The 56,650-nt window shown below is 69.7% G+C and carries 49 protein-coding genes, 1 tRNA gene and 1 pseudogene (1 of these 51 cut by a window edge); 18 read left to right on the top strand and 33 right to left on the bottom strand.

Translation table 11 applies throughout. The features are described 5' to 3' along the window. Window positions 1-1,085: the 5' portion of an aldose epimerase family protein gene (locus tag MKK82_RS20995; RefSeq protein WP_243986746.1), read on the bottom strand. Its footprint begins 67 nt before the window's first position; 1,085 of the gene's 1,152 nt are visible here — the first part of the coding sequence; the start codon lies at window positions 1,083-1,085; the stop codon falls past the left edge of the window. Between the two features lie 158 nt (window positions 1,086-1,243). Between MKK82_RS20995 and MKK82_RS20990 the strand changes: the two genes are divergently transcribed. The 3 genes from MKK82_RS20990 to MKK82_RS20980 all read left to right on the top strand — a co-directional run bounded on the left by MKK82_RS20990 (window position 1,244) and on the right by MKK82_RS20980 (window position 4,964). Beyond that, window positions 1,244-2,569, top strand: a complete 1,326-nt coding sequence (locus MKK82_RS20990) for a sugar MFS transporter (protein ID WP_243986745.1) — start codon at window positions 1,244-1,246, stop codon at window positions 2,567-2,569. 26 nt (window positions 2,570-2,595) lie between these two features. Next, complete coding sequence (locus tag MKK82_RS20985; protein WP_243986744.1) at window positions 2,596-3,459, top strand: SMP-30/gluconolactonase/LRE family protein; 864 nt, start codon at window positions 2,596-2,598, stop codon at window positions 3,457-3,459. Between the two features lie 443 nt (window positions 3,460-3,902). After that, complete coding sequence (locus MKK82_RS20980; protein ID WP_243986743.1) at window positions 3,903-4,964, top strand: LacI family DNA-binding transcriptional regulator; 1,062 nt, start codon at window positions 3,903-3,905, stop codon at window positions 4,962-4,964. A gap of 162 nt (window positions 4,965-5,126) precedes the next feature. Here MKK82_RS20980 and MKK82_RS20975 read toward each other — a convergent pair whose 3' ends face one another. From MKK82_RS20975 to MKK82_RS20965, 3 genes are read right to left on the bottom strand one after another with little or no spacing between them, the layout of a single operon-like run. Next, window positions 5,127-6,872, bottom strand: coding sequence for an ABC transporter ATP-binding protein (locus MKK82_RS20975; RefSeq protein ID WP_238292375.1), 1,746 nt, complete (start codon window positions 6,870-6,872; stop codon window positions 5,127-5,129). Window positions 6,873-6,885: 13 nt separating this feature from the next. Continuing rightward, window positions 6,886-7,692 (bottom strand): siderophore-iron reductase FhuF, encoded by an 807-nt coding sequence (gene fhuF / locus MKK82_RS20970; protein WP_243986742.1) that lies wholly within the window; start codon window positions 7,690-7,692, stop codon window positions 6,886-6,888. Then, the gene (locus MKK82_RS20965; RefSeq protein WP_243986740.1) at window positions 7,689-8,933 is read right to left on the bottom strand and encodes an MFS transporter; all 1,245 of its coding nucleotides are present in this window, start codon (window positions 8,931-8,933) and stop codon (window positions 7,689-7,691) included. Before MKK82_RS20965 ends, fhuF begins: the two co-directional genes overlap by 4 nt. Before the next feature lie 427 nt (window positions 8,934-9,360). Between MKK82_RS20965 and MKK82_RS20960 the strand changes: the two genes are divergently transcribed. After that, window positions 9,361-9,579, top strand: coding sequence for a hypothetical protein (locus tag MKK82_RS20960; RefSeq protein WP_238292381.1), 219 nt, complete (start codon window positions 9,361-9,363; stop codon window positions 9,577-9,579). A 358-nt stretch (window positions 9,580-9,937) separates the two neighbouring features. On the opposite strand, the gene MKK82_RS20955 is transcribed toward MKK82_RS20960, so the two are convergent. Continuing rightward, a complete protein-coding gene (locus tag MKK82_RS20955) occupies window positions 9,938-10,351 on the bottom strand; it encodes a phage holin family protein (protein WP_243986738.1) in 414 nt (137 codons plus the stop codon). 81 nt (window positions 10,352-10,432) lie between these two features. Continuing rightward, window positions 10,433-10,861, bottom strand: a complete 429-nt coding sequence (locus tag MKK82_RS20950; RefSeq protein ID WP_243986736.1) for an RNA polymerase sigma factor region1.1 domain-containing protein — start codon at window positions 10,859-10,861, stop codon at window positions 10,433-10,435. A gap of 209 nt (window positions 10,862-11,070) precedes the next feature. Here MKK82_RS20950 and MKK82_RS20945 point away from each other — a divergent pair. Then, window positions 11,071-11,147, top strand: a tRNA-Arg gene (locus MKK82_RS20945). A 937-nt stretch (window positions 11,148-12,084) separates the two neighbouring features. Here MKK82_RS20945 and MKK82_RS20940 read toward each other — a convergent pair. The 9 genes from MKK82_RS20940 to MKK82_RS20900 form a co-directional block, all read right to left on the bottom strand. Then, window positions 12,085-12,549, bottom strand: a complete 465-nt coding sequence (locus MKK82_RS20940; protein WP_243986734.1) for a YidB family protein — start codon at window positions 12,547-12,549, stop codon at window positions 12,085-12,087. A 125-nt stretch (window positions 12,550-12,674) separates the two neighbouring features. Then, window positions 12,675-13,418 carry a glutaredoxin gene (locus MKK82_RS20935; protein ID WP_243986732.1) on the bottom strand — a complete coding sequence of 248 codons (744 nt, stop codon included), beginning with the start codon at window positions 13,416-13,418 and terminating at the stop codon, window positions 12,675-12,677. A gap of 79 nt (window positions 13,419-13,497) precedes the next feature. Then, complete coding sequence (locus MKK82_RS20930) at window positions 13,498-13,917, bottom strand: DUF305 domain-containing protein (protein ID WP_243986731.1); 420 nt, start codon at window positions 13,915-13,917, stop codon at window positions 13,498-13,500. Window positions 13,918-13,940: 23 nt separating this feature from the next. Beyond that, a complete protein-coding gene (locus tag MKK82_RS20925) occupies window positions 13,941-14,306 on the bottom strand; it encodes a hypothetical protein (protein WP_243986729.1) in 366 nt (121 codons plus the stop codon). Window positions 14,307-14,325: 19 nt separating this feature from the next. Then, window positions 14,326-17,475 carry an efflux RND transporter permease subunit gene (locus tag MKK82_RS20920; protein ID WP_243986727.1) on the bottom strand — a complete coding sequence of 1,050 codons (3,150 nt, stop codon included), beginning with the start codon at window positions 17,473-17,475 and terminating at the stop codon, window positions 14,326-14,328. Window positions 17,476-17,486: 11 nt separating this feature from the next. Next, on the bottom strand, window positions 17,487-19,247 hold the full coding sequence (locus tag MKK82_RS20915) for an efflux RND transporter periplasmic adaptor subunit (protein ID WP_243986725.1): 1,761 nt from the start codon (window positions 19,245-19,247) through the stop codon (window positions 17,487-17,489). Between the two features lie 86 nt (window positions 19,248-19,333). Beyond that, window positions 19,334-19,777 (bottom strand): hypothetical protein, encoded by a 444-nt coding sequence (locus tag MKK82_RS20910; protein ID WP_243986723.1) that lies wholly within the window; start codon window positions 19,775-19,777, stop codon window positions 19,334-19,336. 91 nt (window positions 19,778-19,868) lie between these two features. Then, entirely contained in the window at window positions 19,869-20,081 is a 213-nt protein-coding gene (locus tag MKK82_RS20905; protein WP_243986721.1) for a heavy-metal-associated domain-containing protein, read from the bottom strand. A 170-nt stretch (window positions 20,082-20,251) separates the two neighbouring features. Next, the gene (locus MKK82_RS20900) at window positions 20,252-21,667 is read right to left on the bottom strand and encodes a multicopper oxidase family protein (RefSeq protein WP_243986719.1); all 1,416 of its coding nucleotides are present in this window, start codon (window positions 21,665-21,667) and stop codon (window positions 20,252-20,254) included. Between the two features lie 245 nt (window positions 21,668-21,912). Between MKK82_RS20900 and chrA the strand changes: the two genes are divergently transcribed. Further along, window positions 21,913-23,157, top strand: coding sequence for a chromate efflux transporter (chrA, locus tag MKK82_RS20895; protein ID WP_243986718.1), 1,245 nt, complete (start codon window positions 21,913-21,915; stop codon window positions 23,155-23,157). Between the two features lie 315 nt (window positions 23,158-23,472). Here the strand turns inward: chrA and MKK82_RS20890 are convergent, their stop codons facing one another. From MKK82_RS20890 to MKK82_RS20880, 3 genes are all read right to left on the bottom strand, one after another. Next, the gene (locus MKK82_RS20890) at window positions 23,473-23,610 is read right to left on the bottom strand and encodes a hypothetical protein (RefSeq protein ID WP_243986716.1); all 138 of its coding nucleotides are present in this window, start codon (window positions 23,608-23,610) and stop codon (window positions 23,473-23,475) included. Between the two features lie 127 nt (window positions 23,611-23,737). Beyond that, window positions 23,738-24,856, bottom strand: coding sequence for a nickel/cobalt efflux transporter (locus MKK82_RS20885; protein WP_243986714.1), 1,119 nt, complete (start codon window positions 24,854-24,856; stop codon window positions 23,738-23,740). A gap of 9 nt (window positions 24,857-24,865) precedes the next feature. Continuing rightward, window positions 24,866-25,144, bottom strand: coding sequence for a metal/formaldehyde-sensitive transcriptional repressor (locus tag MKK82_RS20880; protein WP_238291062.1), 279 nt, complete (start codon window positions 25,142-25,144; stop codon window positions 24,866-24,868). A gap of 89 nt (window positions 25,145-25,233) precedes the next feature. Between MKK82_RS20880 and MKK82_RS20875 the strand changes: the two genes are divergently transcribed. Together MKK82_RS20875 and MKK82_RS20870 are read left to right on the top strand one after the other, a co-directional pair. Beyond that, complete coding sequence (locus tag MKK82_RS20875) at window positions 25,234-25,455, top strand: DUF1289 domain-containing protein (protein ID WP_243986713.1); 222 nt, start codon at window positions 25,234-25,236, stop codon at window positions 25,453-25,455. Window positions 25,456-25,606: 151 nt separating this feature from the next. After that, window positions 25,607-25,810 carry a CsbD family protein gene (locus MKK82_RS20870; RefSeq protein WP_243986711.1) on the top strand — a complete coding sequence of 68 codons (204 nt, stop codon included), beginning with the start codon at window positions 25,607-25,609 and terminating at the stop codon, window positions 25,808-25,810. A 438-nt stretch (window positions 25,811-26,248) separates the two neighbouring features. Here MKK82_RS20870 and MKK82_RS20865 read toward each other — a convergent pair whose 3' ends face one another. Next, window positions 26,249-27,178 carry a LysR family transcriptional regulator gene (locus MKK82_RS20865; protein WP_243986709.1) on the bottom strand — a complete coding sequence of 310 codons (930 nt, stop codon included), beginning with the start codon at window positions 27,176-27,178 and terminating at the stop codon, window positions 26,249-26,251. Between the two features lie 95 nt (window positions 27,179-27,273). On the opposite strand from MKK82_RS20865, the gene MKK82_RS20860 reads away from it, so the two are divergent. Next, complete coding sequence (locus MKK82_RS20860; protein WP_238291057.1) at window positions 27,274-28,368, top strand: aldo/keto reductase; 1,095 nt, start codon at window positions 27,274-27,276, stop codon at window positions 28,366-28,368. Window positions 28,369-28,716: 348 nt separating this feature from the next. Here the strand turns inward: MKK82_RS20860 and MKK82_RS20855 are convergent, their stop codons facing one another. Both MKK82_RS20855 and modA read right to left on the bottom strand, forming a co-directional pair. Beyond that, window positions 28,717-29,523: an outer membrane protein gene (locus tag MKK82_RS20855; RefSeq protein ID WP_243986785.1), complete on the bottom strand. Its 807-nt coding sequence runs from the start codon at window positions 29,521-29,523 to the stop codon at window positions 28,717-28,719. Between the two features lie 551 nt (window positions 29,524-30,074). Beyond that, window positions 30,075-30,854 (bottom strand): molybdate ABC transporter substrate-binding protein, encoded by a 780-nt coding sequence (gene modA / locus MKK82_RS20850; protein ID WP_238291056.1) that lies wholly within the window; start codon window positions 30,852-30,854, stop codon window positions 30,075-30,077. 144 nt (window positions 30,855-30,998) lie between these two features. Here modA and MKK82_RS20845 point away from each other — a divergent pair, with 144 nt between their 5' ends. Next, entirely contained in the window at window positions 30,999-31,367 is a 369-nt protein-coding gene (locus MKK82_RS20845; RefSeq protein ID WP_238291055.1) for a winged helix-turn-helix domain-containing protein, read from the top strand. Window positions 31,368-31,790: 423 nt separating this feature from the next. Here MKK82_RS20845 and MKK82_RS20840 read toward each other — a convergent pair whose 3' ends face one another. Beyond that, window positions 31,791-32,777, bottom strand: coding sequence for an ABC transporter substrate-binding protein (locus MKK82_RS20840; protein ID WP_243986707.1), 987 nt, complete (start codon window positions 32,775-32,777; stop codon window positions 31,791-31,793). Window positions 32,778-33,152: 375 nt separating this feature from the next. Further along, window positions 33,153-33,899: an arsenical resistance protein ArsH gene (gene arsH, locus MKK82_RS20835; RefSeq protein WP_243986783.1), complete on the bottom strand. Its 747-nt coding sequence runs from the start codon at window positions 33,897-33,899 to the stop codon at window positions 33,153-33,155. Window positions 33,900-33,949: 50 nt separating this feature from the next. On the opposite strand from arsH, the gene MKK82_RS20830 reads away from it, so the two are divergent. The 3 genes from MKK82_RS20830 (at window position 33,950) to MKK82_RS20820 (ending at window position 36,129) form a co-directional block, all read left to right on the top strand. Beyond that, window positions 33,950-34,309: an ArsR/SmtB family transcription factor gene (locus tag MKK82_RS20830; RefSeq protein WP_243986706.1), complete on the top strand. Its 360-nt coding sequence runs from the start codon at window positions 33,950-33,952 to the stop codon at window positions 34,307-34,309. Then, entirely contained in the window at window positions 34,302-34,739 is a 438-nt protein-coding gene (gene arsC / locus MKK82_RS20825; RefSeq protein WP_243986701.1) for an arsenate reductase (glutaredoxin), read from the top strand. Before MKK82_RS20830 ends, arsC begins: the two co-directional genes overlap by 8 nt. 94 nt (window positions 34,740-34,833) lie before the next feature. After that, complete coding sequence (locus MKK82_RS20820) at window positions 34,834-36,129, top strand: arsenic transporter (protein WP_243986691.1); 1,296 nt, start codon at window positions 34,834-34,836, stop codon at window positions 36,127-36,129. A 326-nt stretch (window positions 36,130-36,455) separates the two neighbouring features. On the opposite strand, the gene MKK82_RS20815 is transcribed toward MKK82_RS20820, so the two are convergent. Beyond that, complete coding sequence (locus MKK82_RS20815) at window positions 36,456-37,442, bottom strand: hypothetical protein (RefSeq protein WP_243986689.1); 987 nt, start codon at window positions 37,440-37,442, stop codon at window positions 36,456-36,458. A gap of 692 nt (window positions 37,443-38,134) precedes the next feature. Here MKK82_RS20815 and MKK82_RS20810 point away from each other — a divergent pair. From MKK82_RS20810 to MKK82_RS20795, 4 genes are all read left to right on the top strand, one after another. Then, complete coding sequence (locus MKK82_RS20810; RefSeq protein WP_243986687.1) at window positions 38,135-39,940, top strand: methyl-accepting chemotaxis protein; 1,806 nt, start codon at window positions 38,135-38,137, stop codon at window positions 39,938-39,940. Between the two features lie 82 nt (window positions 39,941-40,022). Then, complete coding sequence (locus MKK82_RS20805) at window positions 40,023-41,453, top strand: GGDEF domain-containing protein (RefSeq protein WP_243986686.1); 1,431 nt, start codon at window positions 40,023-40,025, stop codon at window positions 41,451-41,453. 1,111 nt (window positions 41,454-42,564) lie between these two features. Beyond that, complete coding sequence (locus tag MKK82_RS20800; RefSeq protein WP_243986685.1) at window positions 42,565-43,359, top strand: glycosyltransferase family A protein; 795 nt, start codon at window positions 42,565-42,567, stop codon at window positions 43,357-43,359. A 121-nt stretch (window positions 43,360-43,480) separates the two neighbouring features. Next, window positions 43,481-44,953, top strand: a complete 1,473-nt coding sequence (locus MKK82_RS20795) for a glycosyltransferase (RefSeq protein WP_243986684.1) — start codon at window positions 43,481-43,483, stop codon at window positions 44,951-44,953. A 386-nt stretch (window positions 44,954-45,339) separates the two neighbouring features. On the opposite strand, the gene MKK82_RS20790 is transcribed toward MKK82_RS20795, so the two are convergent. From MKK82_RS20790 to MKK82_RS20780, 3 genes are all read right to left on the bottom strand, one after another. After that, window positions 45,340-46,122, bottom strand: coding sequence for an FkbM family methyltransferase (locus tag MKK82_RS20790; RefSeq protein WP_243986683.1), 783 nt, complete (start codon window positions 46,120-46,122; stop codon window positions 45,340-45,342). Between the two features lie 239 nt (window positions 46,123-46,361). Further along, window positions 46,362-47,774 (bottom strand): phosphomannomutase, encoded by a 1,413-nt coding sequence (locus tag MKK82_RS20785; protein WP_243986682.1) that lies wholly within the window; start codon window positions 47,772-47,774, stop codon window positions 46,362-46,364. A 113-nt stretch (window positions 47,775-47,887) separates the two neighbouring features. Next, the gene (locus tag MKK82_RS20780; protein WP_243986681.1) at window positions 47,888-48,541 is read right to left on the bottom strand and encodes an ABC transporter ATP-binding protein; all 654 of its coding nucleotides are present in this window, start codon (window positions 48,539-48,541) and stop codon (window positions 47,888-47,890) included. A 232-nt stretch (window positions 48,542-48,773) separates the two neighbouring features. Between MKK82_RS20780 and MKK82_RS20775 the strand changes: the two genes are divergently transcribed. After that, a complete protein-coding gene (locus MKK82_RS20775) occupies window positions 48,774-50,015 on the top strand; it encodes a capsule biosynthesis protein (protein WP_243986680.1) in 1,242 nt (413 codons plus the stop codon). A gap of 324 nt (window positions 50,016-50,339) precedes the next feature. Here the strand turns inward: MKK82_RS20775 and MKK82_RS20770 are convergent, their stop codons facing one another. The 6 genes and pseudogenes from MKK82_RS20770 to MKK82_RS20745 form a co-directional block, all read right to left on the bottom strand. Continuing rightward, window positions 50,340-51,446 carry a methyltransferase domain-containing protein gene (locus tag MKK82_RS20770; RefSeq protein ID WP_243986678.1) on the bottom strand — a complete coding sequence of 369 codons (1,107 nt, stop codon included), beginning with the start codon at window positions 51,444-51,446 and terminating at the stop codon, window positions 50,340-50,342. Between the two features lie 1,851 nt (window positions 51,447-53,297). Beyond that, entirely contained in the window at window positions 53,298-53,615 is a 318-nt protein-coding gene (locus MKK82_RS20765; protein WP_243986676.1) for a hypothetical protein, read from the bottom strand. 12 nt (window positions 53,616-53,627) lie between these two features. Then, the gene (locus MKK82_RS20760; RefSeq protein WP_243986674.1) at window positions 53,628-54,380 is read right to left on the bottom strand and encodes an FkbM family methyltransferase; all 753 of its coding nucleotides are present in this window, start codon (window positions 54,378-54,380) and stop codon (window positions 53,628-53,630) included. Between the two features lie 58 nt (window positions 54,381-54,438). Further along, a complete protein-coding gene (locus MKK82_RS20755) occupies window positions 54,439-54,774 on the bottom strand; it encodes a hypothetical protein (RefSeq protein ID WP_243986672.1) in 336 nt (111 codons plus the stop codon). A 192-nt stretch (window positions 54,775-54,966) separates the two neighbouring features. Further along, window positions 54,967-55,761 (bottom strand): ABC transporter permease, encoded by a 795-nt coding sequence (locus MKK82_RS20750; RefSeq protein WP_243986671.1) that lies wholly within the window; start codon window positions 55,759-55,761, stop codon window positions 54,967-54,969. A gap of 90 nt (window positions 55,762-55,851) precedes the next feature. Continuing rightward, window positions 55,852-56,650, bottom strand: a pseudogene (locus tag MKK82_RS20745) (glycosyl transferase); the annotation flags it as partial.

Genomic DNA, 56,650 nt, shown 5'->3' with positions numbered 1-56,650 from the left:
CCGGGGTCGAGCCGGGCCGAGCCGAAGGCCGGCTGGTTCGGCGTGTCGGGGACGAGTTCCGGCTCCAGCGCCAGGGCGTCCGACTGCCGGTAGGCGAGTCCGGACTTGCCCACGGCGGTCGCGTCGAGGAAGTTGCCCGCGTAGAACTGCACGCCCGGCTGGTTGCTGCCGATCTCCAGGATCCGCCCCGAATGCGGATCCTCCACGCGGGCCACGGGATGGGGGTCGGCGGTGGGCGCGTCCGTCACCATCCAGTTGTGGTCGTAGCCGTGCCCGCGCGCGATCTGGACGTCGCGGCCCGCGCGGATGCGGGCGCCGATCACCGCGGGCTTGCGGAAATCGAAGGGCGTGCCCGCCACCGGGAGGTGCGCGCCGGTGGGGATCAAGGTGGCGTCGACCGGCGTGTAGCGCTCCGCCGGGATGGTCAGGACGTGGTCGAGGATCGAGCGGCCCGCGCCTTCGCCCGCGAGGTTGAAGAAGCTGTGGTTGGTCAGGTTGACGATGGTCGGCCTGTCGGTGGTGGCCTCGTAGGTGACGGTGAGCGTGTTCGCCTCGTCCAGCCTGTAGGTGGCGGTCGCCGTCAGCGTGCCGGGATAGCCCTCCTCGCCGTCCGGGCTGACGTAGCGCAGGGTGACCGAAGGGGCCGTGCCGCCCGTCACGGCGGTGATCGTCCAGAGCCGCTTGTCGAAGCCGGCGGCGCCGCCGTGCAGGGCGTTGGGGCCGTCGTTGGTGGCCAGCGCGTAGGTCTGCCCGTCGAGGGTGAAGCGGCCGGCGCGGACGCGGTTGGCGTAGCGCCCCACGCTCGCGCCGAAATAGTTGGGCTTGGCGAGGTAGCCGGCGAGGTCGTTGTAGCCGAGCACGACGTCCGCCGGCGTGCCGGCGCGATCCGGCACGTCGAGGGTCCGCAGCAGCGCGCCCCACGAGAGGATCCGGGCCGTGACGCCCTTGCCGTTGGTCAGCGTCACCTCCTCGACCGTACGGCCGTCCGGGAGGGTGCCGAACACGGTCCTGACCGGCTCGGCCGCCTGGACCAGGGCCGGAATCGCCACGCCGGCGCACAGTGCCACGAGTCCCATTCCCCGCATCGCATCCTCCCCTGTCGGACCCCTCCGCCGTGCCGATCCTGCGCCGGCGCCCGACGGGAGCGCGGTTGACGTCCGCGAATCCGCTATATACTCAGACAAATGATGCGGACGATGCGGTGCCCCGTCAAGACGGCCCAGCAAGGGAGAGGACGCGCTCGATGGCGGGACCGATCGCGGGCGCCGGGACAGCCGCGGCCCGGGCGGGCGAGGCCGCCGCGGGCGCCCGGGGCAGCGCCCGCCGGGCCCTGTCGCTGCTGGCCAGCCTCTTCTTCATGTGGGGCTTCATCACGGTCATCAACAACACGCTGCTGCCGCACCTGCGCAGCGTGTTCGACCTCGACTACACGCAGACCACGCTGATCGAATCCGTCTGGTTCATCGCCTACTTCGTGGCCTCGATCCCGGCGGCGGCGCTGATCGCCCGCATCGGCTACCAGCGTGCCCTGGTGAGCGGCCTCGCCATCATGGCGGCCGGCACCCTCGGCATGGTCTGGGCGTCGCATGCGGTCTCGTACGGGATCACGCTCACCGCGCTGTTCGTGATCGCCAGCGGCATCACCCTGCTGCAGGTCGCCGCCAACCCCTACGTGGCTGTCGTCGGGCCGGCCGAGAGCGCCCCGGCGCGGCTCAACCTCGTGCAGGCGTTCAACTCGCTGGGCACCGCCCTGGCGCCCCTGTTCGGCGGCTACCTGATCCTCGGCCGGTCCGCCTCGGGCAACGCCGCCGCCGGCACCGTGCTGACCCCCGCCGAACGCCTCGCGGACGCGCAGTCGGTGCAGCTCCCCTACCTGATCGTGGCGGCGATCCTGGTCGTCCTCGCCGTGGCTATCGCCCGGTTCCCGCTGCCGGCGATGGGGGGCGAGGCGGGCGCCGCCCGGGACGCCGGGGCCGGGCGCACCGGCCGGGCGCTCTGGCGCCACCGCAACCTCGTGCTCGGCGTGCCGGCGATCTTCATCTACCTGATCGCCGAGATCGGAGTGTCGAACCTGTTCATCAGCTTCGTGGCGCTGCCCGAGATCGGCGATCTCACCCACGCCCAGGCCGCGCGGTACCTGTTCCTGCTCTGGGGCGGGATGATGGTCGGCCGTTTCGTCGGCAGCTACCTGATGCAGGGCCGGTCGGCCGAGACCGTGCTGGCCGGGGCGGCGCTGGGCGCCTGCGCGGTGATGCTGGTGGCAGCCTTCGCCAGCGGGCCTCTGGCGATGTGGGCGCTGATCTCCGTGGGGCTGTTCCACGCGATCATGTTCCCGACGATCTTCACCCTGGGGATCCGCGGCCTCGGGCCGCTCACCGAGGCGGGGGCGGGGCTGCTGATCATGGCGATCGCCGGCGGCGCCCTGGTGGTGGTGCAGGGCTGGGCGGCGGACCGGTTCGGGCTGCAGCACTCCTTCCTTATCACCGCGGCCTGCGAACTCTACGTCCTGTTCTACGCCCTCTGGGGCTGCCGGCCGAGCCTGCCGGACCGGCGGGCCGCGGGCGCCTGATCGCCGGCCGAACGGAGAGTCCCGACATGGATCCGCAGACCCGCATCGTCGCCCGCGCGGCACGCGACCGTCTCGGCGAGGGGCCGATCTGGGTTCCGGAACGGGCGTGGCTGTTCTGGGTGGACATCGAGGCTCCGGCCCTGAACTGGCTCGACCTCTCCGACGGCGCGACCGGCAGGCGGACCTTCCCGGAGCCCCTCGGCTGGATCATCCCCCGGGCCGGACGGCGGGACTTCGTCGTCGGGCTGAAGAGCGGGTTCGCCACCTACGATCTGGAGGCCGACCGCCTCGTGCCGATCGGCGACCCGGAGCCGGACTACCCCGACAACCGTCTGAACGACGCCAAGGTGGACTTCGCCGGCCGGATCTGGGCCGGGAGCATGCATCAGGCCGAGACGACGGTTGCCGGCGCCCTGCACCGGCTCGACCCCGACCTCACGTGGCAGCGGATGGACGGCGAATACGGGGTCGCCAACGGGCCGACCTTCAGCCTCGACGGCCGGGTCATCTATCACAGCGACAGCGCCGCCCGGACGGTCTACGCCTTCGACCTCGCCGCGGACGGGACGCTCTCGGGCAAGCGGGCCTTCCTGCGCTTCCCGGACGATTGGGGCTGGCCCGACGGGATGACCACCGATGCCGAGGGCTGCCTCTGGATCGCCCATTGGGGCGGCGGCCGGATCAGCCGCCTGGATCCGGAGGGCCGCCTGATGCGGGTGGTTCCCCTCCCCGCCCCCAACATCACGAGCTGCGCCTTCGCGGGCGAAGAACTCGACCGCCTGTTCGTCACCTCGGCTGCCCGGGGCGCCGAGGACGTGCCGGAGGCCGGGGCGCTGTTCGAGCTCGATGTCGGCGTGGTCGGATTGCCGCCGCGCGCTTTCGGGGGCTGAGCGCGAATCCGCCCGGTTCGGTCCGGCGCGGTCCTCGCGCGTTGCGGTCCTGGGCCGGTCGCAGGAACGTGTGCGGGCCTCCCCCGGATGGGGGATGCGCCACCGCGGCGCGGCCTCTACGGTCGCGGCATCTCCGAGACGAGACTCCACTCATGCCCGCCCGGCCCGTGCCGCGGCGGGCTTTTTCCTCTGCCCGGCGGGCCACGGCAGGACCTGCGCCGTCCGCGCGCCGGTGGGCGTGCCCTGCGGTGTGGTGATACCGATTCTCGGGCGATAAGTGTCGGTATTGGCCATATCGACAGGACTATTGGCACTCGGCCCGCAGCTTTATATCCGATCCGGACGGCTTTAAACTGGTCGATCGGACGAGTCCGCGTCCGGGCTGCGCGCGGCGCCGCGCGTCCCAGGCGCGCCGGCCCTGCCGGAGGGGGCTCGAGGTGACGATGGGCCAGATGACGATCAAGGACGTCGCGCGGCGGGCCGGCGTGAGCTTCCAGACGGTCTCCCTGGTCCTGAACCATCCCGAGAAGGTCGCCCGGACCACCCGCGAGACCATCGAGGCCGCCATGCGCGACTTGGAATTCGTGCCGAGCCTCGCGGCCCGCTCGCTGCGCAAGAAACTGAGCCGCAGCATCGCCTGCGTGTTCGCCGTGGGGGCCCGACCCGGCGACGCCGACGGTCTGGTCCAGGGGGCCGACGAGGGCCTCCTCCTGCAGGCCTTCGCCACCGTGACCGACCAGCACGGCTACACGCTGATCCACCGGCGCTGGTGCCGCGACGATCCGGACGGCCTGAGCCGGATCACCGGCCTCGTCAGCGAGGCCCGGGTCGACGGCATCGTGGTCTTCGCCGACCAGCGCGAAGACCCGCTGATCGGGCTGCTGCAGGCCAAGCGCTTCCCCTTCGTGGTTTTCGGCCTCGACATGCCCGGCGCGCATTGCGCGGTGCGGGCAGAGCGCGACGCAATCTACGAGGCGGTGCGCTACCTCGCCCGGACGGGCAGCCGGTCGATCTGCTTCTTCAAGGGCGAGCGCGACGGGCGGAGGACGCCGACCGTCGCCGAGCGGTTCCGGGGCTACCGGGAGGCCCTGGCCGAGGCGGGACTGCCCCTGCGCGACGACCTCGTCGTCCCGTGCGACTGGACCTCCGAGAGCGGCCACCGCGCGACGCTGCGCCTTCTCGACCGCCCGGATCGGCCGGACGCGATCGTGGCCGCGGACGACCGGGTGGCGTTCGGGGTGCTGAAGGCGCTGCACGACCGTGGCGTCCGCGTCCCCGGGGCGATCCGGGTCGTCGGCTTCGACAACTGCGTCCAGAGCGCCTTCACGATCCCGAGCCTCACCTCGATCGAGGGTCCGACCCTGGAGATGGTCCGGTTCGCCTTCGCGACGCTGGTGGAGGTCGTCGAGGGCACGCGCGGGCCGGACGACCTCGCGCAGCGGCAGTTCCCCACCCGCCTCGTCGTCCACGACTCCACAGGCAGCACGGGACGGGCGCAGCTCTAGCGGGCCCTCTGAACAGGCTGCCTCGGCAGGTCGTAGAGGCGTTCCGGCGTCCGCCTCCGCGAGGGCAGCGAAGCAATCCAGGACCGCGCGATTTCGGGGCGCGCGGGCGCTGCCGGGTTGCGCTCCTGCGCCCGCAAGGTTGGGCAGGAGCCTGACGGAGCCTCACTCCGCGGCGAGGACCGGATTGTCCTCTCCGCGCCCGAACTGGGCGGCGTGCAGGCGGCTGTAGGGGCCGCCGGCGGCGAGCAGCGCCGCGTGCCGGCCCGCCTCGACCACCCCGCCCTCCCCCAGCACCACGATCCGGTCGGCGTCCCGGATGGTGGCGAGGCGGTGGGCGATCACCAGGGTCGTGCGCCCGCGGGCGAGTTCGGCGAGCGCCCGCTGGATCTCCCGCTCGGTCTCCGTGTCGAGCGCCGAGGTCGCCTCGTCGAGGATCAGGATCGGCGGGTTCTTGAGGAACACCCGCGCGATGGCGATGCGCTGCTTCTGCCCGCCCGACAGGCGCACGCCGCGCTCGCCCACCACGGTGTCGAGCCCCTCGGGCAGGCTGTCGAGGAGCGCGCCGAGCCGGGCGCGCCGGGCGGCCGCGTCGATCTCGGCTTCGCTGGCGTCGAGGCGGCCGTAGGCGATGTTCTCCCGGATCGTGCCGGCGAACAGGAACACGTCCTGCTGCACGATGCCGATCTGGCGGCGCAGGCTCGCCAGGGCGATGGCGCGGATGTCGATCCCGTCGACCGTGATCCGGCCGGCCTCGACCTCGTAGAAGCGCGGCAGCAGGGCGCAGAGGGTGGTCTTGCCGACCCCCGAGGGGCCCACGAACGCCACCGTCTCGCCGGCCGCTACCGCGAGGTCGAGATCGGCGAGGACCGGGCGGCCGGGGCCGTAGCCGAAGCCCACCCCCTCGAAGCGGATGTCGCCGCGTAAGGCCTCCACCGTGCGGGCGTCCGGCCGGTCGGTGATGTCGGGCTCGGTGGCCAGCAACTCCTGGTAGCGGCGGAAGCCCGCCACGCCCTTCGGGTAGGTCTCGACCACGGCGCCGATCTTCTCCAGCGGCCGATAGAACACCCCGACCAGCAGCAGGAAGCCCACGAAGCCGCCCGGCGTCAGCTGGCCCCGGACCACGAAGGCGGCGCCGCCCAGCAGAACCGCGATCTGCACGAGGCGCAGGCCGAGATAGTTGATCGACAGGCCCGCCGCCATGAGCCGGTAGGCCTCGAGCTTGGTGTCCCGGTAGCGGGCGTTGTCGAGGGCGAACAGGGCGCGCTCGTGGGGCTCGTTGGCGAAGGCCTGCACGACCCGCATCCCGCCGACATTCTCCTCGATCCGGGCGTTGAAGGCCCCGACCCGGCCGTACTGCGTCTGCCAGTTGCGCGTCATGCGGCCGCCGTAGCGGATCGACACGAAGGCGATCAGCGGCAGGATCGCCGCCGTGATCAGCGCCAGCGGCGCGTGCACCATGAGCATCAGCGCGAAGGCGCCCAGCAGCGTCATCACGGCGATGAACAGGTCCTCGGGGCCGTGATGGGCGACCTCGCCGATCTCCTCCAGATCCTTGGTCACGCGGGCGACGAGGTGGCCGGTCTTCTGGCCGTCGTAGAAGCGGAAGGAGAGCTTCTGCAGGTGGTCGAAGGCCCGGGCCCGCAGGGTGGTCTCGATGTTGATGCCGAGCACGTGGCCCCAGTAGGTGACCACCACCATCAGCCCGGCATTGGCGACGTAGACCAGCGCCAGGGCCGCCGCGGCGAGCACGATCAGGCCCCAATCCTGCCGGGGCAGGAGGCTGTCGATGAAGCCCTTGACGGCGATGGGGAAGCCGAGCTCCAGCAGGCCCGACAGCACCGCGCAGCCGAAATCGACCAGGAACAGGGTCCGGTACGGCCTATAATAGGCGAGGAAGGCCTTCAGCATCGCGCGGCTCGGATCAGCGTTGGGCGGCGCACGCGACCGGGCAGAGCGCACCGCAGGACGGCACACCCGGCAGGCGGTGGCGCAGGCAGCAGACGCGCCGCCGCCGGCAGCCCGACGCCGCCGGGGAGAGCGCCTGCGCCAGGGGGCTCCTAGCGCAGCCCGGGCCGGTGCGCCATCCGAGGCAGGCCGCGACGTCGTCACAGGCCGAGGCACGGCCGGCGGGACAGGTGGCGGGACAGGCGAGAGCCGCGCCGGCCCCGTTCCCCTCTCCCTCCCCGAGCGGAGTCCCGAGCTCCCGGGCGACGTGGTCGAGGATCACCGCGGCGTTCCCCCAGAGGACCCGGGGGGCGATCCCGCAGCGGGCGTGGCACAGCTCTACGAACGGGCGCAGATGCGCCTCCACGAGGCCGCTAAGCCCCGGCGGCGGGCAGGCGGCGCATCCGGCCCCGTCGGCCGGCAGGCGGAAGCGGCACGGACGGCCCGCCGCATCGAGCTCCAGGCTCAGCGCGTCGAAGGCGAGCGGCAGCGGGCGGCCGAGGCGGACCAGGGCGGTCAGCGCCGGGGTCGCCAGGGCCGCGAGGTAGTACTGGCTCCAGTACGAGACCCGCACCCGCGGATCCGCGTTCCGGAACGCCGCGCCGAACCCGGCCCCGAACGCCGCCAGGGTCGCGTCGAACACGTCCGCGTCGCGCAGGGCGCCGAGGGGCAGCGCCCCCGGGCCGCCGGGGCCGGCGGCGACCCCATCCCGGTAGGCGGCCAGGGAGGCGGGCACCTGGGCGGCGACCTGGGCGGCGACCTCGGCGGCGATCCGGCCGGTCATCGCGCCGCCCCGGCGGTCCGCAGGGTCCGGTCCACCGCGACGGCGAGCCAGCCCACCGCGGCGGCGTAGAGCGGAAGGGTGGCGGCGAAGTAGCCCGGCCAGCCGATCCAGCCGGCGAGCGCCGGGGCGGCGACCCGCAACGGCATGGCGGCGAAGAAGGCCGCCCCGAACAGCAGCGCGTAGTCGGTGGCCGGCTGCGGCCCCTGGGCCCAGCGGTAGATCATGTTGAACACCGGGACGCCGAGGAACCCGCCCGCGACGAAGCTCAGAACCGTGGCGGCGACCGCGAGATCCGCCATCCCGCCCGCGCAGGCGCCGGCCATCAGTCCCCCGGAGGCGAGGACGCCGAGCGCGCCCGCGGCGATCAGCCGGACCGTACCGAACCGCGCCGCGAGCCCCCCCGCCGCCAGCGCCATCACGAGGTTGACCGCCGGCAGGACGGTGCCAGTCAGGAAGCCGACCTGCGCGAGCGGCACGCCGAGATCGAGCAGGGCCAGGGTGTTGGGCCCGGACAGCAGGTAGGCGGCGGCGAAGTAGGCCCCGAGCGCCAGCACCCGTCCCGCCAGCCGCCGCAGCCGTACCAGCGGACCCGAGAGCCGCTCCGGGGCGATCCCGGCGTCCCGCAGCCGCGCCTCCGGGTAGCCCAGGATCGGCAGCAGGCAGAGGAGATCGAGGGCCGCGCAGGCCAGGACCGCCCCGCGCCACCCGAGACTGTCGTAGGAACCGACCAGCACGCCGACCCCCAGGATGCCGCCGAGGGAGGCTCCGCACAGCTTGGCCGAGGCCATGGAGGCGCGCCGGTCCGCCGGCACGGTCTCAACCACCAGGGCCTCGAGGGCGATGTCCATGGTCGCCACGCAGGCGCAGGCGGCGATCGCCAGGGCGAGAAGCGCCAGGAGCGGCCAGTGCGCGCCGAAGCTCAGGGTGATCAGAAGGACCACCGCCCCGACCTGCGCGGCGGCGATCCAGCCGATCCGGTGCGGGAGGCCCGGCAGGCGGATGCGGTCGAGGGCGGGGGCCCACAGGAAGGTCAGCCCCACCGGCAGGTTGATGAGCTGCAGCAGGCCGACCTCGGCGAGATCCACGCCGCGCGCCCGCAGGATCAGCGGCGCCCCGCCGGACAGGAAGCCGAGGGTCGCCCCGAAGGTCACGTACAGGCAGAAGAACGGCGCGAGCGGGCGCAGGCCCGCCACCCGGTCGATGGCCCGGATGCCGAGGGCGGAATCGGCGGAGCCGGTCACCGCGACCGACATTCCGCGCCGAGCGATGCGGCAGCCCGGGGAGTGTAGTTTATAATCACACTAATCTGTTGATATTCATCAGCTTTTGTTGTTCTAAGGACGTCGGTCCCGGCGATCAAGCCGCTGCGCGGTCCGATCGGGGTTCCGGACAGGGCGCGGGCGCTCGAGCCGCCGTCGCATTGCGGATCGGGCTCCGGGGCCGTCGTCGTTCCGCTGGTTCGGAAGAGCAGCGCTTCAGGATGACACGCGCCCCTGTCCCGCGCCCCTGTCCCGCGGCCCGAACCCGAGTCCCGGGGCGCGCCGCCAGGGCGGCGGGTTCTGGGCCGCCGATCCCGGCCCGACCGATCCGGCCAGCAACGGGCGCGCGCCCGCCGTTAACCCTTCATCAACCATGTCCCGGGCAGATTTTCCCATGGAGGGACGGGCCATGACGCGACGCCGGGATTTCGACGCCCTGAGCGAGGCGCAGATCGCCGCGGGGCGCACGCAGAAGCGCTGGGTCGAGGCGAAGGCGCAGTTTCGCCCGGTCGCGCCGCAGGCCGTGACCGAGCTGCTCGATACGATCCAGCACGTGGCCGAGGCCGCCACCGGCGAGCGCAGCTTCCTGCACCTGCGCCCCGGAACCGGGCGCACCCGCGAGCACTGAGCGGACGCGCGTCGTCCGAAGCCCGCGGCCTCTGACCGCGATGCCGGATGGCGGGCGCCTCGGGACCGGCAACGGGCAGCTCGGCCCCGCCGAGGCCCGGCATCAGCGTACGTCCGCATCCGCGTGGGCGACACCGCGATCGGCGTGAGCCCGGAGGTCGCCGCCCGGGCCTTCGTTCCGTCCGTCACCACGAAGCCGCTCGGCCAGGGCGCCGGCCTCGGCCTCTCGATGATCGACGGGTTCGCCGGGCCGTCGGAGAGCCATGTGGAGGGCCACGTGGAGGTCCATGTCCGGATCGCCTCGCTCGCAGAGACGCCGGGCAAGGATGACGGGCAGAAAGGCGGGCAGGAAAACCGGATCAGGCTCCGGTTCGCGCGCCCTCCTTGGCGACTGTCCCGGTCACCTGCCGGACGTCCCGCTTGACCTCCCGCCACGTCCGCCACGGTTCCAGGTTCGACAGGGCCATCCGGCGCGCCCCGATCCAGCCGAGGCCGAGCGCCACGATCAGGAAGGGTGTCGCCACGATCAGCGCCGCCGGTGCCTCGGAACCCAGCAGCACGGCCAGCAGCTTCACCACGGCGTCGAGGCCGAGGAAGAAGGTGACGATCAGCAGGATCGGGATCGTCCCGACGATCGCGACCAGCGACACAAGGGTCCGGACGTTGCCGTCGACCTCGGTCCGCGCCAGCGTCAGCAGCGTCTCGACATGGGCCGCCCCCTGGCGCAAGGCCGCGACCAGCAGGGCCAGGGTTCCGTCGGGTGCGTGGCGCATGGTGCGGATTCGTCCTCTAGGTCTGTCTCTGGCGCGCCCCGGCCAACGGGGCCGCCAGCGGAAGCGTTCCGCCCGCACGGTTCAAAGCCACAGCAGCACGGCGCCGAGGAGCAGCAGCGTCGCGGCGGCCGCCAGCATGACGGCCCGGTTGACGCCGGCCCGGTCGTCCGGGCCCGCGAGCGGCGGCACCATCGGGGCCGCGGGGCGTTTCGCCGCCGGTGCTGTGACCGCGCCGCCGCCGTCGGCCGGCCGGACCGGCGGGGCGGGCTCGGATTCGGGGGCCGGGAGCACCAGCGATGGCGCGACCGGCCGCTCCACGGGCGGCCCGAAGGCGTCGGGCTCGACGCTCACGCCCGCCGTCTCAAGCTCGAGCATCACCAGGACGAGGGCATCGACGTCCATCTGCTCCACCGGCAGCGCGGCCCGCAGGTCGTCCGCCGAGAGGCCGCCCCGGGCCCGCCCGAGGGCGATCAGGCGGTCGAGCGTCCCGCGATCGATGGTCTGCGACATGCCCGCCTCCTCCGCGTCCCGCCCACCGCGAACCCCCTACAGGAGAACCCGTCACGCCGGCCGCGGTTTACCGGACGCCCGGAGCCCGTGCGCCCGTCGGAGCCGTCCCGGCCCCCGGTATGCCGGATCGCCCCGACGTCCGAACGGCGTTCGATGGTTCAGCGCCGTTGCGCTGGCGGCGCGGTTGAGCTAGGGAATGGCCACGGCCAGCACCCGTAGCTCAGCTGGATAGAGCGTTGCCCTCCGAAGGCAAAGGTCACACGTTCGAATCGTGTCGGGTGCGCCAATTTTCTTGATGATTTCGATCGCAATCGTACTGTGGCGTTGATTGCCCTGGTGATCAGCGGGCGACCAAGCGCTCACGTATCCTCGTGCCCCGAATGGATCTGTCCGGGGGATGGAGCGTCCTAGGCAAGTGGGCGGGCCGGTCTTCAAGGGCCGCCGGGGGCATCGGACCAACGGCTCCCCGGCTCCTGTCCTTCGTTTCGGAGATCTGGTCGCACCGGGAGTCGAAAATTCGAATCGGCCATTGACCAGACAGGCGGGCCGGACGTGTCGACACGCTGGTATCCCACCTCGGGCCAAGACGAGCGACGCCCGCCGGCGGCTGAAGATGCGTAGCTGGTGACTGGCCACGTGCTGCGGCTCAGCTCCGAACCGGCATCAGGCTTGGGACGAGGCCGATGCCGCTTCGCTCTCCCACCCGGCTGCGCGACATCGGCCTCTGCTGCGGCGTTCACGCGAAGCGGCCGATGGGTGCTGTACTGGACGCCGATCCAGAGGGGGCGCCTGCGGGTGGGCACGGTCCGGCGGCGGTCGCGACGGTGTGCGGGGTCCGTGACTCCTCGAACCGCGCGGGGCTCAGGGAGCCGGGTGCAGGCGGCCGGCCTTGTTGACCTGTTCGATGACGCGGGGCAGCTCGGCCGCACCATCGGCGAAGGCCTCGAACGCCATCGGATCTACGTCCTCGACTGGAAGCGTCTTCCTGACGCGGTCAGCCTGGGCGCGGTCGTCGGGAGCGCCGCGTCGACCCCGCGAACCGACCCGCCCGGGCTCGGTCAGGACCGTCCGACCGCCTCGGCCGCGTATCGACGACCACGGTCCGTCTGTGGGTCAGGCCTGGCGCCGGACGACGCGCGATGGCCGTGCGCGGCGCCGCAACGGGGAGGTGGCCGTCGATGGAGCGGCTGGGCGCGTCACCGACCGGCCTCGGACGTGCCCGGCTAGGCCGGCATCCGACCGTCCGGCGTGTAGCGGTCGACGGCCTGCGGAAGCTCCTTGGAGAGCCGGGAGAGCAGCTCCTCGCGCGAAAGGCCGGTGCGTTGCGTCAGGGCGGCCATCACGTCGGGCCCTATGGCGTGTTCCAGGTGCTGCGGCGCGATCTCCTGGTTGGGCCCCTGGTTGACCCAGGACTGCGCTGCGGCCCCGTGGCCGGCTTGATGGAAGCGTTCCAGCATCTCGCCGAGGCCGTTGTTCAGGAACCCGCCAGGGGCCGCGGCGCGCTGGTTGCCGAGGAGGCCGCCCAGGAGGCCCCCGAGTCCGCCCGCGGACGCCGTCGGAGCTCCGGCCGGAGCGGGGGCGCCCTGTCCGGACCCGCCCAGAAGCTCCGCGAGCTTGTCCCTGTTCTGGTAGCCGGCGAGGGCGAGAAGACCCAGGAGGGCCGTCATCGAGGGGTAGCCGTCACTCATGGCTCGTCTCCGGTTCGTCTCGGCGGGTCCGGGCGCGCCCGCCGGATCGTTCGGTGTTTCAAACGCGCGCGGATGCCAAACGGATGCCGGGAAGGCGGTCCGAGCGAAGGGCGCGACGAGCGCCCTCAGCGGTGTACCGCCACCATCCAGACGGCCATGGCGACCATCATCACGTTCTCGGTGAGCGAGACGAAGCCGAGCGGCACCTTGCTCGACCCGCCGACGCAGGCGCACGCGATGTCGCGCTTGTCCACGTAGACCGCCTTGAACACCGAGACCGCCCCCACCGTGCCGATGAACAGGGCCACCGGAATGGACAGCCAGTTCAGGGACCCCGCCACCATCAGGATACCGGCGATGCCTTCGAGGAACGGGTAGGCGTAGGCGTAGCGGACCCAGCGCTGGCCGAGCAGGTCGTAGCCGAGGAACATCGAGGAGAAGGACTCGACATCCTGAAGCTTCAGGAGGGCGAGCACGCACATGCTGAATGCGATGAACCACTCGGCCGCACGCATCGTCAGCGGCGTGCCGTCGGCGGCGTAACTCGCCGCCAGGGCCATCAGCGCCGTCATCGAGAACACCGCGATGACGGGCGTGTACGTCGGTTCGTCCGGGGCGTCGGCGGCCTTGCCGAAGTGGCGCTGCAGGTCGTCGAAGCCGCCGACGCGCGCGCCGCCGATGAAGGTCTGCGGCGTCGACTTGACCTGGTGCTCGGCCTTGAAGCGGTCGGTCGCCTCGCGGGTGGTCAGGAGGTGGTCCTCGACCGCGCAGCCCTGGCGTTCGAGGAGATCCTTGGCCTTCAGGCCGTAGGGACAGGTGTGTTCGGGGGTGACCATCCGGTAGAGGGTGGCCCTGCGGGCGTCTTGCATGTCGGTCTCCTGCGCGGTCGGGACCTGCATCGGGGAAGCGGTCCGGGACCGCCCCGGCCGGCGGTCCCGGAGGCGACGGCTACTTCCCGTGCCGCTTCAGCCACGCCTCCATGGCGGAGATCTCCGCGGTCTGATCGTCGATGATCTTCCGGGCCATCGCCGTGGTGGCGGGATCCTTGGCGTGCTTCAGGGCGATTTCGGCCATGGCGACCGCGCCCTTGTGGTGCGGGATCATGTGCGTGCGGAAGTCGACGTCGGGGTCGCCGGTGTAGGGGACGTCCATGTCCTTCATCATCGCCGTGTCGGCGGCCTTGAACGCCCGCGACGAGACGTCGTCCTTCAGGTTCGGCTTCATCGAGCCCCTCTCCTTCGCGGACATGGAGCCGTGGTCGTGCAGGCCCTGCGCGCGGGCGGCGCCGGCCAGCCCGGTCGACAGCAGGGCGGCGGCGAGGATGCGCAGGTGCGTGGTGCGGAGGCGCGTGCGGCGGAGGTGCGTCATGGGTCGTCCTTTCTCGACGGGGATCAGTGGAACGTGCCGCTGGCGGTCCCGCCGTCCGGACCGGTGAGCTGCACGGCGCCCCTCGGGCCGGCACCCAGCGCCGTCGCGGCCTTGCCGGTGAGGCGGTTGCCGTCGGCGGGCTCCAGTGGGACCCGGGTCGGCTTGCCGCCGACGACGAGGATGGCGGTGCCCTTGAAGCCGGCTGCCGGGACCGGCCTCTGGCCTTCGTCGGACAGGAACACGTCGACGGTCTCGCCCCTGGCGACGAGCTCGACGTGGAACGTGCCGGCGTCCGTCACCCGGCCGCCGTGCCGGCCGGCGGTTTCGTGCGCGGAGGCGGCGGTGGCGGCGAGCAGGCCGGCGGCCAGGGTCACTCTCGGTAGGATCACGCTCGTATCTCCTCTGGGATCAGTAGGCCTCGGCCGGGCGCGGGGGCGCGCCGTCCGGGGATGGATGGGCCGGCGCCCCGGCCTGCAGGGCGCGCAGCCGCTCCAGGGGCCGGGCACCGAAGCGCAGGAACAGGACGGGGGTCAGGACGGTGTCGAGCAGCGTCGCGCTGACGAGGCCGCCGAAGATCGTCACCGCCACCGGGTGCAGGATCTCCTTGCCGGGGCTCGCGGCGTCGTGGAGCAGCGGCGCCAGCGCCATGCCCGCTGACAGCGCCGTCATCAGCACCGGGGTGAGGCGCTCCAGGCTGCCGCGCAGCACGAGGTCGGGCCCGAACGGCACCCCCTCGTGCAGCGACAGGTTCAGGATGTGGCTGATCTTCAGGATGCCGTTGCGCGCCGCGATGCCGGTCAGCGTGATGAAGCCGATCATCGACGCCACCGAGAGCGGCTGGCCGACGAGCCACAGGGCCGCCACCGAACCGATCAGGGCGAGCGGCACGTTGCCCATGATGATGAGCGCCAGCGCGGCCGAGCGGTAGCGGCTGAACAGGAGGGCGAAGACGAGCGCCAGGGACAGGCCGGACAACGCCGCGATGGTCCGGCTCGCCTCCTCCTGCGCCTGGAACGTGCCCTCCAGGCTGGTGAAGAAGCCCGGCGGCAGGGGCTCGGTCGCCACGGCCTGGCGGATGGCGGCCACGACGGTGCCGATATCGCTCGCGCCGTCGGTGTTGGCCTGGACCACGATGCGGCGCCGGGCGTTCTCGCGCAGGATCTGGTTCGGGCCGTCGGTCTCGCGGATGTCGGCGACCTGGCGCGCCGGCACCCAGCCCGAGGGCGTCTCCAGGAGCAGGTCGCCCAGGCCCGCGGTGGTCCGGCGGTCCTCGGACAGGCGCAGCACCATGTCGAAGCGGCGCACGCCGTCGACGACCGTCGAGACCACGCGCCCATTCGAGAGGCGGCTGATCTGCTCGACGATTGCGGCCGGCTGCACCCCGTAGAGGGCCGCCCGGGTATAGTCGACGCGGACCTCCAGCTGCGGGATGCGCGCCTGCCGCTCGACCTGCAGGTCGGTGAGCCCCGGGATCGCCGCCATCCGGTCGCGCAGGGCATTCGCGACCCGCCGCAGGGCGTCGAGGTCCTCCCCGTACACCTTCAGCGCGATCTCGGCGCGCACGCCCGACAGCATGTGGTCGAGTCGGTGCGAGATCGGCTGGCCGACGTTGACCGCCACCGGCAGGGCCGCCAGGCGTCCGCGGATATCGGCGACCAGGGCCGCCTTGTGTCGCTCGGTACCCGGGTCGAGGGCCACCTCGATCTCCGAGGAATGGACGCCCTCGGCATGCTCGTCGAGCTCGGCCCGGCCGGTGCGGCGGCCCACCGCCTTCACGCCCGGGATGCCGAGGAGCAGCGTCTCGGCGATCAGCCCGACCCGGTTGCTCTCGGCGAGCGAGATGCCGGGGTTGAAGGTCATGTTGACCGTGAACGAGCCCTCGTTGAACGGCGGCAGGAAGGCCCGCGGCAGGGTCCAGGCCACCACGCCTGCGGCGGCCACCGCGCCCGCGACCGTGCCGACCAGCAGGCCCTGGTGCCGGAACGCGACCCGCAGCAGGACGGCGTTGCCGCGCTTGAGCAGCGTCAGGAGGCGGCTGTCGGGCGCCGCCGGGTGCCTGAGCCCCGGCAGCAGCAGGGAGGCCAGCGCCGGGGTCAGGGTGATGGAGGTGAGCAGGCTCGCCAGGATCGAGATGATGTAGGCCTGCCCCAGCGGGGCGAAGAGCCGGCCCTCGATACCCGACAGGGCGAAGAGCGGCACGAACACCAGGATGATGATGAGCGTGGCGTAGACGATGCCCGAGCGGACCTCGTTCGAGGCCTCCACCACCACCTGGAACACGCTCCTCGGGTTGCCGGCCCGTCGGTTCTCGCCGAGCCGGCGGTGGATGTTCTCGACGTCCACGACCGCGTCGTCGACGAGCTCGCCCATGGCGATGGCCAGCCCCCCGAGCGTCATCGTGTTGATGGACAGTCCGAACAGGTGGAACACCACCGCGGTCGTCAGCACCGAGACCGGGATGGCCAGCAGCGAGATGGCCGTGGTGCGCCCGTTCAGCAGGAAGGCGAACAGCACCACCGCCACCACCAGCACGGCTTCGACGAGGACGCGCTCGACGTTGCGGATCGAGGTCTCGATGAAGTCGGCCTGACGGAACAGGACCTGGTCGGCCCGGATGCCCGCCGGCAGGGCCGGGCCCATCGCCGTCAGGGCGGCCTCGATGCTGCGGGTGAGCCGCACCGTGTCGACGTCCCGCTGCTTCTCGACCGAGACGATGACGGCGGGCTTGGCCCTGTAGCCGGCGTCGCCGCGTTTCACCTTCGCGGCGAAGGAGACCTCGGCGACCTGCCGCAGGGACACGGGCGCCTCGTTGACGGTCGCGACCACGAGGTTGCGCAGGTCGTCGAGGCTCATGGTCCGGCCGATGTTCCGGATCAGGTACTCGCGCGCGTTCTGGTCGGTGAAGCCGCCGCCGGCGTTGGTGCCGAACTGGGCGAGCGCGGTCTCCAGCTGGGCGTTCGTCACCCCGAGCGCGCGCATCGCCGCCGGATTCGGGCTGACCCGGAACTGGCGCACCTCGCCCCCGATCGGGATGACCTGCGCGACGCCCGGGATGGTGAGCAGCCGCGGCCGGACGGTGAAGTCGGCGGCCTCGCGCACCTGCATGGGGGTCGCGGTGTCGCTCGTGACCGCCACCAGCAGGATCTGGCCCATGATGGAGGAGATGGGCCCCATCACCGGCGTGACGCCACGCGGAAGCTGGTCCTGCACCAGGGCGAGGCGCTCCGCGACCTGCTGCCGGTTCCGGTAGATGTCGGTGCCCCAGTCGAACTCGACGTAGGTGATGGACAGGCCCACGCCCGAGACCGAGCGCACCCGGGTGACGCCCGGCAGCCCGTTCATCCGGGTCTCGATGGGGTAGGTGACGAGTTGCTCGACCTCCGGGGGGGCGTAGCCCTCCGCCTCCGTCATGACGGTGACGGTCGGCCTGTTGAGGTCGGGGAAGACGTCGACGGGCAGCCTGACGGCGGTGAAGGCGCCGTAGAGCACCAGCACCGCGGCGAGCGCGAGGACGAGCAGGCGGTTGCGGACCGACCGGCCGACGAGGAACGTGAACATCGGCGGCCTCCTCAGCGGACCTGATCGAGGAGCTCGGCGCCCTGGGTCACGACCCGCTTGCCCGGTCCGACCCCTTCGGCGATGAGGACGCGGCCGCCGTCGAGGGGCTCGATCCGGACCGGCCGCGCCTCGAAGCGCTCGGCGGAGGTGTGCTCGTAGACGACGTCCTGCCCGTTGCCGGCGCGCACGACCGCCGCGCGCGGCAGCGCCAGCCCGGTCTGCTCCGTGTCGGTACCGGCGAGCACGGTGACGAACTGCCCGACCCGCAGGCCGGAGGCGTCGCCCTGGACGGCGAACTGCACCGGGATGGCCTGGTTGCGGTCGGCGAGGCCCGAGCCCTGGTAGGCGAGCTTGAGGGTGCGGCCGTCGGCGAGCCGCGCCGTGGCGTCCTGCGCGGGCGTCAGGGCGTCGAAGCTCAGCGCCTCGACCCAGAGGCGATTCGGGTCGACGACCTGGAACACCATCTGCCCGGGGCTGGCCATCTGCCCGGCCACCGCCGCAGCCTGCGCGACGACGCCGTCGACCGGCGCCACCAGGGGCTCGGGCTGTTGCCGGATCTTGTCGAGGGCCGCGCGGCGGTCCTGCAGGCCCTTCAGTTCGGCGACCGCGTCCTCAAACTGGCTCTGGGGCACCGCGGCGGTCGTGGCCAGGCGCTTGTAGCGGTCGACCCGGCGCTCGACGATGGAGATCTGCTGGTCGAGGTCGCCTTGGGTCTGCCGCATGTCCGAGGCGTCGACCGCCTGGATCGGCGGCGTGACGGTCGCCAGGACCTCGCCCTTGCGCACCCGCGTGCCGAGGCGGGGGAACGGGCCCGGCGGCGGCGGCGCCAGCCGACCACCGACCGAGGATTGCACGACGCCGCTGGCGTTCGGGTCGGGGATGATGCGGCCGGGCAGCGCGACCGAGCGGTGGAAGATGCCCGTCTCGGTCACGGTGGTGCGCAGGACCAGCAGGCGCTGCGTCGGCTTCGGCACGAACACCGAACCGTCGGGCAGGCGCTGCGCGAGGTCCGACGCGGCGGGCGCGCCCGGCCGCGGCTCGGCCAGCGCGGCCCCCTGCACGGGGGCGCCGTGATCCGCGGCGTCATGATCCTCGGCGCCGTGCGCGAAGGCGGCGGTGCCCAGCACGAGGGTGATGCCGATGGCGACGAGCGCCACCGCCGGGACGCTGCGGCGGCCCCGGGCGAGCCCGGTCGTGAGCATGCCGAGCAGGAAGGCGACGGCGACCGCGCCGAAGAGGGCCGGGTCCTTCTTGCCGAGGCGCTCGCGGATGCCGCGGGCGATCGTCGAGACGCGCGACGTCACGGCCTGCATCGACGCTGCCGAGGAAGCCGTCGGGTCGGTAGACGCCGTCGCCTTTCCGCCCGGGACGGTGACCGCGACTGCGAGGATGTCGACGTCCTCGCCCGCCGTGACGGTGGCGGTAAACGCGTGCCGCCCGGGCTTCGACAGCCACGGGGCCGGCAGCGCGTAGCCGCCCTCGGGCGTGGCGGTCGCTGTCCTCGGACCCTCGGGCGTCTCGACCTCGACCGTCGCGCCGGTCACCGGTTCGTTCGTCTGGAAGCGGTCGAGGAACAGGGTCAGGATGCCGTCGCGCGGGACGGCGACGAGCTCGAAGGCCTCGGTGAGGGCCTCGCCGCGCGGGGCGATGGTCTTCGAGACGGGCGGCTGGCCGGCGCCGTGGTCGTGGCCCTCGTGGGCGCGCGCGGGCCCGGCCAGCACGGCGGCCAGCAGCGCCACCGCGCCGAGGGCGGCGGCAGGACGGATCGACATGGGAACGGTATCCTTGCGGTGGGGATGCCGGGCGCGGCCACGGACGGGCGCACCTCGGGCGTCGCGCGCCTCAGGCGCGCCTCATCTCACGCGCGGGTTCGTGGGGGCTCGGGCAGGGCCTCGGGGCCGCTGCCGGCGCGGCCGACGACGTCGCGCGGGATCAGCGTGACGGCCCGGAACAGGGACGGCGACAGGGCGTAGGGCCCGGCGAGGACGCCGGTGGCGCAGCAGGTCATCGTCCCGCAGCAGCGGGTCCTGCAGCCCAGACGGCAGCAACCTTCCTCGGTCGGCTCGATGCGCGCCGCCTCGACGGTGGCGAGCGCGACCCTGGACCACGCGGGCGCCCCGGCGGTGACCGCCGGCTTCGCCGGCACGGCCGTGGGGGGGACCACCTTCGGCCGCGCCGCCATCACGTGATGGCCGTGATGGCCATGGCCCTCGTGGGCCTGGACGGCGGACGGCGCGACGTAGGCGATGATCGCGAGGATCACGGCCGCCATCAGGCGCAGGGTCTGCCGGTCGAGGCTCATGGGGAGGGTCTACACCGGTTCGGGGGGCAGGACCATGTCCGCGGATCGGACGCGCATCCGGGAAGGCCGGTTCGGTTTCCGCTCCGCGGCTTCAGGCAGCGGCGGGCAGTGGCTCCGCCGGGTAGCCCGCCGCCGCGATGGCGTGGGCGATCCTCCCGGCCGGTCCGGCGGCGCCCGACACGGTCACGAGCTTGGTCCCCAGGTCGACCTGCACCCGGGCGCCGGGTTCGATGGCCTGAACGGCCTTGGTCACGGCTCTGGCGCAGCCTCCGCACCCCATCTTGTCGACCTTGACGCGGACCATGACGCTCTCCTGCGGATACCGTCCCGACGAGATGGGGCTTCCCACCGCTGGAAGGTCAAGGCCCCCGGATCCGTGGAGCCTCAAGGATCTGGGCCGCCGCGTTCTCCGGCGCTGTCGCGTCGCCGGGTCGTCCCGTCCGGGGGGCGGCGCCGCGCTCAGGTTCGCCGGGCTCACACGTAGCGGATCAGCCCCGCGAAGCCCTCGTCCATGTGGTCCTGATGGTGGCAGTGGAAGAAGGTCGCACCGGGGTCGTCGGCGACGAGGTCGATCTCCGCCTTGGAGAAGCGGGGCAGGCTGATCGTGTCCTTCATCAGCCCCGACATGGGCTGGTCGCCGACCTTCGTGACCTCGAACGTGTGGCGGTGGATGTGCACCGGGTGCTCGTCGCCGCTGTGGTTGTCCATGACGAGGCGGTAGCGCTTGCCCCGCTGCACCGTGAACAGCGGATCGGTGTCGGGCCAGGACTTGCCGTTGATCGTCCAGCGGTTGTAGCCGCCGCGGCCCCCGGGGATCTTCTCGAACCGCAGGGCGATGGTCTCGTCCGGCGCGGCCGCCGCCCGGTCCCGGGCGAAGGCGGCATAGCGCCAGTCGTCCCGCTGCGGCTGGACCCATTGCGGTTCGCCCCGCCGGTTCGCGTACTCGACGACCACGGCCATGCCCATGCCGCGCTCGACGTCCTTGGTCGAGCCGAGCACCCAGACGCCGGGGTTGTTCATCTCGACGAGGACGTCGGCCCGTTCCGCCGCGTCGAGCTTGAGCACCTCGACGGAGGCCTGGACCGGCACGGCATTGCCGTCGAGCGCGACCACCTGGAAGCGGTGACCAGGCAGGGCGAGCGAGATGCCCATGCTCGCGTTGGCGTTGAGGATGCGGAACAGCACCCGCTCGCCCTCGCGGACCCGGACGGGCTCGCCGTGGCCGAGCATCCGGTCCCCCAGCGTCGCCGAGCGGTACATCGCCTCCAGGCCGTTGTCCGGCGGCGGCCCCTTCTTCAGGTCCTGCACGCTGACCCAGTGGCCTTCCCAGGTGTGGGACGCCAGGAGAACCTCGCGGTCGTAGCGGCCGGGGTCGCCCGCCGCCGGCTCCACGATCAGGAAGCCGAACTCGCCCGAGTAGGTGCTCCGGGTCAGGTCCTCCATGGCCATGGCGTGGCTGTGGTACCAGCGCGTACCGGAGGGCTTCGGCGTGAACGCGTAGACCAGCGACCCGCCCGGCGCGATGATGGGCGAGCCTTCCTCGCTCGCGCCGTCCTGCTCGGGCGGGAGGTGCAACCCGTGCCAGTGGACGAGGTTGGGATAGCCGCTGTCGTTGACGACGTTGATGCGGACCGGCTCACCCTCCTTCAGGCGCAGGACGGGCCCCGGGACGGCGCCGTTGTAGGCGGTCGTGCGGATGACCTTGCCGGGGGCGATCTCGTGCGAGACCGGCGCGATCTGGAGGGTATGGTCCGCGCGCGCCTCCGCGGCGCGGCCGGAAACCGGCGGGATCGTGAGGCCGAGCGCCGCGGCTCCGCCAGCGCCAAGGAGCTGGCCAAGAACCTGGCCAAGGACCTCGCGACGGTCCGGGTGAGGCCTGCGGACGGGCATCGTGGCGTCCTTGTCGCGACGGGGCGGGACGGGCCTGCGAGGGCGCCTTGTCCCGGCCCCTCGTCCTCGATATCGAAACCCGATACCGCAGGAAGGCTCACCGATCCAGGCGGCTGCGACAGCAAGGCCGGACCGGCGCTCGATGGGGCGCCGGGGGAGGCCGTCCTGCGAGGGACGCCGAACCCTGGACGCTCGCGACCCCACCTCCTCCTGCCACGACGGACCGAGACGGACCGAGACGGACCATGGCCGATGCTCCCCCGACCGCTGAGGCGAGGCCTGCCGGCGAAGCCTCCGCAGGCCCTCCCGGCTCCGCCGGCGAAGTGTTCCTGGCCTTCCTCAAGCTCGGCCTGACCGCGTTCGGCGGCCCGATCGCGCATCTCGGCTACTTCCGCGACGAGCTGGTCACCCGACGCCGATGGCTCGACGAGCGCGGCTACGCCGACCTGGTGGCGCTCTGCCAGTTCCTGCCCGGGCCGGCCTCCAGCCAGGTCGGGTTCTCGCTGGGCGTCTTCCGTGCTGGCGGGCTTCCCGGCGGGCTCGCCGCCTGGGCCGGGTTCACCCTCCCGTCGGCCCTGCTGCTGCTCGCCTTCGCGTACGGCGCCGCCGCGCTGTCCGGCCCTGTCGCCGACGGCGCGATCCACGGATTGAAGCTCGTCGCCGTCGCCGTGGTCGCGCAGGCGGTGTGGGGCATGGCCCGCTCCCTGGCGCCGGACCGGCCGCGCGCCGGCATCGCGGTGGCGGCGTTGTTCCTCACCGTGTTCGTGGCCGGCTCGGTCGGGCAGCTCGCCGCCATCGTCCTCGGCGCCGTCGCCGGCCTCGCCCTCTGCCGCGCGGCGCCGCCGGGTCAAGCCGGGCACCTCGCGTTCCCGGTGTCCCGTCGGGCAGGGGCTGCGGCGCTGATCGCCTTCGCCCTGCTCCTCGTCGTGCCTCACATGCTCGCCGCCGGCCTGCACGCCCAGGCCCCGGCACTGTTCGACGCCTTCTATCGCTCCGGCGCCCTGGTGTTCGGCGGCGGCCACGTGGTGCTGCCGCTGCTGCAGGCCGAGGTGGTCGCCCCGGGCTGGGTCGGCTCCGGCACCTTCCTCGCCGGCTACGGCGCGACCCAGGCCGTGCCCGGCCCGCTGTTCACCTTCGCGGCCTATCTCGGGGCCGTCGCCGGGCCGGCGCCCCACGGGGTGGTGGGCTCGGCCATCGCGCTCGTGGCGATCTTCCTCCCGGGGTTGCTGCTGGTCTACGGCATGCTGCCCTACTGGGACGCGTTCCGGACGCGTCCGCTGGCTCAGGCGGGGATGCGCGGCACCAACGCGGCGGTGGTCGGCATCCTCGGGTCCGCGCTCTACGATCCCGTCTGGACCAGCGCGGTCGGCACCCCCCGCGATGTCGCGGTGGCCGTGCTGGCCTTCGTGCTGCTGACGGTCGGTCGGGTCCCGCCGTGGATCGTCGTCGCGCTCACGGCCCTGGGCGGCGTCGCCCTGACCCTGCTCTGACCGGAGAAGGTCACCCGTTACGGCCGGCGGGCGCGCCGCGCCGGCGGCCCCGGCCACCGTTCAGGCCGGCTTCACCGCGGGTGGATGCCGGCCACCTCAGCCTCTCGGGCGGGGCGAGGGACGCGGCCTGCCCCGTCGTGAGGGACGGCCCTTGTCGCCGACGCGCGGTGCCGTGGCGGTCGGGTCCCTCGCGCGGCGGCACCTCGTGGAACGGCCCGCGCCTCCGCTGGCGCGCCGGGGCGCGGTCATCGCCGCCCGACGGCGTCGCGCGGTCGATCCGCGACTGGCTGCGGCCGGTCCGTTCCGTCCGTGAGGTCAGGTCCCCCCGGCGCCGGGCTTGTAGCCGCGGCGACCCGGTTCCTCGATCATCCGCTGGGCGTAGAGATCGCCCGCGGCCGCGTGGTGGAGGATGTGCCGCCGGACGGAGCCAGCCAGGAGATCCTGGTGTTCCATGTGGTCAAGCTCGCGGATGGCCCGCCGCAATCACGGGGACCAGGTCGTGCGCACCGGGTTCGACCGGCTCTCGGCCGTGCGTCGGAGGGGCGATGCCGGGGACCCAGCCGTCGAGGAGAACGATCGCTCAACCCGCCAAGCTCGACGCCCTGTCCGCCTGCGTGGCCGCAGGATGGTGGAGGCCTTCCCAGCCGAGCCAGCCCGTGTAGAGGCCGACCAAGACGATCAGGGCGGCCGAGGCGTAGGGCGCCTGGCGGGCGAAGCCGCCGAAACCGGACCAGCGCGCGGCGACGTGCTTGACGCTGAGCGCCGCGATAACGCCGGCCGAGACCATCGTGAGCGCCAAGCCGATGCTGAAGCAGACGACGAGTGCGAAGCCCAGGCTGAACTGCTTGAGCTGGATGCAGAGGAGCAGGACCGTGATGGCCGCCGGGCACGGGATCAGGCCGCCGGTCAGGCCGAACAGGACGATCTGAGCGGTCGTCACCGGCCGGCCCGTGAAGCGGCGGCGGATGTCCTCGGCATGCGCCCTGGCATGGGCGTCGTCCTCGTCGCCCAGGTTCATGTGTCCATGGTCGTGCTCGTGCTCTTCGAAGGCAAGCTCATGGGTCTCGGCTCCGGCCGGCCCCTCCAGGTGTAGACGCGCCGTGAAGGCGTGCGGCTCCGGGACGGTCTCCAGGCTTTCCAGGAGGTCGTCCCCGGTCGCGAAGGCGAATGTCTGCCGACCGCCATCGGGCCGGACCGTCTCGAGGGTCGTCGCCCCGGCGGCCGGCAGCGCGCGCCCCTCCGCCCGCACCCGCCAGCGCGGCGGCACGCCGTCCTCGAACAGCTCCAGCGTCAGGATCCCGGCTTCGGTCGCGACGCGCCTCGCCGCGTCGTGATGGTGGTGATGGTCGTGGTGCTGCGCGCGCCAGGTGCGCCACGCCATCCAGAGCGCGATGCCGACGATGACGACCGCGGAGGCGAGCTGGAAGTACGGCTCGCTCGCCGCGCCGCCCCATTCCTGGCCGAGATACTGCCCGCCCAGCGCGATGAGCCACACGACGGCGGTGTGCGAGAGCGTGGCGGCGAGCCCCAGCAGCACCGCCTGCGTGACCGTGCCCCGGACCGCGATGATGAAGGCGGCCATCATCGTCTTCGCGTGGCCCGGCTCCAGGCCGTGCAGGGCGCCGAGCAGGATCGCGCTCGGCACGAACAGCCAGGCATGTGCGGTCCCCTGCTGAAGCAGGTCAGGCAAGGAGGTCATCGGCGCCCGTCATTTCAGGTAGGTCCGCACCACCTCGATCAGCTCGGCCGCGCCGCGGGCGCGCTCGGCGTCGGGCTCGGCGTCCGGGTTCACGACGTGGTGGCGGATGTGGTCTTCCATCAGCTCGGCGGTCAGCCCGTTGATGGCTCCACGCATCGAGGCGACCAGCATCAGGACGTCGCTGCAGCCGAGCTCGGCCTCCAGGGCCCGCTCGACGGCTTCCGCCTGACCCTTGATCCGGCGCACCCGCGCCAGGAGCTTGGTCTTTTCCTTGATCGTGTGAGCCATGGGGCGGCTTCCGCTTCCGGGATGATATATAGGGGGGTACCCTATCGTGTGTCGAGGCGAAAACGCGCGCCCGTCAGAGAGCCCGTAACATGACGAAGGACGACCCTTGCATCTCCGTCTGCCGGTTCGACGGCCGAAACGGATGGTGCGTGGGGTGTGGCCGTACGGTCCCGGAGATCCGGGCATGGCGGAAGATGTCGCCCTACCGACGCACGGGCCTCCTCCGGGAACTCCCGCGCCGGTTGGTGCAGCAGGACAGGACCCCGCCTGCGCCGACGCCAACGTCTCCGCCCGCGCGTGGCCGGCGCTAGGGCCCTCCGCGGGATGCCGGTGTGGTCGTCGACCGGCCGGCCTCGCCACGCCTCGGCCCCGTCTCCCGGGACCGGGGAACGAGGCCCGGGCAGACGCCGTTCCTGATCGCGGGGCCGCCCAGGTCGCGCCAAGTCGCGAAGGAGAACCGCCATGAGCAGCACGACCGACAAGATCAAGGGCCTGGCCAACGAGGCCGTCGGCACCGTGAAGCAGGGCGTCGGCAACGCCACCGACAACGACAAGCTCAAGGCCGAAGGCAAGGCTCAGGAACTCAAGGGCGACGCCCAGAAGGCGACCGGCGACGTCAAGGACGGCGCCAAGCACGTCGCCGACAAGGTCACCGGCAAGGCGTGATCCGTCGGCCCCGGGGCGGCACCGCGCGCCCCGGGCATCCCGATGTCACCGCCACGGCATCGCCGGGGGACGCCGCGAGCCCCGGCACAGGCTGTCCTCACGCGGACCGCCCGCCCCGCCGGGCTCGTCGGTCGGGACGATGTCCGATCCGTGGCCGGACCGTCGCCCGCGAACGGCGTCGCGGGCCCGTGGGCCGGCTGAACGCGGCGCAACCGGTGCCGGGGACCGGACCTCGCGTCCTGTGAGCGCGAGCCGATCCACACCCTCCCGGGCGCGCCTGCGACCTGAAGGTGATGTTGCGCCGCGACCAGGCGGACGGCGCCGTGGCGTGGCCGAGGTGGAGCACGTGGCCGGCCCGGCCGGTCGCGGGCCACGCAGCCATCGCGATTGCGCCGCCGCGATCGCGCGGGGCTGCCTCCGCCTGTAGCGGGGCGCGCCTCAGGCGGGATCCGGCGGCGCGGCGCCCACCCGTGCCGCCGGCTCCCTCCAGCGCAGGACTTCGATCAGGCTTCGGAGGGCCGGGGTGACCTGCCGGTCGGGGTAGTACAGGTGGCAGCCCGGGAACGGGGGACACCAGGGGTCCAGCACCTGGACGAGCCGCCCGGCCGAGAGGTCGTCGGCGACCTCGTCCTCCAGCATGTAGCCGAGCCCCGCCCCGGCCCGCACGGCTGCCGCAGCGAGGCCCCCATCGTTAGCGATTAACTGCCCGCCCGCGCGGACCCGGATCTCGCGCCCGTCGCGGGCGAACTCCCAGGGCAGCAGGCCGCCCCCGCCGACGAGGCGGTAATTTACGCAGCGATGCGCCTCCAGGTCGGCGGGCGTTGCGGGGCGAGGATAGCGGGCGAAATACGCGGGCGTGCCGACGACCACCGTACGCAGGTCCGGTCCGACCCGGACCGCGACCATGTCCCGCTCGACCGTCTCGCCGAAGCGGATGCCGGCATCGAACCCCGCCGCGACGATGTCGGTCAGTCGGTCGTCGACGACCACCTCCACCGAGACCGCGGGGTGGTCGATCAGGAATCGGGGCAGCCGCGGTTCGAGGACGGTGCGTGCGGCGTAGGCGAACGTCGTCAGGCGCAAGCGGCCCGAGGGTACGCCGCGCCAATCGGCCAGGGCGTCGAGGCCCCGTGCGACCTCGCCGAGGGCAGGCCCCAGGGACCGGAGCAGCCGCTCGCCGGCCGGGGTCGGGGCGACGCTGCGGGTGGTGCGAGCCAGGAGGCGCACGCCGTACCGTTCCTCCAACCCCCGCATGGTGTGGCTGAGGGCGGAGGCCGACACGCCGATCTCGGCCGCCGCCCGCGTGAAACTGCGATGGCGTGCCACCGCCGCGAAGGCCGCCAAGTCATCGAGGGTACCGCGCCGCATTCCTGAGCCGAACTCACAAACCCATGCCGATCATAGCAGCTAATCGCGGCGCCTGTGGCGGATTACGCCTAGAGCCTCAACAGAGAGGCGCGGCGATGGACCTGACGCATTATCGGACCCTGGGGCGCTCGGGCCTGGCGGTGAGCCCGCTGGCGCTCGGCACCATGACCTTCGGCGCGGGCCGCTGGGGCAGCGACGCGGCGGTCTCGGCGGCGATCCTCGACTGCTACGTCGAGGCCGGCGGCAACTTCATCGACACCGCGGATGTCTATTCCGGCGGCGAGAGCGAGACGATGCTCGGCGCGCGAGTCGCGGAGCGCGGGCTGCGCGACCGTCTGGTCATCGCGACGAAGTCCGGCTTTTCCCGCGCGCAGGGCACGCCGCTCGCGGGCGGCAACAGCGCCCGCAACATCCGCGCCGGCCTGGAGGGCTCCCTGCGGCGGCTCCGCACCGACTGGATCGACCTGTACTGGACCCACGTCTGGGACCGGACCACGCCGCCCGAGGAGGTGCTGCGCGCCCTGACCGACGCCGTCGCCCGCGGCGACATCCTCTATTACGGCTTCTCGAACGCCCCGGCGTGGTACGCGGCGCAGATCGCCACGTTGGCGCGGGCGCACGGCCTGCCGGAGCCGGTCGGGCTGCAATACGCCTACTCCCTGGTCGACCGGGGCGTGGAGCTCGACGTCCTCCCCGCCGGCAAGGCGCTCGGGATGGGCTTGGTGCCGTGGAGCCCCCTGGCCGCGGGCCTGCTGACGGGCAAGTACGGGCGCGGGATGCTGGCCAAGTCCGGCGGGGCGGGTTCGCTCCCGGACCGGACCGGCGAGACGCCTCAGGGCGGCAGCGACGGGCGGCTGAACGGCGACAACCCGTTCGGCGGCCTGCTGTTCACGGAGGCCAATTTCGCGGTGGTGGACGTGCTGCGGGCGGTCGCGGCGGAGGTCGGAAGGCCCATGGCGCAGGTCGCGTTGGCTTGGGTCGCCCGGCGGCCCGGCGTCTCGTCGGTGCTCGTCGGCGCGAGCCGACCCGAGCAGCTGGAGCAGAACGTCGCCGCCCTCGAGGTGGCGTTGAGCGCCGACCAGCAGGAACGGCTGGACGCGGCCGGCAAGCCGCCAAGCCTCAACCCCTACTTCATCTTCGACCTGCCGACGCCGACCATCTTCGGCGGTCAGGCCGTCCAGGCCTGGTAGATCCATCGCCTCCTCGGCGGCGGCGACACCGGCCGGCGGACGCGATCCGCGCACCGAACCGAAACCGGCTGCCGGGGTCGGACGGAACCCGGCGGTCGGGTCGGCGTCGAGGCCCGGCCCGCTCTGCGGGGCGACGATCTGCAGGTTGCGGGGCCGCCGAGCCATGGAAGAACGCCCCAGGCGCAGGTGCGTCCGGGGCGTCGACACCCGCACGGCCAGGTCGACCGGGCGGGGGATGCCAAGGTCGACCAGTGCGCCCCGTCGTCCGTCACGGGGCGAAGGACAGGACCGACGCGCCTCGCCCGCCGCCACGTCCGCGGCACAGGGCCGGGCGAAGCGCGACCGATCTCAGTACGAGCCGAACTTGAAGTTCAGGCCGGCGCGGGCGATGCCGCCCTCGGTCCGGAAGCGGGAGATGTAGCCGACACCCGGGCCGCCGACGGATCCGACCAGCAGGTTGTGGCTGCCGAGGTCGTAGCGCAGGTACTCGGCCTTGATCGTCACGGCATTCGACCGGAAGAAGTTCAGGAACGAGTCCGTGGGCAGGGCGTACTCGATGCCGCCGCCGTAGGCGTAGCCGGTGTCCATCCGCGAGCGGCTGCCGAAGTAGGTCAGCGGCGCCGCCGTCTGGAAGCCGACCCGCTGGGTCACGTCGCCGTAGGCGAAGCCGCCGGTGCCGTACACGAAGACGCGGTCGAAGGCGTAGCCCACGCGTCCGCGCACGGTACCGAGGAAGCTCAGATCCGTCCGGTAGGTGTTGGTCAGGACGTTCGGGTTGAAGGCGGGGCGGAAGATCGACTGCACGCCGGTGCGCTGCAGATCCATGTACTGGGCATCAGCCTCGACGCCGACGACGATGCCGGAGCCCGCGGTGAACTGGTAGTTGTAGCCGACCTGGCCGCCGGCGGAGAAGCCGTCCTGCGACAGGCGGACGGCCGGGCTGCGCAGCAGGTTGTTCACGTTGTTCTGCAGCGCGCCGATGCCGACGGTCCGGATCGTGTCCGCCTCGGTGTAGGCGTAGCCGGCGTTGATACCGAAGTAGGCGCCGGTCCAGGTGAACACCGGGACGGGGGTGAACACCGGCGGCGGAGCGGCGCGGCGCGGCAGGTCGGCCGCGGATGCGGCACCGGTCAACGCAGTGCACGCCACGAACATGCCGAGCAGATTTCTGATCACGGTCGTCCCCCGTCTGTGTCCCGAATCGCGACGATGATTAGACGAGAACGCTCCGAACTCATGTATCCGCAAAGTCACACCGCGGGGTGGATGTGGCTGAGATCAAATCTATTCGGAGACGGGATCGCGCGATGCTGGGTTCGCGGAGGCGATGACAGTGTCATGTATCCGCCGGGGCAAGATGAACGGATCGGACGCTCTTTTAATCCCCCATCCACGCCATACATTTCCGACGGCCCTCTCGTGGTGCTGGCCGTCGTCCCGCTGGCCGATGAGCGACGGGTCAGCGGGGTTCTCGGGCGCGGCATGGCGTCGGACGCCCTGATCCCGGCGTGGCCCGGACCGACGACGAGCGTCAGACTGTCGACCGCCTCGTCGGCGACGGCTGCGGTGACGACCCGCCCCGGCATGGTCTCGATCTTGGCCTGCGCCGTAGGGGCGCCCTTCCCGATCGCGGCCACGGGGTCCGGGACGATCGGCGCGCGCACCGATCGTCCCGATATCCGTCGTCCTCGGGCGCTCGGAGCCGGTTAGTCCTTGCCGCCGTCGATGACGCGGAAACCCTCGGCCTCGAAAAAGGGCTTGGCCGCCGGGCTCCGGAGGTACTCCAGGAACCGCTTCGCACCCGCGCCCCTGGCGTCCGCGGTGACGGCGAACGGGTACACCACGGGGGGGTGGCTGTCCGCCGGGAACACGCCCACGACCTTCACGGTCGGATCCGACTTCGCGTCGCTCTCGTAGACGACGCCGAGCGGCGCCTCGCCGCGCGAGACCAGCATCAGGGCCGCCCGTACGTTGTCGCTCTGAGCCAGACGAGGCTGGATGCTGCCCCACAGGCCGAGCTTCTCGAACGCAACCTTCGCGTATTTGCCGATCGGCACCGAGTTGACCTCGCCGGTGGCGAGCCGACCGTCCGGCCCCAGCGCCGCCGCGAACGCTTCCGGAGTGAAGGCCACGGCGCTCTCCTTCGCGTCGCTCGGCGCGATCAGAACGAGGCGGTTGCCGAGCAGGTTCACCCGGGTGTCAGGGCGAATGAGATTCGTCTTGGCGAGGTAGTCCATCCAGTCCAGATCGGCCGAGGCGAAGAGGTCCGCGGGTGCGCCGCTCTCGATCTGGCGGGCGAGGGCCGAGGATGCCGCGTAGCTCGCCCTGAGTTCCACGCCGGTCTGCGAGGTAAAAGCCTTGCCCGCATTGTCCAGGGCGTTCTTGAGGCTGGCCGCGGCGAACACCGTTACGGTGTCGGCCGCCTGCGCCACTCCAGCGGCGAGGAGCAGGGCGGCGACGAGGCCGGTACGGATCAGGCTGCGCATGCGTGACGCGGTCCCCGGCGACGGATGTGTCGGCCCCGCTATAGCGAGCGAAATATGCCGCGGGGAAGAGGTGATCGCGACGCCCCTGGACCCCGGAGGGTGCGGCGCGGTAGCCCACAGCATGGCGCGAGGGGGGATCGCTAGGTGGCAAGCCTGAGCATCAGGATCGATGTCGGCCCCGGCAACCGTATCGGCCCAGGCAAGGTGCAACTCCTGGAGATGATCGCCGAGCAGGGTTCGATTTCAGCCGCCGGGCGGGCGCTCGGGATGTCCTATCGCCGGGCATGGCTGTTGATCGAGGCGATGAACACCGGCTTTGGGCGACCTGTGGTGGAGGCGCAGATCGGCGGCAAGGCGGGTGGAGGTGCGCGCCTGTCGCCCTTCGGCGCCGACCTTATCGCCCATTACCGCGCGATCGAGCGGGCTGCCGACCGCGCTGCCGCGCCCTTTCTCGATCGGATCGCCGCTTCCGCGCCGGGCAGGGACGCCGTGCCGCCGACCGGCGCCTCCTGAGCGGACGCGTTTGATCGGACAGGCGGCTGTATCCGGTTGGATACGGCGTCTGCTCCCCTCGGATCGCGCCCGGAAGCGGTCCACCGTCCATTCGCCCGCCTCCGTCGCGGATCACGGCAACGCCGAGCGGCCCGCACGCAGACGTTCCTGGCTTCCGCCATGGGTCGTGAGCCGGCGTCGCGGTGACGCCCGCTTCACCGCGACGCCGCTCGGAACCCGACGGTCGGGAATCCGCCCCAGGGCCGCCATCCCGTCCCCGATCCATGCCAGCCGTACCGGCCGCCGGCGGTGCTTCCCGGACCCTGCCTTCTTCGGCCAGCCTGCGAGGTCGGCTCGAGGCGAGACGCTCTCGTCGGGGTGCTGCCTCCAAGCCGCCATCCAGCTTTGTTCCCGAGGCGCCCACCCGCAAAGCCCGGCGTGAACCTACTCGATCACCTCATCGGCCTGCGCGAGGAGAGCGGCGGGGATCTCGAGGCCGAGGGCATCGGCCGTCTTCAGGTTAAGGACAAGCTCCAGTCGTGCGGGCTCCTCGATCGGTATCTCGGCTGGGCTGTGACCCTTGAGGATCTTGTCGACGAAGGATGCGGTCCGTCGAAACTGCGCCGGAAAGTTGGGACCGTAGGAGATCAGGCACCCTTCTCTGACCATGAGGCCGTTCGCCACCATCGTGGCGATACGGTTGGACAGGCCGAGCTTGGCGATTTGTCGACGCTCGTTGAAGAACAGCGGGTCTTGCATGAACACCACGGCCGGGATGGAGCGGCCGCTCAGTCCCGCAAAGGCGCCGCTCAGTTCCTGGGGTGCATCGATCCGGGTCACATCGACGAGGACGTCGAGATCCGTCGCAGTCGATCGCGTTCGCTCCTCGACGGCGCGACTCATGGACGAGTCCTTCGCGTTCACGAACAAACCGACCCGCTTCAAGCCCGGTATCGCAGCTCTCAATTGTTCGAGGCGCTTCGAACTCAGTTCCACAGCCGCTGTTGAGAGGCCGGTCAGATTTCCGCCCGGTCGCGAAAGGCTTTTCGCGAATCCGCGACCAACGGGATCGGGCACAACTAAAAAGACGACGGGTGTCGTCGATGTGGCGCGCTGGGCCGCCGCCGTCGCAGGGCCCGTCACGGCTATGATGATATCGACCTTCGCCCTGATCAACTGATCGGCATTGGCGACGAAGTTCTCATACTTCTCCGCTGCGTAGGTTTCTATCAGATTGTAGTCGCGGTTTTCGACATAACCGAGATCCTGAAAACCTTTCCTGAGGGGCTCCGCATAGATCGCCTCGTCCTGAGGAGTGGCCGCGTGCCAGAGAACACCGATCTTGGGAACACGCTGCCGCTGAGCAAGCGCTGGAGATCCGACGAGCGGCGTCATGCAAAGCAGAGCCAGGACGACACGACGGCTGCTCACGCGGCCGCGATCCCGAGCCCGGATCTGCAATCGAGGCATCCCCTTACCTCGTCGGTAGGAGCGGTCGGGACAGCGGGTTCTGCCGCGGTTCGATGCGACTTCAATGCTCGCGGACGGCGCCGCGTGCGTCAAGGCGGTCCCGAAGGTAGACACGGGCAGTGACTGGTTTCGGATGTACGAGCATCAAGCCAGATCTGCGCAGATGCGTCGCAGGAGCTGCAAGCCGGTCGGGAGACGGCCGCTGCATTTCGGAGCCGATCGGTTCCGGCCGGACGCTCTCACGGCGGCTCCCGGCAGGCGATGCGGGAAACCGGACCTCCGACGGAGTCCGGCGACCGCCCTGAGCCAGGCCGGCATGCTCAGTGAATCGCCGCGTCAGCGCTTCACGAAGCCGATGTCGGCGGCCACGGCCTTGAGCCGGTCCGGCTCCCGCTCCTTCCGCTCGCTGTAGCGGTCGACCAGATAATCGGCGCGCTCGCGGGTGAGCAGCGTGAACTTCATCAGTTCCTCGCAGACGTCGACCACGCGGTCGTAGAGCGGGCCCGGCTTCATCCGGCCGGCCTCGTCGAACTCCTTGTAGGCCATCGGCACCGAGGACTGGTTCGGGATGGTGATCATCCGCATCCAGCGGCCCAGCATCCGCAGGCTGTTGACCGCGTTGAAGCTCTGCGAGCCGCCTGAGACCTGCAGGACCGCCAGCGTGCGCCCCTGCGTCGGTCGGACCGAACCCTCGCTCAGGGGCAGCCAGTCGATCTGGCTCTTCATCACGCCGGTCAGGTTGCCGTGCCGCTCCGGTGATATCCAGACCTGGCCTTCGGACCAGATCGAGAGGTTGCGGAGTTCCTGCACCTTCGGGTGATCGGCGGTCGTGTCGTCCGGCAGCGGCAGACCGTCCGCGTCGTAGATCCGCACCTCCCCGCCCATGGCCTCCAGCAAGCGCGCGGCCTCGTAGGCGAGGAGGCGGCTGAACGAGCGCTCGCGCAGCGATCCGTAGAGGATCAGGAACCGCGGCGGGTGCGTGAACCGCGTCGCCGTCTCAACGCTCGCGCGGTTCGGCACCGCGAAATGCGCCGCGCTCACGTTCGGCATGCCGTCCCGGAAGGGTTGCTCGGGCTTGTCCACCATCGACCTGTCTTGTACAATCAAATTGTCATTTGAATGTTGAAGCACGCATGGACGAACGGCAAGCCCTCGCGGCGTTCGCGGCCCTCGCGCAGGAGCACCGCCTGCGCCTCGTCCGCGCGCTCGTGACCGCCGGTCCGGCGGGCTTGGCCTCGGGTGTCCTCGCCGATGCGGTCGGTGTCTCGGCCGCATCGGTGTCGCATCACCTGAAGGAACTCAGCCATGCGGGCCTCGTCGCCTCGCGGCGCGAAGGGCGATCAATCCTCTACAGCGCCGCTTACCCGGCGCTGTCGGACCTGATCGCCTTCCTGATGCGCGATTGCTGCCAGGGTCACCCGGCCGTGTGCGCGCCCGTGGTCGCCGCCCTGTCCACCTGCGAGTGCGCGACCGGAGAGATCGCCCATGCCTGAAGCGTTCGACATCGTCATTTACCACAACCCGGATTGCGGCACCTCCCGCAACACCCTGGCGATGATCCGCAACGCCGGGGTCGAACCGCACGTGGTCGAGTACCTGAAGACGCCGCCGACGCGGGCTATGGTGCGCCAGCTCGTGCGGCGCGCCGGGACCACGGTGCGCGCGTTCCTCCGCGAGAAGGGCACGCCCTATGCCGCGTTGAATCTCGGCGATCCGGCGCTCACCGACGAGCAGTTGCTCGACGCGATCGAGGCGCATCCGATCCTCCTGAACCGCCCCGTGGTCGTCAGCCCCAAGGGCGTTCGTCTGTGCCGGCCGTCCGAGGCCGTGCTCGACCTGGTGCCGGTGCAGCAGGGCGAATTCGTCAAGGAGGACGGCGAGCGCGTCGTCGACGAGCACGGTCGCCGCGTCGCCACCGCCTGATCCGCCTCGAACGAGATCGCCAGCCGGGCGGCCTGCCGGCAGGCCGTCGGCATCGGCGCGCGCCTACTCCCTCAGCCATCAGGATCCGGCCGCGATGCTCGCGCTCGCCATCTTCCTCGTCACCCTCGTCCTCGTCATCGGGCAGCCGAAGGGGCTCGGCATCGGCTGGAGCGCCCTCGCCGGTGCGGCCGTGGCGCTCGCCTCCGGCGTCATCCAGCTCGGCGACATCCCGGTGGTCTGGCACATCGTCTGGGACGCGACGTTCACGTTCGTCGCGCTGATCATCATCTCGCTCCTGCTCGACGAGGCCGGGTTCTTCCACTGGGCGGCCCTGCACGTCGCGCGCTGGGGTGGCGGGCGCGGCCGCCTGCTGTTCCCGCTCGTGATCCTGCTCGGTGCGGCCATCGCCGCCGTGTTCGCCAACGACGGTGCGGCGCTGCTGCTGACCCCGATCGTGCTGGCGATCCTGCTGCGCCTGGACTTCTCGCCAGCGGCGGCGCTCGCCTTCATCGTCGCCTGCGGGTTCGTGGCCGACAGCACCAGCCTGCCGCTGGTGATCTCGAACCTCGTGAACATCGTCTCGGCCAACTACTTCGACGTCACCTTCGGCCGGTACGCCGCCGTGATGGTGCCGGTGGACCTCGTCTCGCTGGTCGCGACCCTCGTCGTGCTCTGGGCCTACTTCCGGCGGTCCGTGCCGACATCCTACGCGATCCAGGCACTCGAGCCTCCGGCCGAGGCGATCCGGGATCGGACCGTGTTCCGGGCGGCTTTCCCCCTGCTCGGCGTCCTGCTCGTCGCCTACTTCGTCACCGCACCGTTCGGCGTCCCGGTCTCCGTCGTCACCTGTGCCGGCGCGACCCTCCTGCTGCTGCTCGCGAACCGCGGCGGCGTCATCCCGATCCGCAAGGTGCTGACCGGCGCGCCGTGGCAGATCGTGCTGTTCAGCCTGGGCATGTACCTCGTGGTCTACGGGCTGCGGAACGCCGGCCTCACCGAGGAACTCGCCAGGGGCCTCGTTTGGCTGGCCGGGCACGGTCCGTGGGTCGCCACCATCGGGACAGGCTTTGCCGCCGCGATTCTGTCGTCGGCGATGAACAACATGCCGAGCGTCCTCATCGGGGCGCTCTCGATCCAGCAGGCTCCGGGCCTCGCGCCGCTGACCCGCGAACTCATGGTCTACGCCAACGTCATCGGCTGCGATCTCGGGCCGAAGTTCACCCCGATCGGCAGCCTCGCGACCCTGCTCTGGCTGCACGTCCTGGCGACGAAGGGCCAGACGATCACCTGGGGGCAGTACATGAAGGTCGGCCTCGTCATCACCCCGCCGGTGCTGCTCGCGACGCTGCTGGCGCTCGCGGCTTGGCTGCCGGTGCTCGCGGCACCGTAGGCCCCGACCGAAGACGGCCGATGCCGGCCGGTGGTCTCAGCCCTGGGCGCGGTGCAGATCCTTGCGCGGTGCAGATCCTTGGACGGCGCCGGGGGGCCGCAGACCATCCGGCTCGAGTCGGTCGGAAGGCTTGGACCTTCCCGCGAGCGGTCGGATCGGGCGCGCCGATACCGGCCATGCGCTGATCTCAGGTGCGCCGGAATGCCGGGCACCTATCGAGCCGCTCTCGAAACGGTCGTTCAGGGCGGTCTTCCGCCGGCCGGCCTCCGGATGAAGCGGTCGTGGCGCGGACGTCAGACCGAAGGCTTGCGGTGCGTGTGACAGGGTCATCCATTCCCGGCGGGATGATCGACCGAGCCGACCATGGACAGGTCGGGTACCGGCGGGCGGGCAACGACCCTCCTGCGCGTAAGCCAGAGAGACACCCCGTAAATCGTCACGCCCGCAGCCGAGACAGCAAATGATCGCCAAAACTCGAGGACGGCAGGAGCGAGGCTCAGCGAAAACCGCATGTTCATTTGCGCGCTGAGCGCGGATGTCAGGACGTTTGAGGATGTCAGGGTGGAAATCGCCAGGCACGAAGCAAGCGCGACGACTGGAAACGCCAGGGCGGTGTAGGGTCGGGGGATGCCGTGCACGATCGAGATCGTCACGATCCCAGCGATGACGGCCATCCAGGGGAAATAGAGGATCAAGCCGCCTGCTACGATCCCGAGGAGCACTCCGAGGCCACCCACATCGCCGCGTGGACTGGGCGTCAGCCAGATGGCCATCATCAGAAAAGGCAGCCCGAACCATACTGACGCGAGCACGAACAATGCGAGTGCCGCAGCACGGTAGGGACGGAAGCCCCGCATATCGGCAGGACCGGAACGATCACGGCGGGACGCCAACCAGGCCAGGATTAAGCCGTATAGGAGCGGTGGCAGTAGACACACTGCGCCGTTGTTGAGGGCCGCGATGAGCGCGCGCCTGGGAACGGCGGCTTCCGCGCCTGCGAGAGGCAGCCACATCTTACTGTTCGCAACCATGCCCGCCGCCGTGAAGGCGGGTGGAATTGCTCGTGTCGGTATGTGCGCGGCGACGGGCAGAAGCACGAGTGCCGGCCAGAAGAGCGGAAGCACGACCCAAGGGAGCGCCCAGAGGAACGTGATCTCGCCGAAGGATACGAGCCGGGCGGCAACGATTAGGGCGACGGTGATCGGCCACGCCAACACCAGCGCCGAGAGGGCAGGAAGCCCGCCCAGCTCCAAGCGGGCGTCAAACCGCCTCGGCGACGCGAGCGCTGTCCATTCTGAAGCGACGAGGCCCATCCGGCGCAGCTCTTCTCGGCGTAGGAACATGTGCCTTCATAGCATACGCTCCCGGTCTCCGATGGTCTTGATGAACCGTAGGTCGCCGTCGAAGATCACGGCCCCGGGGCGTTTGTCGTTTGCGCCGGACCGTCGATGCGGATCGGTGAGGGGCCATCCGCTGGTCCGGCGGCTTCTCTCCCGAGCGGACGGCCGGCCTTCGGCCGGAAACGGCTGGCGCCGATGGCCGGTCGAGCGTCTCAGATGAGCGGAAGCGCGACCGTCCGCCTCTGAGCGGGGGCCGGAGGACGCAGGCGCCGTCGTTGGGCGCCCCCGCAGCCTTTATCGAGCGATCGGGACGGGTAAGCGTCCCGAGGCTCCACCGAGTGATCGAGGACGGCCACATCCAACGATGCCGAGCCACAGGCCGCGTCCGGCAATGATCCGAAGTGGGCGGGCGTCGCGCCGGTCTCCGGACGACCACATGCTCGCCAATCTTCCACGCGCATGCCGGCCAAGAACGATGACCGATTTGCTTTCATTTCCGCCGGCGCAGCCCACGACTTCTGATGGCGTGCCCGAGGGCCGATTTTGTCGAGTATCGTCAGTCAGAAAGCGCATTTTTCAGCGCGACAGGGCGGTGCCTCAAAGGAAAGTCAATTACTTACAGTTGCATAGGCAAGTACATAATATTTACCCATACTTTGTATCAATTGGCGCAACAGAAAAGTCTTTGTTCTGGCGGGCGCACATTGGATGCGCCGGGAGGGCCGCTCATGCTGAAGCGTCTGCGTCGTCAATCCGTCTCGGCTGTCGCCTGTGCCGACGCCCGTATCCCGGCGATGGTGCCTGCCGTCGATCGTCAGCCGCCGACCCTGAACCAACGGGCCGAACCCGTCGTCTCGCAGATCGAACACGACCTGCACACGCTGGTCTCTGCCGTGCAGCGGAGTTCCGCCGAAGTCGGTCGATCCGTCGTTCAGGCGAGCACGGCCCTTGCCGACATCGGCGCTCGCACCGCGGTGCTCGTCGGTGAAACGCAGACCGTCGACGGCACGGCCCATCTCCTCGCCCAAGCCGCCCGGGAACTCACGCAGGCGTCGACCAGCATCAGCGTCCAGATCCACACCGCGGTCGGCCTGCTGGCGCAGATCACGGCGGTGGTGAGCGCGGCGCAGGATCAGATCGAGCATCTTCGTGTCTCGTCGGGCGAGATCGGCGCCGTCGTCAACGTCATCGGCGGGATCGCCAAGCAGACCAACCTGCTCGCCCTCAACGCCATGATCGAGGCGCGCAGAGCTGGCGACCAAGGTCGCGGATTCGCGGTCGTGGCGCAGGAGGTGAAGGAACTCGCCGCACAGACGACGCGCGCGACCGATGAGGTCCGCGCCAGCATCGCGCGCCTGCAGCACGATGCGCTCGGTTCCGTTCGGACCGTCGGCGACGCGGCGAGCCTGGTTCAGCAGGTCGGACCCAAGTTCATCGAGGTCGTCGCCGCCGTCGAGGAGCAGACCGCATCCACGGCGGAACTGAATCGCTCCGCTGAGGCGGTGGCGCACTTCGTCAGTCACGTCGTCGACAGTGCGAGCGCAATCCGAGCGCAGGCGCAGGCCGCCTCGGCGGTGAGCGCGGCGACGGCGATCTCGACGACCTCGGTTGAGCGCCTGCACGGGCGCACTCTGGTGGTGTTGCGCAACAATGCGTTCGGTGATCGCCGTCACCATCCGCGCCTTCCCGTCGCGCTGACGGCGACGCTCCTGCGCGGCGGGCGACGTTACGGCGCGCGCACCATCGATGTGGGCCGCGGCGGCTTCCTGGTGACGTCGCCTGAGGACTTGCAGGCAGAGGCGGGGTTGGAGCTCGACGTCGAGATCGCGGAACTGGGCTCCGTCACGACGCGGGTCGCGGGTGTCAGCGGGCTGGGTCTGCACCTGCACATCACGCGGGCACCGGAAGGGTTCGCGTCCAGGGTCGACGAGCTTGCGGGATCGGTCAACGCTCAGAACGCCAGCTACATCGCACGCGCCCAGGCTGCCGCCGCGGAGATCCAGCACGCGCTCGAGGCCGCGCTGGCGGACGGACGACTGACCGCGGCGGCTTTGTTCGACACCTCGTATCAGCCCGTGGCAGGCACTCATCCGCAGCAATACCTGACCGCGGCGGTGCCGGTTCTCGAGACGGTGCTCACGCCGATCCAAGAGCGCCTGCTCAGTGCCGATCCGCGCCTGACGTTCTGCGCCGCGATGGACCGGAACGCCTACTTGCCGGTGCACAACCGGAAATATGCCAAGCCGCAGCGCCCGGGCGATGTCGCCTGGAACACGGCCAACAGCCGCAACCGGCGTATCTTCGACGACCGGGCCGGGTTGATGGCCGCGCGCAACACGGAGCCGTTCCTGGTGCAGTCGTACGCCCGCGACATGGGCGACGGCCGCCTGGTGATGCTCCTGGAGATTGACGCTCCGATCCGGATTGCCGGCCGTCACTGGGGCGGATTCCGCATGGCGTATAGCTTCTAGCCTCCACGCCGGCATCACGCCAATCTGAATACTGCCTCATTCAAAGACTTGATCGAGAACTCATGTTCCTGAATTCAATATGATGAGTCAAGAACACGATATTGCGGAGACAGGACGGCAAACCAGCCAGATCTGGCTGACGGCGGCGCTGCTGTACTTCGGCGCCGCCGTCGCGGTGATCCATCTCACCAGCAACGGCCGAAGCATAGCGACCATCTGGCCGGCCAATGCGATCCTTGTGGCCTTGCTGCTGGCCGATGCGCGGCCGCGCTGGCGGACGGTTCTGAGCGCGGGGTTCGTCGCGAACATCGCGGCCAACCTGCTCCTCAGGGGCACGCTCGCGGGCCCGATCTTGTACGGCCTCGCCAACCTGATCGAGGTTGCCGTGGCCGTCTGGCTGCTGCGCAGGGCGTTCGGTACGGACAATCCTCTACGATCAACCGGTGCCGTCCTTCGGTTCATCCTCATCGCGGGCGTGCTGGCCCCGGTGACCAGCGGCACGCTGGGCAGCTTGACTGCGCTCCTCGTCTTCGGCGAACCCTTGTGGACGGCCTTCGCCACGTGGGTCGCGAGCGACGGGCTCGGGCTTCTCGTCTTCACGCCCTTCCTCTACGCCGCATTCCGGGGCGAGTTCGTGACGTGGTTCATGGGCCGGGCGTGGCCGCAGCGGTTGGAGGCGATCGCGTTGCTCGCGATGGCCGGAGTGGTCGCTTGGTTCATCTTCTTCGGTACGAGCCGCCCACTGCTGTTCGCGATTTTTCCGCCCCTGATGCTGATCACGTTCCGGGTTGGCCGGCTTGGCACGGAGGCTGCCGTGATGCTCGTCGCCGTCATCGGAGGGGCCGCGACGATGCAGGGCCGGGGTCCTGTCGTGCTGATCGCGCCCGATACGGCGACGCACGTGCAGGCCTTCCAGGTGGTTCTGGCCACCATCCTGATGACCTGTCTGCCGGTCGCGGCCGAGGTGACGGCGCGGGCGGATCTCACGGCGGCCTTGGCCGCACATGATCGGGAGATGACCGCAAGCGCCCTCACCGATCCGCTGACCGGGATCCTCAATCGTGGTGGCTTCGAAAGCGAGGCCAGGATGCTGCTGTCGAGGACGTCGTCGACGCCGCTCAGCCTGCTCGCGGTCGACTTCGATCACTTCAAGCAGATCAACGACCGTTGGGGCCACCATGCCGGCGATCTGGCGCTCCGGCACGTCGCAACGCTGCTGCGATCGCACACGCGTGTCCAGGACATCGTCGGGCGATCGGGTGGCGACGAGTTCATGATCCTCCTGCCGAACACCGCCCTGGACGTGGCCAGAGAGGTCGGCGAGCGCATTCGCGCCGGCGTGCACGTCTCGCCCCTGTCGGTCGACGACAAGTCCGTGGCGTTCATAAGCCTCAGCATCGGTGCGGCCACGTCGCATCCGGGCGAGCGTTACGAAGACCTGGCTCGACGGGCCGACCGAGCCCTGTACGATGCGAAGGAACGGGGGCGTAATACGCTGTGCGCATCCACCTAGTTTGTATCAAGGACCTACAGCTCGAATCGGGCGGGTTGGTTTTTGATTACAGTGTGTCGCGCAAAGTGGCGAGACGCCGGAATGGCCCCGGTAGTTCGATGCCGCACCGTATTGGAGTCGTGCCGCGGCACCTGTCTCTGCCGAACGAGACGATGGAGATCCGGACCGAGGGCTGAAAACCGAGATCTTCATCGCTCGGCTCGCGACTCGGCAGGGTCAGTTCGCGCAGCCGACCCAAGCGCGCTTCGAACGAGAGCCGGGCGACGTCGGTCTTTGAGAGGACCTCACGGCCCCCGGCAGGCCGGACAGGGGTCGCAATCAGCCCGTCCGCGCGTGCTGCGCGCACCGCAGGGGCCTCTCAACGGCCCGTTCGAGGTGGAGGCGATCCATCGACGCGGACCCTGGCGCTCCTTCGATGCGGTCGAGGACGCCCCCTAGGGTGGGTCGACGGGTGCAGCCGCCTCCGCCCCGCGCCGATCGGCAACGTCTCGCCCGCGGAGGCCGAAGCGCGCCATCATGCTCACGGTGTCGACCAAGCCCTGGTCGCCCGGCCCAAGCGTGGTCGCCCGGCCCAAGCGTGGTCGCCCGACCCAAGCCACGATCGGCCTCCGGGGAATCCGATGCGGTTCACATCGGCTTGGAACAAGGCCCGGGCGGATTTGCGTGACTGCCCGGCACGCGCCAGCGCATCAGCCGGTCCCGGTTCAATCGTGGGCCGCTTCGTACGGAGCAATCCCTGCGGGCGGGCCCCGGCCGCGGCACCGACCCGTTCCTGGAGGAGCGGCCGGCGCCCGTGCTCCCCGCGCATCCCGGGCGAGCAGGACCGCAGCGCACGCGTGGCCTTCATCGACGTCCCGGCGAGCCGCGAAGCGCACATCATGTGCCGCGGCGCGTCGGCGACTCCCTGAAGCCGCGCCGCCGTCGCCGCCCCGGGTCTGGCGGGCCCGTGATAAATGATTAACCAAGATCGCGTAAAACGTGATTCCACGATGCGAAGACCCTGATGACATACCTCCAGTCTTCGAGGCACGCCGCGGCGGTCGCAGCAGATATGGGTTGAGTGGTTTGGCGCGCGCGGCACGCTTGGGCCGATCATGAAGAGAGATCGAGCATGTTTGCCACGCAGAACCTCGAGACCTTTGTAAGGGCGGACGCGCCGCGGCCAGGGCCGCGCGCCGGGATGACAAAGCTCGCCGTCGTGACGCCCTATTATCGTGAAGACCTCCATGAACTGGCGACGGCGCATCGCAGTGTCGTGGCCCAGGACGCGGAGGTGACCCACATCATGGTCGCGGACGGCTATCCCAACGCCGCCGTCAATGCCTGGGGCTGCCAGCACATCGTGCTGCCTTCGGCCCATCACGACGCGGGAAATTTCGCGCGCGGCGTCGGTGCGCTCCACGCGTTTCAGAGCGGTGCCGAGTGCGTCTGTTTCCTCGATGCGGACAATTGGCTCGAGCCGAACCACGTGTCGACCCTTCACGACGCCCTGATCCGGGAGCGCTCCGATATCGCGGTGAGCCGTCGGACGTTGAGGCGGCTCGACGGAAGCGTGCTCGATCCGATGGATCCGGAGAGCGACGGCTATCGATTCGCCGACACCGGCACGGTGATGCTCAGCCGGAGAGCCCTCGAGATCGCGGTGCTCTGGACCACATTGCCCGTCGAGCTGAGCGGAGCCGGGGATCAGTTTGTTTGGGCTGCAGTCAATAACAGGGGGTTCGCGATCGCGCGAACGTCGAAGCCCACGATGAATTACAAGACGAAATGGGCGGTGCACTACGCTGGGCGACAAGAATTCCCGCCCCTCGGTTCCGTCGACCTGACAATCGTTCGGAACTCGGAGGCGCATTGGCAAAAACTTCCCGACTCCGAGAAACGAAGAATTATTTTCGGCCGCATTTGATTCGCCGATCGACGACTGCCGAAATCTTGACAGTTCGTAATACTCTGTCTTAGATGCCCGCTCGCGTCAGGATGCGGATCGATCCGCGCATCCCGCCATCCCATACTAATCGAGAATCGCGATGCGCGTGCCTAAAATACTTCATTATTGTTTTGGCATGGCCGAAGATTTTGGTGGGAAACCTTGGAGCCTGATGCACTACGTCTGCTTGCGTAGCGCCATCGAAAAGATCAATCCCGAGACCGTCATGTTCTTCTACGAGCATGAACCGCGTAACGAATGGTGGTCGCTGACGAAGCCGTTCGTCACCGAAGTCAGGATCGAGGCGCCCAGGGAAATCTTCGGCCGCCCGCTGCACAGCGCCGCTCATCGGGCCGACATCGTGCGGCTTCTCGCCCTCATCAAGCACGGTGGCATCTATCTCGATGCCGACGTTTTCGTGCATCGCGACTTCGATCCCCTCCTCGGCTATCCGACGGTCCTCGGCGAGGAGGGGCCCGACGGGCAGTTCGGTACGGCCAATGCGGTGATACTGGCCGAGCCCGGTTCGACATTCATTGCGCGCTGGTTGGAGCAGTATAAGTGGTTCCGGGGTGGCCGGGATCATACGGAGCTATTCTGGAGCGAGCATTCGGTTCAGCTCCCGTTCTTCATGAGCCGTCTGTTTCCCGATGAAATCACTATCTTGAACCATCTGGCTTTCTATTGGCCCCTCTGGGTTGAGCCGCACATCGACTGGATTTTCAGGTCGAACAATCCGATCGACACCACGCAGAGCTTCGCAACGCATCTGTGGGAATCGAAATCATGGTCCCTGATCAAGGACCTGACGCCGGGTCAGGTGCGATCGATGGACACCAATTTCGCCCGCTGGGCGAAGCCCTACGTCGCGCACCTGCCGGACGATTTCGGTGCCGCGCCGTCCGGGCGTTCCGGTACGGAGCATCACCTTCGGACCTCCATCTTTCAGCAGACCTACGCGCAAAATCGCTGGGGCAATGACGGGCAATCCCGTTTCTTCTCCGGTATCGGGTCCCGGGGCGACGTCGCCGACATCTACATACAGGCCATGCTCGCCGAGCTCAGTCACCTGCGACTGAAGATCGGGCGTCCCCTCGTCATCGTCGACATCGGCTGCGGGGATTTTGCCATCGGCCAGAAACTCATGCAGGCGCTGCCCGATCAGTACATCGGGTGCGATCTTGTGCCTGAGCTGATTGAGTATAATGCATCCCGGTACAGCAGTGATCGCGTCTCCTTCAAGGTCCTGGATGCTGTCGCGGACGAGCTGCCGAGGGGTGACGTCTATCTCGTCCGCCAAGTGCTCCAGCATCTTTCGAACTCTGAGATCCAGAGAATAACCGGCAAGTTGTCCTCGTGTCAGAACGTCTACGTGACCGAAGGGTATCCCCGAGAGGTGCTCGGACCGGTGAACCCTGACAAGCCGGCGAGTCACGAGATCCGCTTCGACTGGCGTACGGGGCAGGGCCGCGGTGTCGAACTCGATCAGGCTCCCTACAGCTTGAATGTACGGCTGATCTGTCAGGCCGAGCTTCCGAAGGAAATCATCCGGACGTTTCGGGTGGGCCTGTAACGACATCGTCACGCGTGTGGTGATCCGCGTGATCGGGGGGCGGAGCAGAACGAGCGCAGGGGCGCGCCCGTCAATCCTCGTGGCCCATTCGCGTCTTCCCGATGACCTCTGCTCCGGGTTCCTTGCGCCCTGCCCTGCCCTGCCCTGCCCGTGTCCCGGCGGCGGCGTACGCCACATCGCAGCCAGCTGTCCTCGACTTCTTGGTGGTAATTGGTTGTGTGCTGGGCCGTGAGCGGGTTCTGGCGCTGTCGCGGCGTCGGCGGACCGCCCCGGAGGGCCCGTCATCCCCGCCGAGCCGCGCTGAGCGGCTGCGGGACAGGCGCGGACGTCGATCCCGGGCCCGGTCTCGGGATGAGTGCGCCGTCACGGGATCGCGATAGTCTGCGCTAAAATCGAAACCTGCCGAGGGGAAAGTCGGCGCGTTCCGGATTGTTCGGCATGTCCAGCAGCGTGGGATACTCGCTCGCGGTGGGCTGGAAGCTGCCGCGATCTTTCCGCAATAAGGTAAGTTCCAGTACGGTTGGAACGGGGATGCTGCCTAGTATCGCCCACGCACCATAATTGTTCGCATGAACGTGAATGACATGATGATTGGTTGAGAGATTGGTGACGGCCCGTCCGATCAGGTCGGCATGTCGGGGATCGGCCAGGGCATTGATGGCGTGGACTTCGATGACGATCTGACGGAAGCGGGCGAGCAGCGCGGTGCTGCAATTGGCCAGGATGGGCCACTCGAACCCTTCGACATCACATTTTAGAATCAGGTCCCGATCGCCGGGTTGCGAATTTTCCGCGACGATATCGGCCAATGTTTTGAACCCGGGCTCGGAATGGTCTGCCCCGATCCCGGTCTTCTCCCAGGTGAAATGCGGATGATGGGCCGGCAGTTGGTTTATCGTGTGGTCGTATTGAAAGATCTTTATGCCCTTGTTGGCGATGTCGAGGTCCCACGAGACGTCATGGCTGATCCCGAGGGAGTAGGCGGCCGTCACGCCGTCGAAGTCGTCGGCCATGACATAGCCGCCGTCGAACAACCGCCCGTAGCGGGATTTTCTCATGCCTGCGCAATCGTGCGGCGCCAGCTGGCCCAGGATGTGGGCCACACTCATCCTGGTCGAGTGTTTGTAATCAACGACGGCTTCTGAAATGTTATATTCGAGCATGGGCATGAGTGAACCCCTTCATTATGGTCTTCGTACCGGCTGACAGTATCGTTCAGCGTGCGGCTTGGCGGAAAATGCCAATGACGAGGTCGCACGATCGAATTGCGGCTTCGTGGTCGGATGACGTCGTGGGCGTGGCGGCGATGATCGCCCTCGTCGATCCTGTGGTGATCACCTTGCGACGACAGGTTCAGGCAGGGGTATGAAAGACAGGTTCACGGCGGAAACCCGCCGTGATCGGTCGATCACGACATGGCCGCCGCCGCCGCGGTGAGTCCCCACTGCACGAGATCTTGCGCCGCCTGGGCCGACTTGGCTTCCGCGTAGCACCGTAACTCGGGGGCATTGCCCGAGGCACGGAAATGGATGGTGCGTCCGCTGTCAAGCTCGACCCTGATGCCGTCCTGCTGATCGACCGACCGCACCGAACCGATCGACCGCAAGAATTCGGTTCGGAAGGCCTCGTCGCGAAGCCGGTCGAGAAACGCGCCGCTCCGCTCCGACGGCGTGTTCGGGAGCCGGTCGCTGGCCATCTCCCCGGCATCGAGGGACAGGACGAGTTCGGCCAGGGAGGTGCCTGCCGTCTGCACGGCGGCCAGTGTGGCCAGGATGGGCAGCATGGCATCCCGGGTCGGCAGGGCGGGCAGGACCTTTCCGCCGATGGCGACGTCCGATCCGAGCAGGAAGCCGCCATTGGCCTCGAACCCGACGACGGAGCGCGCGCCGGCGCCGATCGCCTGCTCCATCCCGGCGATGACGAAGGGGGAGCCGACCTTGGTGCGCACCACCCGCGTGAAGCCGCCGGAGTGTTCGAGCGCCGAGCCCGCGGTCACCGGCACAACGACCGTGTCGGCGCCGAGGAACCGGGCGGTGATCAGGCCGAGCACGTCGCCCCGCACGATCCGCCCGGCGCCGTCCGCGATCAGGGGTCGGTCGGCGTCGCCGTCGGTTGTCACGAGCGCGTCGAACGCGCCTGCGGCCATGGCCTCGCGGATGAAGGCGATGTCCTCGGGCCGATGAGCCTCGGTGTCGATCGGCACGAAGGTTTGCGACCGGCCGATCGGGGTCACCTGGGCGCCGAACTGTCCGAGCAGGTCCGTCAGGAGATCGCGGGCGACCGAACTCTGCTGATAGACCGCGACGCGCAGACCCTTCAGGATCTCGGGCGCGAAGGTCTCGCCGTAGCGGCGACGGTAGCGCTCGATGGCGCCGGGCTCCTGCGTGGCAGGAACGGGCGATGCCGGTGCCGCGTCGGCATCGGCGACCTCCGCGAGGGCGGCCAGGATCGCGGCCTCGTCGGCCTTGGTGATCTCGCCGTCGGGCCGATAGAACTTCAGGCCGTTGCGGTCCTCGGGGATGTGGCTGCCGGTGACCATGACGGCAGGGGCGCCGCGCCGCGTCGCTTCGAGGGCGAGGGCCGGCGTCGGCAGGGCGCCGCAGTCGATCGCCTCAAATCCGCACGCCGCCGCGGCCGCCGCCACCGTGGCGGCGATGCCCGGAGAACTGTCGCGCAGGTCGCGTCCGATCACCACGGCGCGGCCGCCCTCCCCCGTGGGGACGGACCGGAAGAACGCACAGGCGTAGCGGTAGCTCGGCCGGCCCACCAGGTCCGTCACGAGGCCGCGCAGGCCGCTCGTACCGAATTTCAGACTGCTCACGGCGTTCTCGTCGGGATCCGGGCACTCTGGTGCGCCCCGGCGAGTGATGCCGCGAAACGCACGCCATCACAACGCCCGACCCGGGCCCGGGCCCTCAGCGCCCGCGGGACACCTCAGGCATTGAGGCGCTTGTAGACCTCGATCGCGTCATCGACGTTCTCGTAGACGATCGCGCGCCCGTTGAGCAGGACGAGGCCGTGCGTGCACCACCGGCGGATCGTGTCCATGGAGTGTGAGACCATGATGATGTCCGCGTCCTTCCGGCGTTGGGCGAACACCTCGTCACAGCGCTTCGAGAAGCGCGCGTCGCCGACCGAAGTGATCTCGTCGATCAGGTAGCAATCGAACGGGATCGCCATGCTCATGCCGAACGCGAGGCGCGCAGCCATGCCCGAGGAATACGTGTAGATCGGGGCTTCGAGGTAGCTGCCGAGTTCGGAGAAATCCTCGACGAAGTCGAGCACCTTTCGTGGCTCCTCCCCGTAGATCCGCGCGACGAACATGACATTGTCGCGGCCGCTCATCTTGGGGTGGAAGCCGCCCGCGAAGCCCAGGGGCCAGGAAACGCGCCGGTCGCGGCGGATCTTCCCCTTCGACGCGTCCTCGGTCCCGGCGATGAGCCGCATCGTGGTCGATTTGCCAGCGCCATTGATGCCCAGGATACCGTAGGAGATGCCGGGCTTCAGGGTGAACGATGCTTGATCCAGGATGATCCGAGGGTAGCCGTTGGTCCGGTAGATCTTGGTAACTTTCTCGAAACGGATCACGGGGCCGTTCTCCCGACAGACGATCAGACAGCGATGGCGGTTCGGACTGCTAGAGCACGAAGGTGGCCAAACTTGGAGATGGCCCCGCGGGGCGGCCTCGCGCGCGGGAGCGGCGCCGACATCCTTTTGCCGTCTGTCGATGTGAAGGGCCAGACCGTGTCGGACTCGCCGCGGCCCTTGTGGCAGCCAAGCCCGAATCACGTCCGGAGCCGCGGAAGCCGGGAAGCAGACAATGAGCACAGACGTCCAGCGCACTGCGGGTCGACCGCCCAGGGCCGCTGATCGACAGAGGGCGATGGCCGAGGCCCTGCAGCTCACCCGGCTGACGGGTATGATCGATCGCAAGAAGGGCATCCGGTCCTACCAGAGCCACGTCAAGGACGATCCCTGGATCCCGATCCTGTTCGCGCTCTGCTTCGTGCTGCCGGTCGCGATTGGGGCGCTGTATTATGGCTTCATCGTCTCGGATCGATACGTGACGGAGACGCAGTTCGCGATCAGGCCGGCGATCGGCTCCGCCGAGAAGGCGGCGCCCGACGAGGTCGGTACGAATGCCGGAGTCGTGAACTCGACGATCGCGCAAGACAGCATGATCACGCAAGAGTACATCTATAGCCGTCCGATGCTGGAGACCATCGAGGCGCAGCTGCCCCTGCGCGAGTGGTTCAGTCGGGACGACATCGACTACTTCTCCCGCCTCAATCCCGAGAAGCCCATCGAGAAACGGCTACGCTACTGGAAGCGCCGCGTTGCCGTCGACATCGAGTCGGCGTCCGGGATCATGTCGCTGTCGGTCGAAGCCTTCGAGCCGGCGGAGTCGCTGGCCATCACTCAGGCCATCCTGCAGGCGGCGGACGCGATGGTGAACGGCCTGAGCGCCCGGGCCCGCGAGGATGCCGTCGCCGAGAGCACCCGCGAGCTGAAGCGCGCCGAGGAGCGCGTCCGCAAGATCAACACGGCCCTGACTGACCTGCGCAACCGGGCCGGCGTGCTCGACGCCGTAAAGTCGAACGAAGCCACCCTGAAAACGATTTCGGACCTGCGCACCGCGCGGGTCAACCTCGCGGTCCAGCTCTCCGTCGGGCAGCGCGATCTCGGTCCGGCAGCCCGGAACATCATCGACATCAAGCAGCAGATCGCCGATCTGGATACCAACATCGTGCGCCTGCAGCGGGAGAGCGCCGGAGAGGCCCCCGAGCAGAAGCGCCAGCTCTCGAGCGCGCTCACGCAGTTCGAGGCGCTCGAGAACGAGCGGAAGGGCGCGGAGAAGTATTACGAGTCGGTGCGCAAGGCGAACGAGCATGCGCGCATCATCGCGGCGCGTCAGGTCGAATACCTCAGCCCGATCGTCGTGCCGGTGAAGGCGGAATCCTCCACCGAGCCGCGCAGGACCCTGATGATCAGCTTGATCACCGCGGGCGCCGCCGTGCTGTTCGCCGCGGCGCTGTTCGGGCGCAAGGTGATGATCAGCTGAGGATCGCGCCGGATCGATCCGGCGCCGGGCGTCATCGGCGCAGGACGGGCCGGTGCTCGCGCGGCGATCGGTCGGAGTGAGCGGCGCGGCTGCCCGACCCGGCGCGCGATCCCGGTCGGCTACCGCGCTGGCGCTGATCCGCCACCCCCGGCCGGGCGCCGGCCCTCGCGCAAGGCGACCGGGGCGCGACCGAGGCGGCCGGCGTTCCGCCCTTGTCCCGCCCGCCAGACCCGCGGGAAGGCCGCGGCCCCTCGCGGCTGCGAGGCGGGAGGATGGTCCCCCACGCTTCGAACCGATCGGCCTCGCTCTGCGCGCGTCGCGGCTCTAGTCTGCGGGGTCCGATCCCAGGACCTTCTGGGCCCCCTCCAGCAGGACGAGGTGCTGCACGGCGGCGGGACCGCTGACTGGGATCGATCGGCTCGCCTCGGCGATCAGCCTTCGGAACTTGCGGCGATTGAGGCCGCGCCAACCGGTGCTCGCCAGAACTGCGGCCAGGACAATCTGCGTCGCTTCGGTGCGAAAATCGGCTTCCTTGATCCCGTTGAGAAACTGGGCCTCGGGACCGTCCTCGCTCCGGAGCGCCTCCGGCAATTGTCTCAGCTGCTGTGACAGCTCCACGATGATCCGGTCCATGAGGTGTCGTCGAGCGGTCTGAAGCTCCGCCGCCTCCATCGGGACCCTGCCTCGGCGCAGCCACGCGTAGAACTCCGTCGCCTCCGCCTCGGCGATCTCATCGACGCGCAGATCCAGGTATCCCATTGCCGCCAGTTCCAGCAGCATCAGGCGGAAGCTCGACGGCACGAAGATCCAATTGTGGGCATCGACGTACTCGGGCAGCCCGGCGAGGGCGAGCTGCTCGTGCGCCTTGTCGAACGGGATGGCGATGACGCCCTCCCGGGTGTCGTCACCCGGCCAGCCCGGTGCGCCGCCCTTGTGGATCGTGCGCATGACGGATTCGAAATGGGTGCGCGTGTCGTGACGAGCGCGCTTCTCCAGGAATGCCGCCAGCGCATCGCCGGTGGTCGAGGGGTGGCGGTAGAAGTCGAAGCACTTCCGCTTGTCGGGGACGGCCAGGATGATGACCCCGTCGGGCCGGATCAGGGTCTCGGCGGCCTGAAGGAAGGTCACCACGTCGGTGGTGTGCTCGATGACGTGGCTGGCGATGAAGGCGTCGAATGTGCCGTGCTGATCGGCCGGCACCGCATCCGCGAGGGAGCCGCCTTGCCAGACGAAATCGACCTCCTCGATCCGGGTCGTGTCGACCCCATGATGCGCGGTGTACTTGGCCACGAGATCGTCGCGCGAGGCATGGTCGATGACAAAGGTGTTCCAGCCCTCCCGCTTCGGCGCGAGCGGAGCGAAGCTCGGTCCCACCTCGACGAGGCGGGCGTCCCTGGGCAGCGATCGCAGAAGGCGTTGTGTCCGATTCATACACATCCACTCCTCGTTGAGGTGGGGTACACAAAGAGTCCGTGCGGGTCACGAGGCCTTGCGACTGGTTCGACTGCGCGTCGTGCAGCCGTATGGCCGGCCGGGAGCGAAGCGCCGCGTGGCCAGGGTCGGGGTCGCCATCCTGCGGCTGGTGGCGAGGGCGACCCCTCGCGATCGGAGCGTCGATGTGGCCTGACCGGCCGTTGCCGGAGCGAGCGCAGCGCAGGAATCAGCCGGGGCTGAGGGATGGGGCGATGTCACGGTGACCGAGGCCGGAGGAGGCGGTGCTGAATCTGCGCCGGACCGCGGTGGGGACCGCGCAGGGCGAGAGCATCGCCGGCGCCGGTGAGGACACGGACGTGTCCTAGCAGAGCCGCGGAAGCGGGCGCAAAGCCGAGGGCGCCCCGAGGGTGCAGGCTGGGACGTTGAAGGATCCGGCCCCCGGGAGCGCGCGGCTTCGACGGCTGATGGTCGTCTCTCCTCGACGAGGCGGGCGCGACGGGTGCCCCTCGGGGTAGGCGTGACCGTTGAGCGACGCCAGCAGGCGGTCGACGGCCTGCGGGCGAGGAGGCGCCGCCCCGGGCCATCATAGCGCCGCCGTCCGATTGCGGCCCTGGTTGCCTCAACGCGCCGCCGCACCGCGCCGCTTCAAGCCGCCGCCTGACCTCGATGGGGCCAGGTCGTGCCGGAACGCCCGCAAGGGCGCCGTGATGCAGGGACCGGCCGCGCCACCGCCTGTCGCACGCCGCCCGGGCGGAGGGGCGGCCGGCTTGCCTCGTCGGGCGCTTCGACGGGGGCGGGCCTGTGATCCGCTGCATGACCCTTCAGGAGGAAGACGGGGTTGCCCCCGCCCGTCGTTTCCGTCCCCGGCCCCGCAGGGCCTCCTATCCGTCCGCGGCCGGCCCGGTCCGGGGCGAGGTCCGGCCTCTGTCCCGGAGGCATGGATCCCCGAGAGCCCGACCGTTTCGTCGCGGCGATCCGGCCGCGGTTCAGCGTCCGCTCGTCCCGGATCCGGTGGACAGGCTCGATCCGACGCTGCCCGAGAGCTGGCTCGGCGTGCCGAGGAGCTGGCCGTTGGGGCTCGTGTCCAAGCTGAGGTCCGGCGATGCAAGGCCACCGGGCGACGGATTCGTCGATTGAGCGGGCTCGAACACCTGAAGGCCTCCCGCCAGCGGTGTGACGGCGCGATCAGGGCGGATCGTCGTCTCGCAAAAGCCCTGGCAGATCGGCACCATCAAATCCGTCGGCTGACAGATCGGCCGCATCACGCCCTGAACGCAGACGCAGCGACACAGCGCCGAAGCCGGAGCGGGCAGGAGTAGAAGGGAAGCGGCGAGCATAAGCCGGCGCATGGCGGTCAATCCAGGGGCCCGGGAGGGCGGTACGGCCTGATAGCACATTGTGCAGACCTGCCTGAATGCGGCGTCCCTGCCCCTGGGGCGGACGATGTCGTCCCGGGACGGCCGCGCTGCGGGCCGGCGCGAGGCCCCTGGCCGAGGCTCGCGGTGCCGACCCTGGGCCAGTCAGGCGCAGGAGCGCCTCCAGGCCGGATCGATCTAGCGTACGGCCGCGCCCGCCCCGTCCGGCGGCGCAGTCGCGGCCCGGCAGCGCCCGACGGGCCCCTGGGCGTCCGACCTCGCCCGCCGGTTGTGCCGGCGGCTCTTCTGGCGGCGGACGCGATCGGAGGGACGCCGCACGGACGGGAACGATTCGGGCCGGACCCGGCGCACCTCACGGGACTCCGGCCGGCGGCCTCGGACGGTCCCGCGCGGGACGAACCGCCCGACGGTGGGGGCCGCCCGCCTTCCGGGGGGGGGCGGCCCGTGCCTGCGCCGTGCTCGGCGTGGTGGTTCAGGCGGTCAATTGCAGCTCAAGATGCGCGCGGAGAACGGAATAGTGCTCGACGACAGTGTCGAGATTCGCAGCGTTCGCCTTCCTGATCCGCTCGGAACCCAAATCCGGCTGGTAGTTCAGGATGTAATAGGCCGCATGCGCCTTCAGCTTCGTCGCAACGAAGGCCGCATCGGCCGACAAGGCAACCTCGGCGCGGACCAAGTGAAGCCGCCGGGAGATTTCGAGCCATTGCAGATCGAGTGCGATGCCGCTGCCCATCTGCTTGAACAAATCGAACGTCGAGTCGAGAATTTCCAGTGCGGCGACTGCGGACATGAGGCGCTCCGGTCAGGGCTGCGCGAGGACGAGATCGGGGCGTACGTACCAATCGTCGAAGAGGGAGAACTGCCGGAATTTTGGACGATACCCGAAGCCCGTCAGAAGGTCGTAGATCTTCTCGCGCGTCCCTGAGAAGTTATGCTCGACGCTGATCAGGGCCACGTCGTGGCGCGTGAAATCGAAGCTTTGCAGCACATCGAATTCGCCGCCTTCCACGTCGATGCTCATGTAGTCGATACGCTTCGGCGCGCGGGCCTCCACGAGAAAGCGGTTCAAGGAAATCGTCTCGACACTGTACTGCCGGCCTTCCTGGCGAAAATCTGAGTGGAAATCGCTCTCCATAAGATCTTTCATGCCGGACAGCTCGCCGATATCGACTTCGTTGAATACAACTTGGATGCCGTCGGTCTTGTAGACGCATTTGTCGCTGATGTAGCAATCCCGATTCTTGTACAAAGCCTCGTGCCAGGCTCGGGCCGGCTCGGCCACGGCGCCCTGCCAGCCGAACATCTTCTCGAGCAGGAGCGTGTTGCTGAGGCTCACTCCGTCGCAGGCGCCGAATTCGACGAAATATCCGTTCCGCTTCTCCCTCAGCTCGTACAGAACCCAGAGGTCTTGGAGCAGCTGGGAATTGGACAAGGGGGCCATCTTCGTGGCGAACGCGAGGAAATCGAGTTCCGACGTGAAGATATGAGGCCTTTCGGCAAGATGGTATTTCAAATCGATCAACGAATTGAACACCGTCAGAAGCTCGACATCCATGACTCTTGCTCTGTTCGTTGAACTCAGCGCCAGCGTGGTGACTGCGGTTTGGGGCCGCTCAGGGGCGGACGCTGCCTGGAGGCTGCGCCTTGAGGATCCGCGTCGAGCCCTCGAAGAGGACGGTGTGCTGGAGCGCTTCCGGGCCGTGGTCGGGGATGGCCTGCGCGGCCCTGCGGATGGTCGTCACGAAGCGATTTCGGCTGAAGCCGAACGGCCGGAGGCTGCCGATCACCGCGTCCACGAGTGTCGCCATGGCGTCGAACCGCGCTTTGTATCGATCGCGCTCGCGCTCTGCCGCATCGAGCTGAGCCTTGATGAGGGCGACTTCCGTCTGCTGATGCTGGATCTGCCGGATATACTTCGTCTCGATGTCGTTGACGGGCTTCTTTGTCATGCGAGAGCCTTAAGCTTCCCAGGCAGGCCTGTGCCGAACGGGGTGGCGGCTGCGCCGGGCGGAGGCGTGACCGGACGGATTGTTCCGGGGCTGCGGCGGCCTGGCCGCACCGGCAGTGCCGCCTCGCCGGGACGGGGATACGGAAGACCGGGAGCCGAGAACCCCGGACGATCGTATCCGTATCGGCGCAGTCTACATCTGTATCTTGCCGACGATGTGCTTGACGAGAAGCAGGCCGATGCTCGTGGTGGTCAGCCCGAACATGATGATGTAAAGGAAATCAATCTGCAGTCCGGAATAGGGATAATAGGCCAGTCGAACCCACTCGGCCAGCTGAAGTGCGGGGTTGTACTTCATCCAATAATAGATCTTATCGGGCATGTAGCTGGGCAGGAACATCACGCCGCTGGAAATGTAGAGGATGATGCTGAAGAGCGAGTAGCCGATAAGGTATCCCGGGAAGAAGGCGATGATCGCGACGTTGATGGTTCCGACGCCGACACCGAGGATGATGGCGGCGATGTACCCGCATACAGCGGTCAAGGGGTCCGACGGCACAGGATCGGTCCCGATGGCCGCCAGCACGGACGAGATGACGATCAGTGCCAGAAAGCCCGTCACGATCTCCACGAGGATGCGCGCGAGAATCACGTCGAAGATCTTGACCTGCGGATAGTAGGTCAGCGGCCGGTTCATGATGACCGCCTTCATGACCTCTCGGGAGATGTACTGGAAGACCAGCACCGGAACCGCGCCCGTGGCGAAGAAAAGCGGCCGGCTGTCCCCGAGCGGGGCCGCCAGTTTCTGGAACGTGTAGATCGCGATCAGCACGAAGACGTGCACGCAGGGCCAGAGCACGACCACGCCGTAACCCCAGAGGGAGGCTCCGAAGCGCGTGCGCATGTCGCGCAGCATCAGCGCGCACAAGACGTGCAGATAGGCCTCGTTCGCGCTCTTTACTTTCTGAGCCTGCGGGACGGCGGACATCAGGATAACCTCTGCGTTGCAGGGCCTGCTTTAACAAAGAAAGGGGCCAAAGTGAGTTGCCCGGGCACCTGCGCGCTCTGCGGGCAAGCGTCAGGGTGCGACGCCGTAATAGGCGCGCATCAGGTCACCGTATGCGGTGGCCTGGATCTGCCGGGAGGGACCGCCGCTGGCCGAGACGTCGACGGCGAGCAGCCGGTCGTTGAGGGCGGCCGGGTCGGCGGCCAGGGCGTAGGGCAGCAGGTGGCCGTTCGGGTGGGCGCGCAGCCGCTCGCCCTGGGCGCCGAGGTCGAAGGCCACCACCGGCAGGCCGGTGCGCAGCGCGAGCGTCAGCCCGTACGCGTATGTCTCCGGCCAGATCGTCGGCAGCAGGATCAGGTCGGTCGAGACCTGGGTGACGAGATCGAGGGTCTCCTCGTCCTCCCAGTGGTGGCCGGTCTCCGCGATCTGGAGGGCCGCCCGCGCCACGCGATCGAGGGTCGGGTCGTCGGTCGAGTAGCGCCCGGTTTCGAGGACGCCTGCACGCTCCAGGCCGCCCGTGAGGGCCGGGTCGGAGAAGCCCACGATGGAGAAGTGCAGCGGCAGACCGCGTTTGCGCGCATCCGCCGCCAGGGCCTGCAGCAGGAGCCCGCCTTCGGGCAGGCTGATTCCACCCAGCACGGCGACGCGGCGGATCTGTCCGTGCCGCTGGAGGGCGGTGTCGCGCACGGCGCGCTCGGGCTCGAGGTGCGGCCGGACCGTGACGGCGAGATCCGGGTACACGCCCCGGATCCGCGCCGCCGTGTCGGCGGACGGCGCGAACACCCGCGCGGCGCCCGCCAGGAAGGCCCCGAACGTCGCCCGCCGCGCCCCCGGGTCCGGCTCCTCGAACCCGTCCGCATCCGCGGCCAGG

The sequence above is a fragment of the Methylobacterium sp. E-046 genome (assembly GCF_022829625.1).
GTDB classification, from domain to species: domain Bacteria; phylum Pseudomonadota; class Alphaproteobacteria; order Rhizobiales; family Beijerinckiaceae; genus Methylobacterium; species Methylobacterium longum.
This window is presented reverse-complemented; position numbering and strand designations above follow the sequence as displayed.

Excerpts from the sequence above, each read along its gene's own strand:
- MKK82_RS20755 (WP_243986672.1), bottom strand. The coding sequence starts at position 54,774 with ATGACAAAGAAGCCCGTCAACGACATCGAGACGAAGTATATCCGGCAG.
- MKK82_RS20980 (WP_243986743.1), top strand. The coding sequence starts at position 3,903 with ATGGGCCAGATGACGATCAAGGACGTCGCGCGGCGGGCCGGCGTGAGC.
- fhuF (WP_243986742.1), bottom strand. The coding sequence starts at position 7,692 with ATGACCGGCCGGATCGCCGCCGAGGTCGCCGCCCAGGTCGCCGCCCAG.
- MKK82_RS20770 (WP_243986678.1), bottom strand. The coding sequence starts at position 51,446 with ATGAATCGGACACAACGCCTTCTGCGATCGCTGCCCAGGGACGCCCGC.
- arsC (WP_243986701.1), top strand. The coding sequence starts at position 34,302 with ATGCCTGAAGCGTTCGACATCGTCATTTACCACAACCCGGATTGCGGC.
- MKK82_RS20795 (WP_243986684.1), top strand. The coding sequence starts at position 43,481 with ATGCGCGTGCCTAAAATACTTCATTATTGTTTTGGCATGGCCGAAGAT.
- MKK82_RS20935 (WP_243986732.1), bottom strand. The coding sequence starts at position 13,418 with ATGCAAGACGCCCGCAGGGCCACCCTCTACCGGATGGTCACCCCCGAA.
- MKK82_RS20920 (WP_243986727.1), bottom strand. The coding sequence starts at position 17,475 with ATGTTCACGTTCCTCGTCGGCCGGTCGGTCCGCAACCGCCTGCTCGTC.
- MKK82_RS20915 (WP_243986725.1), bottom strand. The coding sequence starts at position 19,247 with ATGTCGATCCGTCCTGCCGCCGCCCTCGGCGCGGTGGCGCTGCTGGCC.
- MKK82_RS20775 (WP_243986680.1), top strand. The coding sequence starts at position 48,774 with ATGAGCACAGACGTCCAGCGCACTGCGGGTCGACCGCCCAGGGCCGCT.
- MKK82_RS20805 (WP_243986686.1), top strand. The coding sequence starts at position 40,023 with ATGAGTCAAGAACACGATATTGCGGAGACAGGACGGCAAACCAGCCAG.
- MKK82_RS20940 (WP_243986734.1), bottom strand. The coding sequence starts at position 12,549 with ATGAGTGACGGCTACCCCTCGATGACGGCCCTCCTGGGTCTTCTCGCC.
- MKK82_RS20910 (WP_243986723.1), bottom strand. The coding sequence starts at position 19,777 with ATGAGCCTCGACCGGCAGACCCTGCGCCTGATGGCGGCCGTGATCCTC.
- MKK82_RS20870 (WP_243986711.1), top strand. The coding sequence starts at position 25,607 with ATGAGCAGCACGACCGACAAGATCAAGGGCCTGGCCAACGAGGCCGTC.
- chrA (WP_243986718.1), top strand. The coding sequence starts at position 21,913 with ATGGCCGATGCTCCCCCGACCGCTGAGGCGAGGCCTGCCGGCGAAGCC.
- MKK82_RS20860 (WP_238291057.1), top strand. The coding sequence starts at position 27,274 with ATGGACCTGACGCATTATCGGACCCTGGGGCGCTCGGGCCTGGCGGTG.
- MKK82_RS20890 (WP_243986716.1), bottom strand. The coding sequence starts at position 23,610 with ATGGAACACCAGGATCTCCTGGCTGGCTCCGTCCGGCGGCACATCCTC.
- MKK82_RS20765 (WP_243986676.1), bottom strand. The coding sequence starts at position 53,615 with ATGTCCGCAGTCGCCGCACTGGAAATTCTCGACTCGACGTTCGATTTG.
- MKK82_RS20990 (WP_243986745.1), top strand. The coding sequence starts at position 1,244 with ATGGCGGGACCGATCGCGGGCGCCGGGACAGCCGCGGCCCGGGCGGGC.
- MKK82_RS20875 (WP_243986713.1), top strand. The coding sequence starts at position 25,234 with ATGACGAAGGACGACCCTTGCATCTCCGTCTGCCGGTTCGACGGCCGA.
- MKK82_RS20930 (WP_243986731.1), bottom strand. The coding sequence starts at position 13,917 with ATGACGCACCTCCGCCGCACGCGCCTCCGCACCACGCACCTGCGCATC.
- MKK82_RS20960 (WP_238292381.1), top strand. The coding sequence starts at position 9,361 with ATGACGCGACGCCGGGATTTCGACGCCCTGAGCGAGGCGCAGATCGCC.
- MKK82_RS20950 (WP_243986736.1), bottom strand. The coding sequence starts at position 10,861 with ATGTCGCAGACCATCGATCGCGGGACGCTCGACCGCCTGATCGCCCTC.
- MKK82_RS20975 (WP_238292375.1), bottom strand. The coding sequence starts at position 6,872 with ATGCTGAAGGCCTTCCTCGCCTATTATAGGCCGTACCGGACCCTGTTC.
- MKK82_RS20750 (WP_243986671.1), bottom strand. The coding sequence starts at position 55,761 with ATGTCCGCCGTCCCGCAGGCTCAGAAAGTAAAGAGCGCGAACGAGGCC.
- MKK82_RS20855 (WP_243986785.1), bottom strand. The coding sequence starts at position 29,523 with ATGTTCGTGGCGTGCACTGCGTTGACCGGTGCCGCATCCGCGGCCGAC.
- MKK82_RS20815 (WP_243986689.1), bottom strand. The coding sequence starts at position 37,442 with ATGGGCCTCGTCGCTTCAGAATGGACAGCGCTCGCGTCGCCGAGGCGG.
- MKK82_RS20830 (WP_243986706.1), top strand. The coding sequence starts at position 33,950 with ATGGACGAACGGCAAGCCCTCGCGGCGTTCGCGGCCCTCGCGCAGGAG.
- MKK82_RS20905 (WP_243986721.1), bottom strand. The coding sequence starts at position 20,081 with ATGGTCCGCGTCAAGGTCGACAAGATGGGGTGCGGAGGCTGCGCCAGA.
- modA (WP_238291056.1), bottom strand. The coding sequence starts at position 30,854 with ATGCGCAGCCTGATCCGTACCGGCCTCGTCGCCGCCCTGCTCCTCGCC.
- MKK82_RS20985 (WP_243986744.1), top strand. The coding sequence starts at position 2,596 with ATGGATCCGCAGACCCGCATCGTCGCCCGCGCGGCACGCGACCGTCTC.
- MKK82_RS20760 (WP_243986674.1), bottom strand. The coding sequence starts at position 54,380 with ATGGATGTCGAGCTTCTGACGGTGTTCAATTCGTTGATCGATTTGAAA.
- MKK82_RS20865 (WP_243986709.1), bottom strand. The coding sequence starts at position 27,178 with ATGCGGCGCGGTACCCTCGATGACTTGGCGGCCTTCGCGGCGGTGGCA.
- MKK82_RS20800 (WP_243986685.1), top strand. The coding sequence starts at position 42,565 with ATGTTTGCCACGCAGAACCTCGAGACCTTTGTAAGGGCGGACGCGCCG.
- MKK82_RS20900 (WP_243986719.1), bottom strand. The coding sequence starts at position 21,667 with ATGCCCGTCCGCAGGCCTCACCCGGACCGTCGCGAGGTCCTTGGCCAG.
- MKK82_RS20790 (WP_243986683.1), bottom strand. The coding sequence starts at position 46,122 with ATGCCCATGCTCGAATATAACATTTCAGAAGCCGTCGTTGATTACAAA.
- MKK82_RS20955 (WP_243986738.1), bottom strand. The coding sequence starts at position 10,351 with ATGCGCCACGCACCCGACGGAACCCTGGCCCTGCTGGTCGCGGCCTTG.
- MKK82_RS20880 (WP_238291062.1), bottom strand. The coding sequence starts at position 25,144 with ATGGCTCACACGATCAAGGAAAAGACCAAGCTCCTGGCGCGGGTGCGC.
- MKK82_RS20885 (WP_243986714.1), bottom strand. The coding sequence starts at position 24,856 with ATGACCTCCTTGCCTGACCTGCTTCAGCAGGGGACCGCACATGCCTGG.
- MKK82_RS20820 (WP_243986691.1), top strand. The coding sequence starts at position 34,834 with ATGCTCGCGCTCGCCATCTTCCTCGTCACCCTCGTCCTCGTCATCGGG.